Raw genomic sequence first — 41,569 nt, 5'->3', positions numbered from 1 at the left:
GCTCAGAGCGCATGTCTTAGTGTACTTTGGCTCCCTTTCTCTCTTTAAATGTAAGTACCTACTCCTATTCTTTCAATACACCGCAAGTCTAAAGGAGCGCAGTCGAAGCCCTCCTGAATGGACTGGCTTCGACCGCCAGGCGGCCCTGTTCGCTCAGCCTGACAGAAGTTTACAAACTAATTCATTTATCATTAATGATATTATTCTATAATAATAGCAACGTAATATTAAAAGGTGACCCGTCCTGAAAAGTGTTGACCGTTGTCTGCAACGTGTGCGATTTTTCCATCTTCAGGAGGCTAATGAGACTATTCAGCGATTCGTTTACTTTTACAACGGGGAGCGGCTGCACTCGGGAATTAGATACCTGAGTCCCAACCAGTACTTTTACAAGCTAGGCCTGAACATGCCCCCTCATTATCAGGAAGACTCGGTAGAAATAGATTATTCAAAAAATGTAAACTGTACCAGTTTACAGAATTCGATTCCAGAAAATAGGGGGTTAGACCATAGCACATATAAACAAGTAATACTTTGAATAATTGCTCCCTGCACCCTTGAAAATGCGACTTTTTCAAAACAGTAGGTAATTGACACGGCTTGTCTTCGCTTGTCTGTTATTCCATGCTGGTACAGGGAATTTGATTTATTTCCATCCAATACTGACCTATTAAACTCATTACCGATTTTAGTTGCTCGAAATCCAATGGCTTGGGCAGAAAAGAGTTCGCACCCATTTGGTAGCTTGCCCTGACAAACGCTTCGTCTAACCGATTCGACACGATAATTACCGGTATTGTCCGCCATTCCGGAAGCTGTCGCAGTCGTTCCAGCGTCTGCAGGCCGTTCAGCTTGGGCATGTCCATATCCAACAAAATAACCTTTGGCTTTTCCAAACGTTTGCCATTGATTTCGATGGCTTGGATCAGCTCCATACCATCTGCAAACAGGCGGTGCGGATAATGGGGGAGAAAGCGTTTGAATACTTGATCAACTAAAAAACGGTAATCCGCAGCATCATCTACTACATAAATCATGATTATCTTATAGTTTGCTCATTTATAATTCTTAACCAACTTCCCATTCATTTTTATATATACCCCCCTACTCTTCATTGCGCAGAGGAAAGCGTACCACAAATCGAGTACCAACCCCAAGCTGGCTGCTTACCTCAAGTCGGGCATCCAAAAGTCGGGCCAGCTGGCGTACGATCTGGAGACCGATCCCTTCCCCCCGTAACCTGTTCCAACTTATGGCCGTGCCCGGATCATTGACAGGGTTTTGCCTAGGGGCAACCGGGGCATGTGTCTCAGCCAGTTTCCCTTCCTCGTAGTGTTCGGCAGGCTTAAGGTACGATTTTCTATCGTTAAGGCCTGCCACCAGCTCCGCATCCAAGCCCGGTCCGGTGTCACTGATCGAAAACCACCAGTGGGTCTGGTTAGCGTTCCATTCAATCTGCACGCTACCCTGGTGGGTATATTTAATGGCATTAATGGCAAGGTTTTGAACCATGCGGTACACATGTAAACGGTCCCCTTCAACGGTCAGGTTGGTCGGTCCCTTACTGGTTAATAGCAGCCCCTGCTCTGTCGCCGCCGGTTGGAGGCTTTGGGCTAATTCCTCCAGGAGGATGGAAACGTCAAAAGGCTCGATTGTCCGTCGTTCCTTGCCAGCTTCCAGACGGCTAAAGTCGAGGAGGTCGGTAAGTAAACTTGTAGCCTGGCGGATATTGCGCAGCACCATATCCATCATCTCGGCCCGTTCGGCTTCCGTATCAGCCATACTCAGAAGCTGCAGCGCTCCGGTGATTACCCCAAAGTTGCCCCGTAGGTCATGCGAGACTGCCCGCAACAGTTCAGAACGGTGACTGAGCGATTTGTGTAATTCGTCCAGCGCTTCCACACTCTGGCGGGAGGACTCTACTTCGGCAAGCCAGCTCTGCTGTTTCTCCTGAATCATTTTCAGGTCTGTGATGTCCAGGGCCGTGATGAGCACCCCATCGTCCTGGCGCGTGAGGGCAAGGGCCGACCAGCGTCCATCAGGTCGTAGTTGCCTCTCTTCGTAGTGGGGAGTGTCAGTCAACCGGACCTTCCGCAGCGTGTCGAGGGTATCTTTCCCCCATAGCAGCCGGCTGAACCGCTCGACGGAATTGCCAATCAGTTGCTTGAGGCTCTTTTTTAAAAATTGGGCCAGCTTGCGGTTACCGACAACCAGCTGGAAGTCGATGATGCGTCCGGCATCAGCCGGGTCCCGGATGGCTTTCAGCAAGCCAATGGCAGCGGGCGAGCCATCCAGCACCGCCTGAAGGTTCAATGCCGTTTGTTGGATCTGTTGCTGGGCCGCTAACTGCTCGGAGATGTCCAGGTCAACACCCATTACCCGCATCTGTTGGCCTTCATTGACCACATCGGCCTTGATGCGTAGGGTTTTTATCTGCCCCTCCACCCGAATTCTCAGGTCCGTTTCAAACCGCCCCTCTCCTCTATCCAGAAAAGTGACAAGTTGGTGGGCTCTAGGCAGGTCCGACTCATGGGCATAATCCAGATAGATGTCCGGCCAGACAGGCTGGCCCTTCTTCAATCCGAAAAGTTTGTACATTCCTTCAGACCAGCTGAACTCCCTGGTCAGGCGGTTGTACTCCCAACTCCCGATACTAGCCAGGTCTTCGGTCTGGCTCAGCAGCGTCAGCGGCCGTATATTTGCCAGCCGCTGTTCGGATTCACGAAGCGCAACCTCCGCTTTAGCCCTTTCTACGGCGGCCCATGTACGTTCGGCAGTTTCCTCAACCATCAACACCTCGTTGTCGGTCCACTTGTGCGGTACGGGAAAATGCACGAAGAAAACCACTGTGAGCCGACCGCCTTTGATAAGAGGGACGGCAATGGCGGCGCGGACCATACCTGCAGCGTAGGCCACCTTTTCCGCTTCGCTCAACCAAGTATCTTGTTCTGCATCAGTTATTGTGACAAAACGGCCTGCGCGGAGCTCAACAAAGAATTCGCGGCCATAGCTGTCGACCGGATAGCGGCCGGCAAAGCTCGGCACGCCATGGGTGTAATCGCGGTGTACGATGAAGTGCCTATCATCTGCCTCGATCTCAGCATAGGCCACACGGCCAGCCCCCAGGTGCTCGCCAAGCACACGGGCGGCTCTGCTTTGGACCTCGAAGGGGTCGGTCTCAAAGCGCAGTGCATCGCCAAGTTTTATTAGAAAGGTCTGCTGTTGCTCCCGTTGTTTGCGTTCGGTGATGTTGTTGAACACGTTCGCTACTAAACGGCTTTCGCTGCCGCCCACCCGTACAGTATACACCTCAAACCAACGGTCTAAGGCACTAATGTACTGTTCATAACGGGCAGGCTCACCCGTTAACATAGCCTTTCCGTAACGCTCAAGTACTTCTTCTTCAAGATTCGGCATCAGCTCGCTAATTCGCATACCGATAATATTAGCCGGCAATCCGGTTAATTTTTCATGTGTGGGGTTTAATTCACGGAAGATGTAATCAACTGCTTTTCCGTTTTCATCAAACATCATTTCTACCACACTGAAGCCTTCATCAATTGAATTGAAAAGAGTGCGGTATTTTTCTTCGCTTTTGTGTAAAGCTTCTTCTGCTTTTGCTCTTTCCACCGCTGCCCAGGTTCGTTCGGCCGTTTCTTGTATCAAGGCAATTTCATCATCTCTCCAGTGCCGCGGTTTCTCTTGGTGCACTGTAAGATTGGCAACGAAGTGTCTGTTTTTTATAAGCGGTACGGAAACCACTGCATATACATTCAGGGCAGCATAATTTTCCTTTTCCGTGTCAGCATATCCGCCAAGGTTCACATCCTTTATGATAACAGTTTCTCCACGCTGAAGTATTTCTACAGCACTTCCATAAGCAGCAACCGGGAAACGACCAACCAACTTCCCAAGATCATCCCGTACGTAGTTATCGTGTATGACAAAATCTTCACCGTCAATACCCGCATATAGTACACGATCAACGTTTAAATGCTCACCAAGAACTTGCATCGCCACCCGCTGAATTTCTAAAGGGTCAGCAATAAGGCGCAAGGCATCATTTAGCTTCAGCAGATAATCCCTCTGTAGCTGCCGCTGTTTTCGTTCGGTGATATTGTTAAACAATATAGCAACCAGCCGATTATTTTCGCTTCCTACCCGAAAACAATAAAAGGAATACCAGCCCTGGGTATCAGCGTTATATTCCTCCTGACGTATCGGCTCACCAGTTTTAGCAACCTTATCATAGGCTTCCAACCAATATGCTTCCATGTTAGGTGCAACTTCACTTGCCAGTTTACCTACTACATTTTTTAGCCCCGTTTGCTGTTCAAAAGCCGGATTGGTTTCAAGGAAACGAAAATCAATTGGTTCGTTTGCTTCATTACAGATGATTTCAATAACCTCAAAACCTTCATCAACAGAATTAAACAAACTGCGGTATTTCTCTTCGCTTTTGAGGATGGCTTCTTCTGCTTTTGCTCTTTCTATTGCAGTCCAGGTACGTTCGGCTACTTCTTCAATCAGTCTCACTTCATCCTTTGTCCAGCTCCGTGGAGTGGAGCTTGCCGGAGCAAACGACCATATTACGTTTCTTTCACCTTGACGAAGGCAGCAAGAAACAACAGCAGCCAGTTTTATAGCAGCAAAGGATACTTTATCTAAATCTGAAAGAGTGGTGTCAGTGTCCGCATTCTCAATAACAAGTGTTCCTTCCTCAATCTGCCGGACACTCTCGGGAAAATCTGACAGGCGGTAGTCTCCTACAAGAGATGGTAGCCCATTGGGGTTATACTCCGCTCCGATCACTGCACGATCTTCTGATTTATTTACTGTAGCGATATAAGAACGATCAAGACCAAAAAATTCTGAGATCAAACGTATGCTTGTGTTTTCAATTGTTTCCTTACCGGATAAGGTACGCAAGGTGTCGGAGAATTTGAGTAGAAATGCCTGCTGCTGTTCACGCCGTTTGGGTTCAGTGATGTCTTCAAAAACATTGGCAATTACCCGGCTCCCGGGACCACCAACTCTTGATGTATAGGTACGGTACCACCGGTTCATTCCCGCATGGTAATTTTCTATACGAATGGGTTCACCCGTTTTTACAACAGCATCATACGCATCCAGCCAGTGCTGTTCAGTCGGGACGAATTCGCTGCATAACTTGCCTGCTACATCTTTCAAACCGGTTATTTCTTCAAGTGCAGGGTTTGTCTCCAAACACAGCATATCGGAAGGTTTACCCGTGTTATCATAAATCAACTCCAATACAGAAATCCCTTCATTGATCGAATTAAAAAGCGCCTTGTACTTGTCTTCGGTGCGTTGCGCGGCCTCATCTTTCAGGCGCAGAATTTCCTGTTCATTTTTTTTGCGTTCGGTAATGTCCTCGGTATTCATCACAAAGCCATCCCCCATCTTAACCAGGGTCTGGTGGAACCACTGCTCGTGAAACTGCTCGTGGGAATAATAGTGTTCGTGATCGATGGTAATGCCGGTTTCCGTTACTTCTACAAACTTGTCGAACGAGCCGGTTTCAATAACAGCAGGATTTTGCTGCAACAGGCTTTTACCGGTCATGTCGCCATAATGCTTGTTCCAGATATGATTGGTGAATATCCAGGTAAAGTCAATGATCTTTCCGCTCTCATTACGTACGGCTTCAAAAGCTTGTACAAAATAGAATGAGCTGTCTAGTACCGCTTGCAATAACTGTTTATTTACTGCCAGCTCCGCTGACTGCTCCTTTATTTCATTCAGCGCAGTAGCAAGCGCCTCGGTTTGCCTGGTCAGGTCCTGTATTACCCCTTGTCTTTTTACAACCTCGGTTACATCCATCACCCGGTGGATGATGTACACCACCTCACCGGCACTATTCAGAACCGGTGTATTGATGGGACTCCAGTACTTTTCTTCAAAACCGCCTCCCCGTTCAGCAGGTCGTGGCACATCGTAGTGCTGAAGTGCCATCCGGTGGGGCTTCCTGGTTTTGAGTACGCGCTCCAGGGAAGCGCGCAGGTTTTTAACGGAATTGGCCTCCGGCGTGGCAGGGTTATCGGGGAAGGCATCAAATATGTACTTGCCGATAATACCTTCCCGCGTTGAAAGTGTTGCTTCCAGAAAAGCATCACTCGCCATCCGGATGGTAAAGTCCGGCGTTAGCACGAGGTAGGCGTCCGGGGCGTTCTGCAGAACGTTCAGCAGATTGCGGCTATTTTCTTCGCTGCTACGTAGCTCATCTTCTGCCTTGACCCGCTCGGTGATATCTTGAATAGTACCCAGCAGCTTTACGAGACGGTCATCCTGATCAGTCACTACTATCCCCTGCGCGTGCAGGTAGCGCAGCTGACCATCGGGCAGGTAGATACGTCGGGTATAGGTATAGGGCTGCCGGTTCAGGATGGCTTCTTCCAGTATATTCCGCACCACGGGTACATCATCCGGGTGGCTGCGGGCATCTATATAATCCAGGGTAGGCACGAAAGCAGACGGCTCCTGGCCGAACAACCGGTACAGGTTATCAGAGAAGTGGAACGTCATGGTATCCAGATCAGCCTCGTAACTGCCCAGGGCTCCTACCTGCTCGGCCCTCTGGAATATACTCAGCGTCTTGGTAAGGGCTTCCTCCGCCCTCTTCCGGTCGTTGATGATCTGGGAGGAATAGATGAGGCCGCTTTCGTGCTTGACGATGGATACGTCTATCCAGAGATCCAGGTCGTCTAGGCCGTACCAGGTCTCAAACCGCTTGGACCGGCCGGTCAGATAGGTTTCTACCAGCATATCCCATAGCTCGTGCTGGCGGTAGCCCGGAAATAGCTCACTAAATTTACGGGACAGCGACTGGATCTTCTTGGGGCTCTGCTGCCGCAGATCTTCGTCGTTGGTGAGTATGATCAGGAAGTCTTCCAGATTACCCTGTTCGTCGTAGAGGGGTTTCAGGTAGCTGATCTGTACCTGTATGCCTTCGAATATATCCCGCAGGAGCTTGGTAGCCTGCTGGTTTTCTTCTTCTGCCTGCTTGCGTTTGGTAATATCCTCCACCGTCAGTACCACCCCGTCGTCGAGCTTAACGGCCGTAATTCGGAACCAGTTGCGAAAACCACTACCGATGTAAAACCTCTCCAGATCGGCCGCTTCGCCGGTTTCGACTACGCGGCGGTACAGGTCAAACAGACCCGAGGCCCGGTCCTGGGGGTTGAGCTCCAGGTAGCGCTTACCCACCAGGTCCTGCCCGGCCATGGTATGGGCGGTATGATTGAGCAACCGGTACTCAAAGTCGATGATTTCGCCGCGATCGTTCCTTACGGCCAGCAGTACCATCATCTCAGAGAGCGATCCGTTAAATACCGCCTCCATCAGTGACTTGTTCTTTCCGGCTTCTTCCTGCGCCTGTTTCAGCTCGGTAAAATCCTGAATGGTACCATACACCTTTACCGGCTTCCCGCGTTCATCCTTGACTACATCGGCCCGGACATGAACGATGCGAACTGCTCCATCAGATCGGATGATCCGCTGGAACAGATCCAGGGGTTTATCGTGGGTGTGGGTGGCCCAGAGCTGCTCGCGCATACCTTTCTGATCTTCGGGATGGACAAAGCTTAGCATCTTCTCCATGTCGAACACCTGGCTCTGAGGCTCCAGCCCATGTATGCGGTAAAACTCATCGGAGCAGACTAGTGTATTGCCAGGCAGTATGCGCTCAAAGCTGCCAATAGTACCCAGAACTTCGGCATTGCGGAAACGCAGGTGCTCTTCGCGTAGCTTATCGAGCGCTTCCTTCCGATCCTGAATATCCTGCACGATGCCAATGGTCTGAAGCACGGTACCATCCTCAGCCCGCAGAAAGGCCCGGTCCCTCACCTTAAACCACCGCCAGGTGAGAGGGTCTAGTTTTAATGGACACATAACTTGCTTAACTAGCAGGATACTACAATAAAAAATAGCCCCTTAGGCGTCGTAGAAATGATGCGACTTTCATAGCGGACGTATTAATGATGATTGCTAGCGGGCAGAGCGTGACCTACGTGGCTCAGGCACTGGGCATTAGTGAAGCACTTATCTACAACCGCGTAGGCGGACCAATGGAGATAGCGCACGAAAAGGGAAGGAGAATCGCATGTTTCGACGCAGGCTTCCGATGCACTGCTTGCGAATCAGCATCTACTTCAGCATAGTAGCCAACTAAAAGTGGAGCGCGATATTATGCGGGAGGCCGCCTCAAAAAACTTTAAGCATTATCAGCGGGGCCACCCCAGCCAACAGTCCTGAGGAGGCGCTATGAATTGGTTCAGACGTTGGCTTCTGAGCCCGCTGTTGAAACACTGTGTCTGTGTGTTGGGAATATTGGGGCCGCCTGGCTATGACAACACTTTTGCCGAGCCCTTGTGGATGGGACGGCCCATGCAGCCGCTTAAAAGCGGAATTACTGGAAGGTGCAGGGCGGTCTGTGTTGAGTATTTTTAGGTGTAGCCGATGCTTAAACCGAATTCTTCAATTATTGTAGAGTATAGTATAATAGGATAAGAAAGTACTGCGCCGGCATCGCAGTAGCGCCCCACCCCGGTCGTCGCTGGGCTACAAAAGCCCTGAACAGTTTGAACAGGAATATTTTACGAATCTGACAAGTTCAGTGTGCCGCTAAATCGGACCACCCCAGGGTAACAGATCTTCTACTAAGGGCAAGAAACTCTCCAAAACAACCTAGGTTTGTTTAAAAACGCAAACCTAGAAAAATACAACCCCCTCCACAACTTTTGGAATTGATCCATTTTGTCCCGACCTCCATCTTCATCAAGAAATGCTAATAAAGCAAAAAGACCTGCAAGATTTCTCTTACAGGTCTTTGTTTTGTGTCGGGGAGACAGGATTCGAACCTGCGACCCTCTGGTCCCAAACCAGATGCGCTACCGGGCTGCGCCACTCCCCGAAACTTATATGACCGAACCAGGTTCTTTCAACTACCCAGGATAAACGCTTGCGGGTCATGCACGTTTATCAGCGGAGAGAGCGGGATTCGAACCCGCGGTACCCTTACGAGTACGGCAGTTTAGCAAACTGCTGGTTTCAGCCACTCACCCATCTCTCCTCCTTTCGTGGCACAAATATAGAGGGTTAGATTTGATTAAAACAAACATTGCTCTAAAAAAAACTTTAACAGAATTCGCTATTCCCTATTTTTGAGGCACTTTACTGTTAAACTTTTTTTTGATGAACTGGAATTACCCGCTCGGGGCGGCTGAATATATCTTCATTTTTCTGTTTTTGCTTGCCTATGTTACCTACTTCGTCCGGATGATCCGAATTACCCGGCTCCTCAATACCACTGCCCGCTCCCTGTTCCTGAAGTTTTTCCTGAGGTCTATCGCTTTTGCGCTGCTCATGGTAGCTCTGCTGGGACCGTCGTTTGGGGAAGCTGGACGCGAAGTACAGGCTGAGGGCAAGGATATCTATCTGCTGACAGACCTTTCGCGGTCCATGGATGCGACCGATGTAGTACCTACCCGGCTTGAAAGAATCAAATATGAAATAACCCGACTCATCAGCAATGCCGGCAACAACCGCTTCGGATTGATCGTGTTTTCGAATGATGCCTTTGTACAGGCTCCCCTTACGTTTGACCAGCCGGCACTGGAGCTGTTTATCCAATCGCTCCAGACCGACCTCCTGCCCCGCTCAGGTACCAATATGTGTAGTGCCCTCGAACTGGCCTACCAGAAACTACTCAATGATCCTACTGCGGCCAACCATGCCAAAATGATTGTACTAATAACGGATGGCGAAAACGGCGGCAACTGCAGTGCCCATCTCTACAACAATATACGCCGGTTTGGCATAGGGCTATATATAGTAGGCGTTGGTACCCGTAGTGGCAGCTCTATCCCCGACAATGGAAAAGTACTGCGCACCAAAGACAATGAGGTGGTGGTTACGAAGCTGAATCCGGCAGCGCTGCAGAAACTAGCCGAACAGACCAACGGCATCTACTATGAAGTGAATAATGAAACCAACGAGATTCCCCGTCTGATCGCTGATATCAATGCTGCTTCGGGTAGGCTCATCGACAGCCGCACCGTAACTGTGACTTCCAATAAGTACTACTATTTTCTGGGAGCAGCCCTGCTTTTATTAATCATAGATGTACTGGTTACCGTCCGAACCTTCCGACTTTAAGTTTCAATTACTAATTTTAGCCTCTGATTTCAGCCACCAGTTATGACTGCCTTCCTGCTATACTTGTTACTTTGGATTTGGGATAATCGCTCCTACGAAGCGATCAGCCAGTCCAATCGTACCATGGCACAGGCCGAACAAGCCTATCAGGACAAGCAATACGACCAGGCGGCGGATCTCTACTATAGTATTACTTACGGCTCATTTTTCACAGAACCAGCCGCACGCCTCAACCTGGCCCACTCCTACTACCAGGCTGGTAAGCTGGACGAAGCACTGCACCACTACCAGCTCCTCGACCACATCCAGGACCGGCAGGTAGCTTCCACAGCCAATGTACAGATAGCCCTGATAGCGGTAAGCCGGCAGGATACAGCCAGGGCACTGGACCGGCTCGTAACGGCGCTACGGCAGGATCAGGAAAATCTGTCGGCCCGTTACAATTATGAGATCCTGAAGAACATCTATTCGGGAAGTACACCTCCCCGTACCCCCCAACCTGAGCCCACACCACCGCCCCGGGAAGAAACCAAAGAGGCCCCTGCCCCACCTCCTCAGCAAGAGGGGCAGTCGCCCGAGCTGGCTGAGCAGCGTGAGCAGCTCCTGCAGCAGCTGCGACAGCTCCGGATGTCCGAAGAGCAGGCCCGGAGTATTCTGGACGCCATGAAATCCAACGAAATGCAGTATATATACCAGCTACGGCGCCGTCAGTACCGCAACCAGTCCGACAAAAGCGAGGATGTAGAATGGTAGCTTAGTTATTCATAATTACTCTTACAACTTGTATGAACGCCCTAAAAGAAACACATTTTCAATTTCCCGGTCAGACTGGCTTTTACCGCGGTAAAGTACGTGACGTATATGCCTTCGAAGACCGGCTGGTGATGGTGGCAACGGATCGCATATCAGCTTTTGATGTGATACTGCCACGCCCAATCCCTTACAAAGGGCAGGTCTTGAATCAGATTGCGGCGCACTTCCTCCGGGCTACCGCTGATATACTTCCCAACTGGCTGCTGGATACCCCCGACCCCAACGTAGGCGTAGGTCTGCGCTGCGAGCCTTTTGCGGTGGAGATGGTCGTGCGGGGTTACCTGGCCGGCCACGCCTGGCGCGAGTACCGGGCTGGCAAGCGTACCCTGTGTGGTGTGGCACTGCCGGAGGGACTGAAAGAAAATGATAAGCTACCAACCCCGATCATTACGCCTACTACCAAAGCCCACGAAGGTCACGACGAAGATATATCGCGGGAAGATATCCTGGCCAAAGGTATTGTTGCCGCGGCCGATTACGAGCAAATGGAACGCTATACGCTGGCCCTGTTTGAGCGGGGAACTCAGATGGCTGCTGAGCAGGGTCTGATACTGGTAGATACCAAGTACGAGTTCGGCAAGCTCAATGGCACGATTTATTTGATTGATGAGATCCATACGCCGGACTCTTCCAGGTACTTTTATAAAGATACCTACGAGGAAAATCAGGCGAAGGGAGCTTCACAGAAGCAGCTCTCTAAGGAGTTTGTACGGGAATGGCTCATTGAGAACGGCTTCCAGGGCAAGGAAGGCCAGCAGGTACCTTCCATGGATGATGCCTGGATCAATACCATTACGGAGCGGTACATTGAGCTTTTTGAAAAGGTGACAGGTACCCGTTTTGTAAAATCAGAAAGTGGAGATATTTTGCAACGAATCGAAGAAAATATTCTGCGATCACTAAATTCGCATTAATACCAAACTCTTTTGAGCCGGATTCGGAAGCAGGAATCCGCCAAACCATCAACCCAATTAACGAATGAATTACAAACTGGAACGAAGCGAGCAGTACGCACTAGTCGATCTGAAAGAAGATGCTTTTACGGATGAAGTACCTACTTCCTTTGAGGAGCTGGCTCGCAAACTATTCCGTGAAGGCTACCACAATCTGATCGTCACTATGAATGAAACCAAAACCATTGACACCGCCGGAGCGGGGGTTTTGCGCAAGATCAATCGGATGTGTGTGAATGACCTGGGGCTTCTTGTAGTTGTAACGAAGGACGACGACTTCATAGATCTGCTGGAAGACTCCAAGATCCCGGACCTGACTATCATGCCTACCCTTGAAGAAGCGGTAGATGCGGTATTCATGAATGATCTTGAAAATGAATTTGGCTCAGGCGATGACGACTATGACGACGAAGACTACGGTGGAGTAAGTGAAAGCAAAGAACCCTAAGGTTCTGGTTAGCTGACATATTTTATATATGTAACATCACGTAAGTCATCTTCCTGGATTGCCGAAAGTACACGTTTTTTAAAATTGAAGATATAATTACAAACCAGTAGTACGGCATTGACATTTCAGGTTACCATATTAGGCTCCGGCTCGGCACTCCCGCAGCCGGGGCGTCATTTTTCTTCGCAGCTACTAACCGTTGAGCATGAGTGCTTCCTGATAGACTGCGGAGAGGGTACCCAATACCGTCTGCTGGAACAAAAATTCCGCCCCAGTCGTCTGCGGGCTATTTTTATATCGCATCTGCACGGCGACCACTACTTCGGGCTCTTTGGTCTGCTCAATAGTCTGAGTCTGGGAAGTCGCACCGAAGAGTTGTATCTGTTTGGTCCCAAGGGACTGGGTGATATTATCACGGAAGTTTTTCGGCACTCCAGTACCCGCCTTAGCTATCCCCTGCACTACCACGAACTGGATGCCGACAATCCCGGCCCGATTTGGTCTACGTCCACCCTTACCATCCATACGGTTCCCCTCCAGCACCGAGTACCCTGCACCGGCTTTTTGTTTCGTGAGAAAAGCAAGGCCCGCCGTATCATCAAGGAAAAGATCACCCTGGACATGACGTACCAGCATATGCGGATGCTCAAGGAGGGACGGGACGTATACGATAATGAGGGCAACCTGCTGTACCCTTACGAGGACTACACCTACGCTCCGCCCAAGCCCCGCTCCTACGCCTACTGCTCGGATACGGCCTACCTGCCCGAACTGGTCCCTTACCTGCAGGACGTAGACATGCTGTACCACGAAGCTACCTTCCTGGAAGACTTGTCCGAGCGCGCCAAAAAGACCTTTCATTCCACCGCGGCCCAGGCCGCCCGTATAGCCGAGCAGGCCCGCATAGGTAAGCTGCTGATCGGCCACCTATCCTCCCGCTACCTCGATAGCGAAGCATCCTTACAAGAGGCCCGTTCCATCTTCCCCAATACCTACATGGCTGCCGAAGGAGTAACCTTCGAAGTACTTGCCCAATAGTCACCTTTGCCCTGCCATTTCTGCCATTTTCCTGCTTTTCTGATTGAGGAATTGCCAGCAAATAGGACTACCCATTAATACTTTATCAATATTTCGATATATAGTATAAATTAACTAGCAACTTTCTACTATGTGTATAATATTTTGCGTTTCGCCTATTTAGCCAAATATTTTTTATTATTATCTTGCATCAGTTTACCTCATCCGCATCCTCGTTATCAGTTTTACCTTATATTGATTTTTGTCTTTTGGATGAACTGATTTATAATTTTTTCAATTAGTACATTTGATAAGTAATCTACCCAATAACATTACAGGAATGTCAGAAGTAGTAGCAGACCAACCAGGACTCTATCGGTCGGAGTTTGAGCACGACGCGTGCGGAATCGGCTTTCGGGCCAACATGAAAGGACGCAAGTCACACCAGATCGTTGCGGATGCTGTCCATATGCTGGAACGCATGGATCACCGTGGCGCGTGTGGCTGTGATCCCAATACCGGTGACGGGGCAGGTATACTGATTCAGATTCCCCACGAGTACTTCGTGGAGGAGTGTACGCGACTTGGTTTTCAGCTTCCTGCTGCGGGTGAGTATGGCGTTGGGATGATCTTTTTCCCAATGGACGAAACGGTACGTGAGGAGTGCCGTGATATACTTAACCGCAAAATCAAAAAGCTGGGTCTGACCCTGCTGGGCTACCGCAAGGTACCTACCCTGAACGAAACGCTGGGTGATGGATCACTATCAGTAGAGCCCTACGTAGAGCAACTGTTCGTAAAGCGCCCCGACCTGCTCGACGACATGGCCTTCGAAAGAAAGCTTTTTGTGCTTCGTCAGGTGTCGGCTCGTCTGATTACGGATACGGTAAAGGGTGCCAAAGAATATTTCTATTTCTCGTCCCTTTCCAGCCGTACGATCTCCTATAAAGGTCAGCTTACAACTAATCAACTCAAGTACTACTTCCCTGATCTGGAAAACGAATCGGTAGTGTCGGCTTTTGCTGTTGTACACTCCCGCTTCTCTACCAATACATTCCCTTCGTGGAAACTGGCACAGCCTTTCCGCTACATCGCCCACAACGGAGAGATTAACACCGTAAAAGGTAACGTCAACTGGATTCGCGCCGGCGAAAAGTCGTTCAGCTCGGAGCACTTCACCAAGGAGGAAATGGACATGATCCTTCCGATTTGTGATATGAAGCAGTCTGACTCGGCCAACCTTGATAACGCCATCGAGATGCTGTACCTGACGGGTCGCTCACTGCCGCACGTAATGATGATGCTGATTCCCGAAGCATGGGATGGCAACGAACAGATGGATCCAGTACGTAAGGCTTTCTATGAGTACCATGCTGCTATCATGGAGCCCTGGGATGGTCCCGCTTCTATCTCATTTACCGATGGTAAGATCGTAGGTGCTACCCTGGACCGTAACGGTCTGCGCCCTTCACGCTACTGGGTACTGGATGACGATACTGTGATTATGGCTTCCGAAGCCGGTGTACTTGAAGTAGACCAGGCCAAAGTCGTAATGAAAGGTCGCCTGCAGCCCGGACGTATGTTTGTGGTGGATATGGAGCAGGGCCGTATTATTCCCGACGAAGAACTTAAAGCCGATATCTGCTCACGCCAGCCTTACCAGGAGTGGCTGGACGAGTACAAACTGCGCGTGGATGATCTGGAGCAGCCTATCCGGATGTACCGCCAGTACGACGACCATGCCCTGCTGAAGCGTCAGATGGCTTTCGGATTTACTTCGGAAGACGTTCGTATGATCCTGGCGCCTATGGCACAGACGGGTGCCGAAGCCGTAGGTTCCATGGGTACTGATGTACCTCTGGCTGTACTGTCTGACCAGAGCCAGCACCTGTCCAACTACTTCAAGCAGCTATTTGCGCAGGTAACCAACCCTCCCATCGATTCTATTCGTGAGCGCTCGATCATGTCACTGATCTCGTTTGTGGGAGCTACCGAAAACATACTTACTGAGTCACCAAAGCACTGCCGTCAGATCGAACTGAGCCAGCCTGTACTGACCGTTCAGGAATTTGACAAGCTGCGCTTTGTAGATAAAAATCACTTCCAGGCTAAGACCATCAATACCTACTTCCGCGCTGACGAAGGCGGTAAAGGATTGGAGAGAGCACTGGAGCGTATCTGTCGCTACGCCGAAGATGCCATCGAAGATGATTTTGAAATTATTATCCTGTCAGACCGTGCCATTGACTCTGACCACGCTCCTATCCCATCGCTGCTGGCTACGTCAGCCGTGCATCACCACCTGATCCGTAAAGGGCTGCGTGGTAAGGTAGGTATCCTGGTGGAGACTGGTGATGCCTGGGAGACCCACCACATTGCTACGCTGATCGGCTACGGTGCATCGGGTGTTTGTCCGTACATGGCCTTCGAAACCCTTTCTTACATGAACCGTAAGAATCTGGTGGATGGCGAGTTTACCGACGAGAAACTGCACAAGAATTATATCAAGGCGGTAAACAAGGAGCTGCTGAAGATATTCTCGAAGATGGGTATCTCTACGTTCCAGTCGTACCAGGGTGCTCAGATATTCGAGTGTCTGGGTCTGAACAAGGAAGTAGTAGATAAGTACTTCACCGGTACCATCTCCCGCATCGGCGGTATGGGACTGGACGAAATAGCCAAAGAGGTACAAATTCGTCACAAAGTAGCTTATCCTGAGCAGCCGGTCCTGAATCCTCGTCTGGAGGTAGGTGGTTTCTACCAGTGGAAGCAGCGTGGTGAAGCGCATACCTTCAACCCGCAGTCCATCCACCTGCTGCAGCAGTCTACCAAGTCGAATAGCTACGATCAATACAAGAAATTCTCAAAGCTGATTGACGATCAGAGCCAGAAGGCGATGACGTTGAGAGGTCTGCTCCGCTTCAAGAAAGGTACTCCTGTACCCATCGAAGAGGTAGAGCCCATCGAAAATATATTTAAGCGCTTCGCTACGGGTGCTATGTCCTTCGGATCTATTTCGTGGGAAGCCCATACTACCCTGGCTATCGCCATGAACCGCATCGGCGGAAAGTCTAACTCAGGTGAAGGTGGCGAGGACGAACTGCGTTACAAGCCGCTGGAAAACGGCGACAGCCTCAACTCCCGCATCAAGCAGGTGGCATCGGGCCGCTTTGGGGTAACCAGCCACTACCTGACCAACGCCGACGAGCTACAGATCAAGATGGCTCAGGGTGCCAAGCCTGGTGAAGGTGGACAGCTCCCCGGCCACAAGGTAGACGACTGGATCGGCCGTACCCGTCACTCTACGCCGGGTGTAGGCTTGATCTCGCCTCCTCCTCACCACGATATCTACTCAATCGAGGACTTAGCCCAGCTGATCTATGACCTTAAGAATGCTAACCGCGCAGCCCGTATCAGCGTGAAGCTGGTATCCGAAGCCGGTGTAGGTACCATCGCGGCGGGTGTGGCCAAAGCCCACGCTGATCATATCCTGATCGCCGGACACGATGGAGGTACCGGAGCTTCACCGCTCAGCTCGATCCGCCACGCGGGTCTGCCGTGGGAGCTTGGTCTGGCTGAGACACACCAGACGCTGGTTAAGAATAAACTACGTGGCCGCGTAACCGTACAGGCCGACGGACAGCTGCGTACAGGTCGTGACCTGGCCATTGCGGCTCTGCTAGGTGCCGAAGAATGGGGTGTGGCTACTGCTGCCCTTGTTGCTGCCGGATGTATCATGATGCGTAAGTGCCACCTCAATACCTGTCCGGTAGGGGTAGCTACCCAGCGCAAAGAGCTCCGCGCTTTATTCACTGGTAAGCCTGAGCACGTGGTAAACATGTTTACGTTCATGGCACAGGAGCTGCGTGAGATCATGGCACAACTTGGCTTCCGTACCGTTAACGAGATGGTAGGCCAGGTACAGTACCTCGAGCTACGGAACGACCTGAAGCACTGGAAATACAAGAACCTGAACTTCGACGCCATGCTGCACAAAGAAGCAGCCGGACACGAGGTAGCTCAGTTCAAGCAGGAGGAGCAGGATCACGGTATCGATACGGTACTGGATTGGGATCTGATGAGAGCTGCTGAGCCCGCTCTGGAAAGAGCCGAAGAGGTATACGCTGACTTCACCATCAACAACCTCAACCGCTCCGTAGGTACTATGCTCTCTAACGAGGTATCGAAGCGCTACGGCGGAGTAGGTCTGGCTAAGGGTACGATCCACTTCAAGTTCAGAGGTACCGCCGGACAAAGCTTTGGCGCCTTCAACACCACCGGTCTCCGTCTGGAACTGGAAGGTGACGCCAACGACTACTTCGGTAAAGGTCTTTGCGGTGCTGAGCTGGTAGTATATCCGGATCGTGACGCGAAGTTCAAACCCGAAGAGAACATTATCATTGGTAACGTAGCCTTCTACGGTGCTACCTCCGGTGAAGCCTACGTGCGTGGTACCGCCGGTGAGCGCTTCTGCGTACGTAACTCAGGTGCTAAGGTAGTAGTGGAAGGTGTAGGTGACCACGGTCTGGAGTACATGACGGGTGGTGTAGCGGTGATCCTGGGTGAAACCGGACGCAACTTTGCCGCTGGTATGTCAGGGGGTGTAGCTTACGTACTGGATAAGACCGGTGATTTCAGAAACAAGGTAAACTTCGAGATGGTAACCCTTGAGGCTCTTACTGAGGAAGACAAAGGCATCCTGCGTGAGTTTGTGGAGAAGCACTTCCAGCTCACTACCAGTAACGTGGCCTTCCAGATCATGCAGAACTGGGACGAAGCTACCAAGCAGTTTGTGAAAGTACTGCCAACCGACTTCAAGGTAGCGCTGGAAAGCCGCGGTATCACCCTGGCTCAGCAAATAGCCGATAAGAATGTGGTGTACAAGGATATCGTTGTTGATGTAGCCCATCAGTAAGCGTCGGCCTGTCTGTGTAAGTTATTATTCAAGTTTAGACCAAGAGATAAGTATATATAGGTATGGGAAAGCCCACCGGATTTTTAGAATTTGATCGCGAACTGCCTAAGAAGCGTAGTGTTGAAGAGCGTCTGCACGATTACAAAGAGATCGAAACGCCGCACAGCGATGAGCAGTCACAAAAGCAGGCCGCCCGCTGTATGGACTGCGGTGTCCCCTTCTGTCACAATGGCTGTCCGCTCGGAAACATCATTCCCGAGTTCAACGACGCCGTGTACGACCAGAACTGGGCTCTTGCGTACGAGATACTGGCTTCAACCAACAACTTCCCTGAGTTCACCGGACGTATCTGTCCGGCCCCTTGTGAGGCTTCGTGTGTACTGGGTATCAATAAGCCACCGGTTGCCATTGAATTCATTGAGAAATCAATCGCGGAGAAGGCATTTGAGCTGGGTCTGGTAAAGCCCCGCCTTCCCAAGAAGCGTACCGGTAAGAAAGTAGCCGTGATTGGTTCAGGACCTGCCGGTATGGCCGCTGCTTCGCAGCTCAACCAGGCCGGACATACCGTGACCCTTCTGGAGCGTGCTGATCAGATCGGTGGTCTGCTGCGCTACGGTATTCCTGATTTCAAACTGGAGAAACGCTTTATTGACCGTCGCCTGGAAGTAATGGCGCAGGAAGGCGTTGAGTTCCGTACCAACGTAAACGTAGGTGTGGACATCAAAGCGGACGAGCTACTTCGTGACTTCGACGCTATCGTTTTGTCAACTGGTTCTACCGTACCCCGCGACCTCAAAATCCAGGGCCGTCACCTCAAAGGCGTGCACTTCGCGATGGAGTTCCTGAGTCAGCAGAACAAGCGTGTAGCTGACATAGCCCGTGAAAAAGATCACCGTGGTGCTGCTTACCAGAACGGCGAACTACTGGCTACTGATAAGCACGTAGTGGTGATTGGTGGTGGTGATACCGGCTCTGACTGTGTAGGTACTTCTAACCGTCATGGTGCGAAGTCAGTAACCCAGATCGAGCTTATGCCGATGCCTCCGGCTACCCGCGATATCACCACGCCGTGGCCTAACTGGCCTATGATGCTGCGTACCTCTACGTCGCACGAAGAAGGCTGCGAGCGCCAGTGGGCTATCAATACCAAGGAGTTTATCGGTGACGAAAACGGAAATCTGAAAGCGCTGAAGATCGTAAAGCTCGACTGGCAGAAAGATCCCGAAACAGGCCGTATGAGCATGCAGGAGATTCCGGGTACCGAAGAGGAAATCCCTTGCGACCTGGCACTGCTGGCCGCTGGATTCCTCAACCCCCAGCAGGAAGGTCTGCTGAATGACCTGGGGCTGGAATTTGACGAGCGTGGCAATATCAAGACCCACAATGGCTACCAGACTGTCAGCAACGATAAAGTATTCGCAGCGGGTGATAGCCGCCGCGGTCAGTCGCTGGTCGTATGGGCGATTAGTGAAGGACGCGAAGCAGCCCGCTCAGTGGATGAGTACCTGATGGGTGAGTCACTGCTGGAAGCCAAGGCGGTATCTATGCTGAATCCTACTTTCGCTCACGTGTAAGAAGTACTTAAGTACAATGTATAGAAAAAGGGAGGCTCATGAGCCTCCCTTTTTTGTTATTCATATTCAGCTAAGTACCTTATATCATTTCTATTTATTCGAGGAACTGAACGGACGGCCGCTGCAAAAAGTAACATTTACATAATGTTGTTCTACTAACGTTTTTGTTATTTTGGATTATCACCCCTATTCTAACTAATCATACGTAATGTTTATTCCCCGGATACTTTCTATATTTTTACCAGCTATTCTATTCATCACTGGTATAGCCCATGGGCAGGATCTGACCCAGAAGGTGGTACCTAATCGAACCAATAGTACCCAGCAACAGAAAAAGCCATACGTTATATTGATCTCAGCGGATGGTTTTCGGAATGATTTTGCCCAGAAGTATGAGGCCCGGAACCTGCTGCGGCTGAGTGGACAGGGAGTAGCCGCTTCGGCCATGCTTCCCTCCTTTCCTTCGCTCACCTTTCCCAACCACTATACCATCGCAACAGGGCTATACCCGGCACACCACGGCCTGGTCAACAATACCTTCTACGACGAAAACAAAAAGATGCGCTACTCCATGGGCAACAAACAGGCCGTGGCAGATAGCTCCTGGTACGGAGGTACGCCCTTGTGGGTGCTGGCGGAGCAGCAGCGGATGCTGAGCGCCAGCTTTTACTGGGTAGCTTCCGAGAGTGCCATTCAGGGTATGCACCCCTCCTATTACTACATCTACAACGAAAAGATCCCCATTGATACTCGCATCCAGACCGTAAAGGAGTGGCTACAGCTACCGGAAGAAAAGCGCCCACACATGATTACGTTCTACTTCCCGGAAGTAGACCACGCCGCCCATACCTATGGCCCCGACTCCAAAGAAACCGGCGAGGCGGTCCATTTTGTGGATGAGAGTGTAGGCAGTCTGGTTGCTGCGGTTGACTCCCTGCAACTGCCGGTTAACTTCATATTTGTGTCAGACCATGGTATGACCCAGGTAGATACCGAGAATACCCTGTCGATGCCATCGGCCATTGATACCAGTCAGTTTATCATCCCTTCGGGCGACGTAATGCTGCATCTGTACGCGAAGGATAAAAAGTCCATACAACCTACCTACGAAGCACTCAGGAAAGAGGCAAAGGATTATGACGTGTACCTGACCGAATCAACACCCGCCCACTGGCACTACAGCAAGAAGGACGACCGCTTCAACCGCATCGGTGATATCCTGCTGGTACCACGCCTGCCCAAGGTGTTTAATATATCAAAAAGGAAAATCACACCCGGCAAACACGGTTTTGATCCCCAGATACCCGATATGCACGCTACCTTTTACGCCTGGGGACCGGCATTCAGAGAGGGAACTAAAATCGAGGCTTTTGAGAATATACATGTGTACCCATTGGTAGCCAATATCCTGGGCTTGAAGTACCGGAAGAAAGGGATAGATGGCAGGCTGAAAGTACTTAAGTCTATCATTAGATAAACATTCAGTCACATCACCATTTTCTTTATACATATTTACAGGTAAAGGAAGCTTCGGGCTTCCTTTATTTGTTTTTGACTTTTGCTCGTAAGCCCTATGCACTACCGCGAAGCTCTTCCTTCCGACTTCCCCGCTATGATGGTTGTCCGACTTGCCGTCAGGGAAAACCAGCTGTCTGACCCGAGCCTGGTTACGGAAGCTCATTACCTGACTATCCTCCACAATGGCGGCAAGGGATGGATTTGTGAAGCAGACGGACGGCTCGTAGGATTCAGTATAGTCGACATGAAGCACCGCAACATCTGGGCCTTATTTGTCGATCCGGCGTACGAGAAAAAGGGCATTGGACGGAGGCTGCACGACCTGATGCTCGACTGGAGTTTCGGGCAGCCCATTGATAGACTATGGCTGGGTACTGAACCCGGCTCGCGGGCGGATGCTTTTTACGAAAAGGCGGGCTGGGTCAAAGCGGGTACCCAACCCAATGGGGAAGTACGCTACGAAATGACTAAAACCCGGTGGAGCGAAGTCCGTAGGGGTGTATGTATCTAATCCATTTCTGTTTTTTTTAATTACAGCTAATTACCTTAATTTAGAACCCCTTCTCTATAAAGCATTTCTTGAGTCCTTTGCCCTGATGTAGTAGCCGGTATGCCTGGTACTGCGTCCCATGTCCAGTTCTATATCCTTACGCAGTTCATAGTATGAAACAGGCTGAAGTTACGTATCAATTCCTGTCAGGCGGTGGTGAATTAGGTGAGCTCATTCGCTCCATGGACTGGAGCAAGACACCCCTTGGTGAAGTGGATTGCTGGCCCCAGAGCTTACGATCCGCCCTCAGTATCTGTCTGGGTTCGAGTTTCCCGATTGCGTTGTACTGGGGAAGGGAACTAACGCTTTTATACAATGATGCATGGAGTCCCATACCGGGTAATAAGCATCCCTGGGCGCTGGGGCGGCCAGGCCGGCAAGTATGGCCGGAGCTGTGGGACACCATCGGTCCTATGTTTGAGAATGTAATAAAGACCGGTGAGGCTACCCGTTCTAAAGACGAACTGCTACCGATGCAGCGGAATGGCTACACCGAAGAGTGCTACTTTGACTACACCTTTTCTCCCATCAGGGGCGAAGGGGGCTCGGTAGAAGGGATTTTTAACGCTGTTATAGAAACTACCTACCGTGTGATCAGCGAGCGTCGTACCCACATACTGCAGTCGCTGGTTGAAAGTACGAACAAATGCCGGTCGGTGAATGAGGTCGGAAAGCTGGTAGTTAAAGCTCTCAAAGGTTCAGACAAAGACCTGCCCTTTTTTCTGCTGTACAGGTTGGGAGAGAAATCAGGATTTCAACAGGAAGCTCATCTGATTGCATCGACCGGAATCCCACTAAGTGAAGAGATAAGCCCCAAAACACTTTCACTCCTGGAAGGAGAAGAAGACCAGGTATGGCCGCTTTCGGAGGTACTCAAAAAAGGTCAGTCCAAATATCTGAGCGATCTGTCCGTCCGCTTTGGCAAAATACCCGAAGGGGTGTGGCCGGAGCCGATCAATGAAGCGCTCCTGGTTCCCGTGAAGCTGGCATCTTCCGGTCTGTCGGGCTTTGTCATTGCCGGTATAAGTTCACGCCGGGAGCTTGACAAGGAGTACCAGGGGTTCATCGAGTCCATAGCGAGTCATATTTCTACTGCCTTTATCAACGCCCGAGCGTACGAAGAAGAGCGGCAGCGGGCCGAAGCTCTTACTGAGATTGACAAGGTCAAGACAGCCTTTTTCAGTAACGTCAGCCACGAGTTTCGTACTCCACTGACCCTGATCCTGGGGCCACTGGAAGAGATACTAAGCCAGGCCGAAGAACTGCCGCCACAGATATCACAAAATCTGGAAGCTACCCATCGCAATGCGTTACGCCTCCAGAAGTTAGTCAACAGCCTGCTTGAATTCAGCCGGCTGGAAGCCGGCAGAGTACAGGCGCACTATGTTCCGGTCAATCTGGGAGCCCTGACCAAAGACCTGACCAGTGGTTTTCGCACCATTATCGAAAAGGCAGGCCTGCAGTTTACAGTAGAATGTGAGTCGCTGGGCTGCCCCGCGTACGTGGATCGTGAAATGTGGGAGAAGATTGTCCTCAACCTACTATCCAACGCCTATAAGTATACGCTGAAAGGCAGTATACAGGTAAGCCTGAAACGGGAAGGCGACTGGGCGGTGCTCAGCGTGCAGGATACGGGCGTAGGTATACCTAAGGAGGAGTTACCGCGTATGTTTGAGCGGTTTCACCGGGTACCTACTACGGTAGGACGTACCCACGAAGGTACCGGAATAGGCCTGTCGATGGTCCATGAGCTGGTCAAGCTGCATCAGGGACAAATACAGGTACAAAGTACCAGGGGACAGGGCAGTACCTTCACGGTATCCATTCCGCTGGGAAAGGCCCACTTACCAGCAGAGCAGGTATCGGAGCAACCGGTGCAGGCCGAGGGGTCTTACCTGCTGCGGGCTTTTGTGCAGGAGGTAGAGCCGCTTTTGGAAAATGAAACATCCAATCATAAATGGATGGCACCTGATCAGGGCTTTGCCACCGAAGCTGATAGCCTGGCCCAGCTGGATAAGGAGACAAATATCCTGATCGTGGATGACAACTACGATATGCGCGCCTACCTGCAGCGGCTGCTCGAGCCCCACTTTCTGGTACGCACGGCGGCCAACGGCAGGTCGGCTTTGGATCGGATAGCCCGCCGCATACCGGACCTGATCATCAGCGATGTGATGATGCCCGTCATGGACGGCAAGGAACTGCTAATCCAGCTCAAGAAAAAGCCTGACACGGCTCGCATACCAGTTATATTACTATCGGCCCGTGCCGGCGAAGAAGCCCGCATTGATGGCCTGGATGCCGGAGCCGACGACTACCTGGTGAAGCCATTTTCGGGAAAGGAACTACTCAGTAAAATCAAATCCCAGATCAAGATTGCCCGCGTTCGCAACCATAACGAAACGCAGCTTCGTAATCTCTTCATGCAGGTACCCATGGCGGTTTCTATCACCCGGGGGCCCGATCATGTGATTGAGCTGGCCAACGAGCGTGCGCTGGAAATATGGGACAAAACTGCCGCGGATGTCTTAAATAAACCGGCTATGGAAGTATTCCCGGAGTTACGGGGTACTGCCCTTGAAGGCATAGCCAATCATGTATATAGCGAGGGCCAACGCTTCGTCACCGCCGAATCGCCCGTTACTCTCCGACGTAACGGTACCCTGGAAACCATCTTTGCCCAGTTTGTCTACGAACCCCTACGTGACGAAACGGGAAAGGTAACGGGTATCATGACGGTAGGTCACGAAATAACTGACCTGGTAAGGGCGCGACAACTGGCCCAGACCAGTGCTCAGGAACTGGAAAAGAAAGTGAGGGAAAGAACGGCCGAGCTGGAAAAGAAAAACCAGGAGCTAAAGAGGACCAATCAGGAACTCGAGCAGTTTGCCTACGTGTCCAGTCACGACCTGCAGGAGCCCCTGCGTAAGATCCAGACCTTTTCGGACATGGTACTGGCCAAGATGAAAGATCCTAATTTCGACGCTGCCAGCTACCTGCAGAAGATCAACGCCTCAGCTCAGCGCATGTCCATCCTGATCAAGGACCTGCTCAACTACTCACGGGTCAACAAAGCCGAACAGTACTTTGAGCCGGTCAATCTGAATCAGGTACTGGAAAATGTCCTGGGCGACTTTGAGGTACTTATCCGGCAGAAAAATGCGCAGCTCTTCTGCTCGCCACTGCCTACGATCATGGGAGTACCCGTTCAGCTCAACCAGCTATTCTACAACCTGATCAGCAATGCCCTTAAATTTTCCGAACGCCCACCTGTCATCAGAATAAGTGCCCGTACCATTACCTCACCCGATCAAACCACCCTACTTCCCCGGCAAGCTGAGGGCCACTATACCGAACTTACCATTGAAGACAACGGCATTGGTTTCTCGCAGGAATACGTGGATAAAATCTTTACGATCTTTCAGCGCCTCAACGACCGCCAGAAGTACAACGGTACCGGCATCGGTCTGGCTATCTGTAAGAAAATAGTCGAAAATCACGGTGGGTATATCACAGCTACCGGGGTAGAAGGCAAAGGGGCTACCTTTACGATGTACCTGCCCATAGAGGTACCTGTAAATGCCTGAAAGAGGAATGCTGATACACCTGGAAAGCAGGAAAGAGTACCACATGGCAGTAAAATACCGGCTTTGGGTACTTCTGCTGGTATCAATCCGGCATTTCTACAGGTATTAAGCATTACATGAAAAAAGCAATCGTAGTAGTTTCTATCCTTTTAGTATCCCTTATTTCTCAGGCTCAGGACCGCCTCTCGGGCCGTAGCTTTGCCACGCGCTCGGAGGTAATCGCTCCCCACGGCATGGTAGCCTCGAGCAATCCGCTTGCCAATCAGATAGGTATTGACATTCTGAAGAAAGGCGGCAGCGCCGTTGACGCGGCCATTGCCATCAACGCCATGCTGGCTCTGACCGATCCGGCCATGTGCGGTCCGGGCGGTGATCTGTTTGCTATTGTGTGGGATGCAAAGCAAAAGAAGCTCTTTGGACTAAACGCCAGCGGTCGGTCGCCCCAGGCACTCACGGCAGCCCACTTTCAGGAAAAGGGGCTCAAACAGGTACCCATCCGGGGTCCGCTAGCCGTTACGGTGCCCGGCTGCGTGGACGGCTGGTTCCAGCTCCACGGGCGGTTTGGCAAGCTGCCCATGTCGGCCCTGCTTTCCCCCACTATTACCTACGCCCGCGAAGGAGCACCTGTGACGGCCGAGGTAGCCGACTGGATGCGCATTACCTACGACGCCCAAAAAGAAGCCCTGGACAAACGCGCCTCCTTCCGGCAGGTGTACATGCCCAACGGGAAGTTTCCGGTTAAAGGGGAGCTTTTCAAAAACCCTGATCTGGCCCGTACGCTGGAAGCCATAAGCAAGGGGGGCCGGGACGCTTTTTACAAAGGTACTATTGCCAAAGCCATCGCGGACCACGTCCGGAAGGAAGGCGGATTTCTCTCCGCCGAGGATCTGGCGCGGCATACCTCCGAGTGGGTAGAGCCCGTTTCGACCAACTACCGGGGGTACGATGTATGGGAACTTCCGCCCAACGGACAGGGTATAGCCGTGCTGCAGATGCTCAATATACTCGAAGGCTTTGATCTGAAAGCGGCCGGTTTTGGTAGCGCTGAACACCTCCACCTGCTGACCGAAGCCAAAAAGCTGGCCTTTGAAGACATGGCTACCTACTACGGTGATCCGGCTTTTTCCAGCCTTCCTACCCAAACGCTCATTTCGAAGGAGTACGCTGCTGAGCGCCGTAAGCTGATCAATAAAGAACGGGCAGGCGTGTTTCAGGCCGGTAAGCCGGGGCCACAGCATACGGTATACCTCACTACCGCTGACCAGGAAGGCAACATGGTGTCGCTGATCCAGAGCAACGCCTTCGTGTTTGGATCTTTTGAAGTACCTCCGGGAGTGGGGTTTGTCCTGCACAACCGCGGCAGTGGATTTGAGCTACAGGACCAGCATATCAATGGCTATGCCCCCGGCAAGCGCCCCTTCCACACCATCATACCCGGCTTCGTCACTCGCAACGGCCAACCCTACCTCAGCTTTGGAGTACTGGGAGGTGATATGCAGGCGCAGGGCCACGTACAGGTACTGACCAATATGATCGACTTCGGCATGGATCTGCAGGAGGCCGGTGATGCGCCCCGCATCAACCACCACGGTACCTTTCCGGCTCAGGGACGCGCCACTACCGTAGGTACCCTGGCCATGGAATCAGGCTTTTCGTATGAGACCATCCGTGAGCTGATGCGACGGGGGCACGTGGTACAGTTTGATTTCGGGTTCTTTGGCGGCTACCAAGCCATCCGGTACGATGGCAAGGTATACTATGGTGGTTCCGACGCCCGCAAAGACGGACAAGCCTCAGGGTACTGATCTTCTGAATTGTCCATGACTTTAACAAGAAAGGCCCGCAGAGTGCGGGCCTTTTTACTTGGCAATGACAGCCTGCGTTATGACATCAGCTGAGCATCCAGCGTCAGCTCAGCGTTGAGCAGCTTGGATATAGGACAGCCCTGCTTGGCGCCTTCGGCCAGCTCTCTGAATTGGTTTTCATCTATTTCCGGAATCCGAGCCTTTACTACCAGATGGCTCTTGGTAACAGCACCCTGCGATGGGTCCAGGGTAACGGTAGCAGTAGCGTTAATCTCATCCGCTGTAAAACCCGCCGCATTCAGGTCAAAGCTCAGCTTCATGGCAAAGCAGCCCGCGTGAGCCGCCGCGACCAGCTCCTCAGGGTTGGTACCTTTGCCCTCGGCAAAACGGGTGTTGAATGAATACTGCGTGTTTTCAAGTACGGTACTTTGGGTACTTACTACTCCTTTTCCTTCTTTTCCGGTGCCGTTCCAGACGGCGGTAGCTTTTCGGTTGATCATGAGACTGTAATAGAGGTGAAAGTTGAAGATTTATTTCCACTACTAAACCAGTGCTTTATATTAATGTTCAACTATAAAACATATTATATAGTAATCGAGTAGATATAGGGTAAATGCGATTCATATCCATAACTCATTCTCTCATGAAAAAACTATTTTTTTCTCTCCTTTTGTCAACTTCTGTCCTGTTTATGGGCTGTGAAGGACCCGAAGGTCCCCAAGGAGTACCCGGACCGCAAGGTCCACAGGGGCCGGCTGGTCCCGCTGGTCAGAACGGAGTCAATGTTGTAAGTACCGTTTTTGATTTCGAAGGATCTTTCAATAGTGGAAACGAGTATCGCATCTACTTCGACTTTCCGCCCGAAGAAGTCGAGGTGTTCGAAACAGATGCCGTACTGGTATACCGGCTGTGGGAAGAACTAGAGGATGAATCAGGTCCCATAGCTGTATGGCGCCTGCTCCCCCAGACAATTCTGATGCAACAGGGTATTATGCAGTACAACTTTGATCACTCCTTCCTGGATGTAAGTGTCTTTATGGACGCCCAGTTTAACCTGTCGACGCTGGGTGCTCAGTGGACCCAGAACCAAACCTTCCGGGTGGTCATTATTCCGGCTGACTTTGCCCGTAACCTTCGCAAGCAAGGGGTTGACCTGTCTAACTACGAGGAGGTGAAAAAGCATTACCAGATCAACGAAAGTCAGATAAAGAAATTCAAAGCCAGAAGTAAGCAGCTCTGATACCACAAAGCCGGGTGTAATACCCGGCTTTTTTAATAAAATGAATATACAGCAACGTGCCTATAATGCACAAAAAAGCCAGCTATGATCGAACACAACTGGCTTTTCCAACCTATGAAAACAAAAATTCTACTTGCAGTAATACTCAGCTAGAAAGTAACTGTGTCGTCATATATAGTACTACAATTTAGTAGAAATTGACTATTGACACAGCTAAAACTTTTCAGGCAAAAGCTCCTGGCAGAAGCTTGCCTTTGCTATATGAGACGTAAAGTAGTAGAATCTACCCCTACAATTATTTAACATTTATTAGATTAGATCGTAAAATATCAAGAGAAAGGCCTTTATTGTCTAGTTTCCGTCTATTTTGATGTACAATGAATGAGGTTATACATAATATAGAGCAGACTGTACGGGGTGCCTTACCAGTGCTGCGCGCCATCCCCGAAGAGGACTGGAGCTTCAAGGATTCGCCCATGAAGTGGAGTAAAAAAGAAATCATGGGACATCTGGCAGACTCTGCCCAGAACAACATCCTGCGGTTTGTCAGAAGCCAGTACGAAACTACTCCCCGGATCATCTATAACCAGGATGCGTGGGTACGCCTTCAGGATTACGAGCACTACCCTACCGAAGCCCTGCTGCTCCTGTGGGAAGTGCTGAACAATCACCTATGCCGGGTACTTCGGGTCATGCCGCCCGACCACTACTACAAGACCTGCAACGTCGGGAAAGATCTGGCGGAAGAGCATACCATGCTATTCCTGGCCGAAGACTACCTGGCTCATCTGAAGCACCACCTCAGTCAGCTCGCTGCTCAGGCGCACAGGCAGTAGATTTAGCCGCTGGTATATCTTCCATTCTCTCCAAATTCCCTACCTTTGCTTTTAGAGGTACTACGGTTAGTACAAGCTACTTTCGTGAGTCCTCCTATAAGCATTCACCATTCCCGCGTACGTATGGACTTTTTGAAGAGTCACCGACTTGACCACCTTAAATACGACATCAGAGGACCTGTATATCAGAAGGCACTGGAACTGGAAAGCCAGGGCTACAAGGTCATTAATCTGAATATTGGCAATCCGGCTCCGTTTGGTTTTGACGCCCCCGACGAGATCGTTCACGACATTATCATGAACATCCGCAACGCGCAGGGCTATGCCGATTCGCGGGGATTGTTTCCGGCCCGGAAGGCGGTGATGCACTACACCCAGACTTTGGGTATTCCTGACGTCGAAATCAACGATATTTTTATCGGGAATGGCGTAAGCGAACTGATCCTGCTCTCGATGCAGGCCCTGCTCAATCCGGGTGACGAGATACTGGTACCTTCACCAGATTACCCCCTGTGGACTACCTCGGTAGCACTGAGCGGGGGCAAACCCGTGCACTACATCTGTGATGAGGAGTCGGACTGGAACCCTGATCTGGACGACCTCGAAAGCAAGCTTACTCCCAGGACACGCGGACTGGTCCTGATCAACCCCAACAACCCAACGGGAGCGGTGTACGACAAAGCCATCCTGGAGCGTATAGCCCGCATTGCCGAAGAGCACAACCTGATCGTATTCTCTGATGAGATCTACGACAAGATCCTGTACGACGGGGCGGTACACTACCCCATGGCTACTATGGTACACGATACCCTCTGCGTAACCTTCGGAGGCTTATCCAAAAACTACCGGGCGGCCGGCTTCCGCGGAGGATGGATGATCCTGAGCGGGGCCAAGCAACGCGCCAAATCCTATATAGAAGGAATCCTGTTCCTGGCCAGTGCCCGCCTCTGCGCCAATGTACCTACGCAGTTTGCCATTCAGACGGCCCTGGGCGGCTACCAGAGTATCAAGGATCTGGTACTGCCTGCCGGCAGGCTGCACAAGCAGATGAGCCTAGTATACGAAAGGCTTACAGCCATACCGGGTATTACCTGCGTGAAGCCCAAAGGCGCCCTGTACCTGTTCCCCAGGATCAACCTCAATAAATTTGATTTCAGGAACGATGATCAGTTTGTGTACGAGCTGCTGAGTGAGCAAAAGGTACTGGTCGTGTCGGGTACCGGATTTAACTACTTCCGCGACGATCACTTCCGGATTGTGTTCCTGCCTACGGCCGACGAACTCAATCAGGCCATGGATAAGATAGAGCTCTTCCTCGACTCCCGGCGTATCCACTCGTCCCGAACCCTCGAAGAAGTTACTGCCTGATATAGAAAGCGGCCCGGACCAACAGTCGGGCCGCTTTTTGTATGGAGAAGTTTTATAAATTGCATGATCTATCATCACACTGTCCCACTTATCCTCCCATTCAGCAATGGAACAGCAATCCCTCTACGAACGTAAAAGGCAGCGTCTCTTTCTATTCCTCTGTGGCCTCTTCCTGACCAACGCCCTTATCGCCGAGATCATCGGAGCCAAGATATTCTCAGTAGAAAACCTGCTGGGCCTCCCTCCCTCTCAGGTACCCGTGGGTGGAGAGTTGTATGACTTTAACATGTCGGCAGGAGTCGTCACCTGGCCCATTGTGTTTCTGAGTACCGATATTATCAACGAGTACTTCGGGCGCAAGGGCGTACGCCGGATCTCCTTTCTTACCGCCGGGTTTATCGTCTACATGTTTATGGTCATATACATGGCTACCGCGCTTCCTCCGGCTCAGTTCTGGCTGGACATCAATAAAGTAGATGATGCCGGCAACGCACTCAATATCAACGAAGCCTTTTCCCGCATATTCCGTCAGGGCATGGGTATCATGGTTGGTTCTATTGTAGCCTTCCTGCTGGGGCAGCTACTCGATATTTCGGTGTTTAGCTGGCTCCGTAAGCGTACCGGCCCCAAGCACATCTGGCTGCGCGCTACCGGCTCTACCCTGTTTTCTCAATTGATTGATAGCTTCGTTGTGCTCGGCATCGCCTTCTACGTATTTGGTAACTGGAGCATGCAGCAGGTACTGTCGGTAGGGGTTGTTAACTACCTATACAAGGGCGTCATAGCTATACTGGCTACGCCACTCCTGTACCTGGCTCACTACGTGATCGATAACTACCTCGGCAAAGAAAACGCCGAAAAGCTGGCCGAAGAAGCCGCCATCTCAACCTTTGTGTAGCTGGCGGCGCAGGTTATCACATATCACGGCCGTAGCAATACCTACATTGAGCGATTCCGCGCCACCAAAGCGCGGAATCGTTACTTTATGGGTGACATAAGTACCTACGGCTTCGCCGATTCCCTGTGACTCGTTACCCATGACCACATACCCTCCCTGCGACGGGAACCGGAAGTCGTACAACGACTCCCCCTCCAGAAAGGCCCCGATCACTCCCACGCCGGCTCCGTGCTGGCTCAGGAAGGGGGGCAGATCAGTGTAGTAGGTGTTGATGCGGGTAAAGGAGCCTTTGCTGGCAGCTATTACTTTGGGGTTATACAGATCGGTTGTACTTTCGGAGCAGACTATCTTGGTGATGCCGTACCAATCGGCGATCCGCAGGATCGTTCCCAGATTACCCGGGTCACGTACGTCGTCCAGGAGCAGGACATATTCACCCGGATCGGCACACAAAAACCGGTTCTCCTTCGTTTTAGCTACGGCCACGCAGGAGTCATTGCTCTGGAAGGACCCCAGCTTTTCGAGTTCGGAAAGTGTGACGGTCTCCAGCGGTACCCGACGTGCTGCGAGAACCGCCTGGTGTTGTTGCTGAAACTCCGATGTAGCCCAAAGGGTCTCGACCTCGTAGTCAGAAGCCAGTAATTCTACGACACTTTTGGCTCCTTCTACCACGAAGGATTGGTGCTGCTGCCGATACTTCTTAATTTGCAGCGAATTTATATACTTGATCTGATTCTTAGATAACATTGACTAGCAAGCGTTGCGTACTACTGATCTGCTTTTTTGGCCTCTTTCTGGCTGGTCTGTCAGGCTGTGCCCCCCAATCCGTTACCGAATCCAGACGCTACCTGTTAGGTATTTCTACCATTAAGGGCAACAAGGTCATCAAGGACGATGAACTGGAAGCTCTCATTCCTCAAAAACCCAACCGGCGTTTTCTGGGACTGCCTATATTTCCGTACCTGGCCCTCTACCAGGTCGGACAGGTAGTATACAACCGGGAGGAAAAGCAACGCAAATTAAGCGAGATCACCCAAGAATACCAGCAACAGGCTGCACTCTACGCCGATGATCTGAATAAATTAAAACGAATACAGCGCAGGTACGGCAAACGGATAGAGAGGGCGCGGCGCAAGGTGGAGGAAGGCAACTTCATGATGCGGGTACTGGGCGAACCGCCTGTATACTTCAACGAGGCTGATGCCTCCCGCAACGCTGATAAGATGCGCAACTACCTGTTCAACAACGGATTTTTTAACGCCAGTGTCAGCTTCAGGACGGATACTATATTCCAGCGTGTCAAGGTGGACTACCACGTAAAAGAGAACCGTCCTACTTACCTGCGCAACATATCGTATCAGGTTAGGGACTTTAACATTGATAGTTTATTACAACGATCCAAAAAAGAGGCAGACCTGAAGCCCCTGCAGCGGTACGATGGTGATGCCTTCGAGTCGGAACGTATCCGGGTAGAGACACTCCTGCGCAACAATGGCTACTACGGATTCTCGCGCCAGTACATTTCGTATCTGGTCAATGATACCATCAGTTTTGCAGATACCTCACGCAAGATGGTCGATATACTGGTACGGGTGGATAATCCTCCGGCACCGGCGGGACAGGGCCAGGCCAAACACACGGCTTATACCGTTGAGTCAGTAACCTTTGAGGTACTCCCTCCCGCCACGCTGCCGGATTCGCTATTCCGGAAAGATACGACTACCTGGAACGGCATTAACTACATATTTACGGGCAGGCAGTTTTCTCCACGCATTCTGAACAGCAAGATCCGGATACGTCCCGGGCAGCTATACAGCCAGGAGGATGAGCGGCTTACCCAGCGGCAGCTATCGCTGATGGATCAGTTTCGCTTTGTCAACTACGGCTTTGATTCCACCGGCAACCGCCTGCATGGTCATTTTCGGGCTATACCGCTGGACAAGTACCAGATATCGGCCGACGTAGGACTTAACGTCATCCAGATCCAGCAGACGCCCGGACCGTTTGCCAACTTGTCCTACAAGATCCGCAACGTGTTTAACGGTCTGGAAAACTTCGAGGTGAACCTGCGCGGAGGTATCGAAGCTGTTACCGGCTTTAGCGACGCCCGCCTGTACCGTAGTCAGGAGTTCAGCCTCAACTCTTCGCTGCAATTCCCCCAGTTGCTGGCCCCCGTAGGCGGTATCCGCTACCAGTTGGGCAAATTCAGTCCGACGACGCAGGTAAGTGCCGGCTACAACTACGTCAACCGGCCCGAGTACACCCGTACCAGTGTGAAGTCGGCACTGACGTACTCACTGCAGCCGTCCCTGACGCGATTCTACAACCTGTCGATCATTGACCTGAACATCATCAACACCAGCCGCCTGAACCCCAGCTTCCGCAACCTGCTGGACACCCTGCAGCTCCAGGGCAACAACCTGATCAATAGTTTCCGGAAGTCGTTCGTGTCGGATATTAACTTTTCGTACGTCTACAATACCAATACGCTGCTGGGGGCACCTACCAAGGCACAGTACCTGCGCCTGGCCGTAGAGTCGGGTGGTACTACGCTGGGGATTTTCCCCGGTCAGCAAAGGCTGATTCAGAACCTGTTTGGCGACCTGCAGTTCTTCCAGTACATCCGCCTCAATGCCGACTACCGCCGCTACTGGCCGGTCAACTCCCGCGCCTCGTTTGTGGCCCGCGTCAACGCCGGCAGTGTACACAGCTACGGCGTCAGCTCGGTACCGCCTTACGAGAAGTACTTTTTCGCGGGTGGCTCCAACAGCATCCGGGCGTGGCTCCCCCGCCGTCTGGGGCCCGGCTCAGCCCGCCCCCGTATTACCTCCAGCAACCTGCAGGTAGAGGCACCGGGCGAGCTATTGCTGGAAGGCAACCTGGAGTACCGGGGCTTTCTGGCTGAGTTTTTCGGTAATCTCAACTACGCTCTCTTTATTGATGCGGGTAATGTCTGGAACTTCCCCCGTGCCAGCTCCGAATCCCCCGGCGACTTCGACTGGCGCACCTTTTCCAGCCAGATAGCCGTAGGTACCGGCTTCGGTATCCGGTACGACTTCTCGTACTTTGTGCTGCGGTTTGACTTTGGGGTAAAAGTATACGACCCTTACCTTAAAGAGTTCGTGCTCGACGACCTGAACCGGCGCCGGCTCTTTGACACCCGACAGCCCAACTTCCTCAATCTGAACCTGGGTGTAGGCTACCCCTTCTAAGAGGCTTTTTCTGATAAATTTTACGTGAAGTCGCTCTGCCACTTTGTCAGTACTATCACAATAATTCGTACCTTTGCGACTCGTTCAGGATAAGTAGCTATTTATCCGATCGAGTGTTTGTACAATACCAATTCCCGAAATAAGGGCGGCTGCGTACCGCTACCAGATTACTGTTGACTTTTGCTATGGAACAACGAATCACTGAGACATTAAAAATACTGACTGAAGCCGATAAGGACGCGTGTGAACTTGTAAAGGTTTCTGAAGAAGAACCGGCTCCATTGAATAAAAAACGGTTGTTCATCGAAAGCTACGGCTGCCAGATGAACTTCTCCGACAGCGAGATAGTGGCATCAGTGATGCGGAATGCCGGCTTTGCGACTACCTCATCGGAAGAGGAAGCCGACCTGATATTTCTGAATACCTGCGCCATCCGGGACAATGCCGAGCAGAAGGTACGTAACCGCCTGCAGCACCTCAACGCGCTCAAAAAGAAAAAACCGGGCATGCTCATAGGAGTACTGGGCTGTATGGCTGAGCGCCTGAAGGCCAAGTTTCTGGAAGAGGAGAAAATGGTGGATATCGTGACAGGCCCGGATGCCTATCGCGATCTGCCCCGTCTGGTGGAGGAAGCCGAAACCGGCCAGAAAGGAGTAAACGTGTTCCTGTCGCGTGAGGAAACCTACGCCGACATCTCCCCCATCCGCCTCAATTCTAACGGTGTTACGGCATTTATCTCCATTATGCGGGGCTGCGACAACATGTGCAGCTTCTGCGTGGTACCCTATACCCGTGGCCGCGAGCGCAGCCGCGATGCCCACTCTATTATTAAGGAAGCCCGCGATCTTTTCCGCGACGGCTACCGGGAGGTAACCCTGCTGGGACAGAACGTAGACAGCTACAAGTGGACCAGCGCCGACGGCAGCGAGCACATCAACTTCGCGCAGCTACTCGAGCAGGTAGCCCTGGTAAGCCCCGACCTGCGCATTCGCTTTAGTACCTCTCATCCCAAAGATATTACGGATGAAGTATTGTACACGATGAAGCAGTACGATAACATCTGTAAGTACATACACCTGCCGGCTCAGAGTGGCAACAGCCGCATCCTGCAGCTGATGAACCGTACCTACGACCGGGAGTGGTACATCCAGAAGATCGACCGGATCCGCGCCATCCTGGGTGACGACTGCGGTATCTCACATGATATGATCTCGGGCTTCTGTACCGAAACCGAAGAAGAACATCAGGATACGCTGACGCTGATGGAGTACGCCCGTTATGACTATGGGTATATGTTTGCCTACTCGGAGCGCCCGGGTACTCCTGCCGCCAAGAAACTGACCGACGATGTACCCGAGAATATAAAGAAGCGCCGCCTCAGCGAGATCATTGCCTTACAGCAAAAGCTGTCTCTGGAACGCAACCAGCGGGCTGTGGGCAGGGTACACAAAGTACTGGTAGAAGGTACCTCCAAGCGCTCCGACGAGCACCTGCAGGGCCGCAACGACCAGAATAAGGTAGTGGTATTCCCGAAGGAGAACTTCCGGAAAGGCGACTACGCCCACGTGCTGGTTACCGAGTGTACCGCCGCTACCCTCATCGGGCATGCGGTTGAGTTAGCAACGGTATAAGTAGTAGCACCAGGCTCGGGCTCTAAGCCTGGGTCTGGTAAATAGTTTTATAGCTTTCCTGTACGAGGTTTGGGTATGTGTGTTCGTAACAGTGAGAGTACTAGCTGAATAGTCCCACCGACTATTCTTTAAGGATTATTGCATGGATATCAACGAAATACAAGCCATAAAGAACCGCTTCGGGATTATAGGTAATTCGCCGGGGCTCAACTACGCCATCAACGTAGCCATACAGGTGGCTGCTACGGACCTGACGGTACTCATTACCGGAGAAAGTGGTAGTGGCAAAGAGTCATTTTCCAAGATTATCCATAGTCTGAGTTCGCGTAAGCACGGGCCCTTTATTGCCATCAACTGTGGCGCTATTCCCGAAGGTACCATCGACTCCGAGCTATTTGGCCACGAAAAAGGCGCTTTTACCGGTGCTCTGGACGCCCGCAAGGGATACTTCGAAACCACCAACGGAGGTACTATATTCCTGGATGAGATTGGTGAAATGCCCGTAGGTACCCAGGCTCGTCTGCTACGTGTACTCGAAAACGGTGAATACATACGCGTAGGTTCATCGAAGGTCATGAAGACCGACGTACGGGTGGTAGCGGCTACCAACGTCAACCTGCGCGAGGCCGTTAACCACGGCAAGTTCCGGGAGGACCTTTACTACCGGCTCAATACGGTACCCATCTTTGTACCACCGCTGCGCGAGCGCGGCGAAGACATCCTGCTGCTATTCCGCAAATTCACCAACGACTTTGCCGAGCGCTACCGTACCAAACCCGTACGACTGACGGCCGATGCCCGTGAAATGCTGATGGCCTACGAGTTTCCGGGCAATATCCGTCAGCTCAAGAACATCGCCGAGCAGATTACTATATTAGAGACCAATAACGACACCCAGATTACCTCCGAAACCCTGCACCGCTACCTTCATCCCGTGCAGAACTCGAGCCGTCGGGCGCTGGTACCACTGGGTGCCGGAGACGAGAGTACGACCTCCTTCTCGGAGCGGGAGCTACTCTACAAGGTACTCTTTGATATGCGGCGGGATGTAAATGAGCTAAAAAAACTGGTTCGGGAAGTACTTCAGAACGAGCATTACGGAGGCGATATCCTCAATGACCACAAGGAGTTGTTCAGTACCCTGAGCGCCCCCGATAGCCTTGTCAACACGCCTCCGGTCGAAACACCGAGGCTGCTCGCTCCTGCCCCTCCCCGGACCGTAGACCTGGACCGCTACTCCGATGCCCGTAGTGAGATTGAGGACGTAATACACGAAACCGAGGAAGACGAATCGCTTTCGCTGGAAGAGAAAGAAAAGGAAATGATCATCAAAGCTCTGCGCAAAAACAACAACAAGCGCAAGTACGCGGCGCAGGCGTTGGGTATTTCCGAGCGAACGCTCTACCGGAAGATCAAGCAGTACAATATTGAAGAGTGAAATGGTGTTTTATAACATCTGACATTAGTACCCTCCTATCAATGAAGACATTACCATTTTTGAATATACCTAATACCTACCGCAGTGCGGGTGTCACCCTTGCCTGCTGTGTAGTTCTGAGCCTGCTGAGTGGCTGCGGCATCTATTCCTTTACGGGTACCAGCCTGTCACCTGACATCAAAACATTCACTGTTAACAACTTTAACATGGGTACAGCGGGTGGCCCGGCCAACCTGCCTCTGCTCCTGAACGAGCGGGTTAAAGAATATTTTCAGCGGAATACCAACCTTACCCTGCTTCCCTCAGGAGGAGACCTGCTGCTGGAAGGTACCATTACCGGCTATGATGTAGTACCCGTGGCTCCTACTGCCAACGACCAGGCCGGCTTTAACCGCCTCAATGTCACGGTACAGGTCCGGTTTGTCAACAACCAGGATGAAACCAAGAATTTTGATCAGGCTTTCACCTTCTACGCTGATTTTCCGCAGAATCAGACCCTCAACCAGAACGAGGCACGACTGCTACCAACCATCCTGGATCAGATTGTTCAGAATATTTTTAATAAATCGGCGGCAGATTGGTAAATTGCGCGTCTTTGTAGTAATTTCATTGAATACTTTCTGACCTATTTGCCTCCTTTATATATGAGTACTGTTGATAGAGAAACCTTTTCGTATTGGGTCACAAATCCTACGGATACCAGTGCTGCGGATATAGCGCAGCTGGAAGCAACCGTAAAAGCCTACCCGTACTGCCAGATTTCCTACGCGCTGCTGGCTAAGGCGGCTTCTCAGAAATCATCCTACTCTCTGTCCGAAGTAGTACCCCGTGCGGCGGTATATGCGCTAAACCGGAGCACCCTGCGCCGGATGGTAGAGAACGAGTTTGAGTGGTCGCAGTCGTTGCTGAACCGCCTGTCTGACCTGCCCTATGGCCGTAATGAATCCCGCGACAAAGCCGCACCTTATGGCCTGGAAAAGCCCATTTCACTTATTCGTTTCGAAGATCGCTTTAACTCAACGGCAGATATAGCGGGCGAAAAGGAAGCCCGGGAGGCTGCCTCCGTGGCGCATCTGCCCGTCGACGATACCGTTGTGACGGAGAAGGTCATAGAAGACGAGCTTACGTATAAGCGGCTGAAAGTAGGCCCTCTGCCTACGATTGATCTTCTGCCTTCCGCCGAACCACGCGACAACAGCCGTCGCCAGCAGCAGGAGCTCATCGAGAAATTTATTCAGAATGATCCGCGCATTGGTCCGATCCGGGTCAATCTGGAGGATAAAACTGAACCGGAAGACCTGACAGCCCGCTCGCAGGCGACCACACTGGATAGCCTGGCTACCGAATCCATGGCAAAGATCCTGGTACGGCAGGGCAAAATTGACAAGGCAATTGACGTATACCAAAAACTTGTTTTGAAAAACCCAGAAAAAAAGGATTACTTTGCGGAAAAAATCAACGAATTGATGGCGAAGAAGTAAGCTAACTTTTTGTTTTTCAGACAGATTTCAGAAATAAATCAGAAGTACAATATTATTTAATCATTCACTATCTATTTTAACGTAAACGCATGTATCTGGCTCTTGTAATTTTAGTTGCGATTATCGCTGTGTTGTTGATTCTCGTGGTGTTGATACAGAATTCAAAAGGAGGCGGTCTTTCCAGCGAATTTGGTGGTATGGGCTCCTCACAAATGTTTGGTGTAAAGAAAACCACTGACCTGCTCGAGCAGATCACCTGGGGACTGGCTGGTGCTATTATGATCTTCTCACTGGCTTCATATATCATGGTAGGTGATGGCTCACAGGCTGGCGAAGGTATCAACAGTATCAACGTTGACCGTGCTACCAACACCGCTCTTCCTGGTGGTAGCGTAGCTCCTGTACCTAATGCTACTACTACACCGGCTGCTCCGGCTCCGGCTACTACTGACAGCGCTCAGTAAGTACCTGACTAGTGTAATAGAGAAGGCCAGCCCACAGTGGGCTGGCCTTCTCTGTTTAGTGGCCGGCATACCAGACTAAGCAGCACCCAGGTGCCGTACCATGAGTTGCTTCGCCACGGGCAGCAGAGTCTCGTGCAGCGGATAGTCGTGCCGGCTCTCTACCATGTAGGTAGCCGGGTTAGGCAGTGAGCGGTACTTGCGGGCCAGTTCTACTTTCAGGTTCTCAAAGGTAGTACCTATTCCCTTGGTCACTGAGTCTACCCAGACGGTATGGATATAGCGCTGTCGGCCCGAGTCGTACAGGGCCAGCTGGTAGCGGAATATGGCCGTTTCGTGCTGGGAGGCCCGGTGGATAAACAGGTACCCCTCCTCCGTCCGGAGCGGGATAATTCCCACAGGCGCGAATGTCAGATCAGCCTCTACCTCCTGGAACCGCTCCTGCCCCTCTGACAGGGCACTCGAAAAGCGCGGTATGGCAAATTCCAAAATATGGTTTAGTTCTGACAGATAATTATCGTCGCTATACATTTCCTCGTACTTCAGCCTGAGCTTTGTCAGGTCTACCCCTGTCAGCTTCTTAGGAAACGATGACTTTATACTTCCTTTTTTCTCCTTAAAATGGAGACTACTCTCATAATGGCTCCGCAGTTCTGGCAGGTACGGGAACAACCGGTGCTCCGTAAACTGACTCTGTACGTGCTGCAAGTATGCCAGTAAGACATATTTTTTATACTCGAAATCCAATATTCCTTCTGTTAACCAGTCACCATGAAGCTTTGTCATAACACATACGAAAAGGTTAATGATGAAAATATAACATTTTATTTATAAACACCAAACGTTCTTTTATGATTGTTCATTATACCTTGGTTTTATTCTTCCGAAATCAGAAATAGTCAAATCTGTCAGTCTCTTTCTGAAAAAATGACAGAAAAAGCGGCTGGCACAACTTATGTATAACTGAGGTTGTCAAAAAGATTACTGACAACCATAAAAACGTTTTATACCTATGTCAACTGTAACAGAAGTACAAGTGAACGTACAACCCTTAGCGGATCGGGTTCTGGTAGAGCCTGCACCAGCCGAAGAAAAAACAGCGTTCGGTATCATCATTCCTGATACCGCCAAAGAAAAGCCTCAGCGCGGTACTGTAATCGCAGTAGGCCCTGGTAAGAAAGACGAGCCAATGACTGTGAAAGTTGGCGATATTGTTCTTTACGGAAAGTATTCAGGCACTGAAATAGCCGTAGACGGCAAGGATTGCCTCATTATGCGTGAATCAGATATCTATGCTGTAATCGGCTAAGATTGACGAGGTTCACGCATTTTTTGTTACTATCCAGTTCAAACACTAACATTTATTAACATTTACAAGTATGTCTAAGAAGATATTTTTCGACGTAGAAGCCCGCGACAAAATTAAGCGTGGTGTTGATACACTCGCTGATGCCGTGAAGGTAACCCTAGGTCCCCGTGGTCGCAACGTAGTAATTGACAAGAAGTTCGGTTCACCTACCATCACCAAAGACGGTGTAACCGTAGCTAAAGAAATTGAACTGAAGGACGCCATGGAAAACATGGGTGCTCAGTTGGTAAAAGAAGTTGCTTCCAAGACAGCTGATCAGGCTGGTGATGGTACTACTAC

Annotated in this window: 29 protein-coding genes and 2 tRNA genes (1 of these 31 running past the window's edge); 24 read left to right on the top strand and 7 right to left on the bottom strand. The window is 51.1% G+C overall.

Annotated elements, in window-relative coordinates:
- Positions 1 to 244: 244 nt before the first annotated feature.
- Positions 245 to 538, top strand: a complete 294-nt coding sequence (locus JTN23_RS26010; protein ID WP_409049445.1) for an integrase core domain-containing protein — start codon at positions 245 to 247, stop codon at positions 536 to 538.
- Between the two features lie 79 nt (positions 539 to 617).
- Here JTN23_RS26010 and JTN23_RS10935 read toward each other — a convergent pair whose 3' ends face one another.
- From JTN23_RS10935 to JTN23_RS10920, 4 genes are all read right to left on the bottom strand, one after another.
- The gene (locus JTN23_RS10935; protein WP_247234822.1) at positions 618 to 1,037 is read right to left on the bottom strand and encodes a response regulator; all 420 of its coding nucleotides are present in this window, start codon (positions 1,035 to 1,037) and stop codon (positions 618 to 620) included.
- Between the two features lie 67 nt (positions 1,038 to 1,104).
- The gene (locus JTN23_RS10930) at positions 1,105 to 7,911 is read right to left on the bottom strand and encodes a PAS domain S-box protein (RefSeq protein ID WP_247234820.1); all 6,807 of its coding nucleotides are present in this window, start codon (positions 7,909 to 7,911) and stop codon (positions 1,105 to 1,107) included.
- A 947-nt stretch (positions 7,912 to 8,858) separates the two neighbouring features.
- Positions 8,859 to 8,932, bottom strand: a tRNA-Pro gene (locus JTN23_RS10925).
- Positions 8,933 to 9,004: 72 nt separating this feature from the next.
- A tRNA-Ser gene (locus JTN23_RS10920) sits at positions 9,005 to 9,091 on the bottom strand.
- Positions 9,092 to 9,213: 122 nt separating this feature from the next.
- Between JTN23_RS10920 and JTN23_RS10915 the strand changes: the two genes are divergently transcribed.
- The 11 genes from JTN23_RS10915 (at position 9,214) to ggt (ending at position 27,356) form a co-directional block, all read left to right on the top strand.
- The gene (locus tag JTN23_RS10915) at positions 9,214 to 10,176 is read left to right on the top strand and encodes a vWA domain-containing protein (RefSeq protein WP_247234818.1); all 963 of its coding nucleotides are present in this window, start codon (positions 9,214 to 9,216) and stop codon (positions 10,174 to 10,176) included.
- A 63-nt stretch (positions 10,177 to 10,239) separates the two neighbouring features.
- The gene (locus tag JTN23_RS10910; protein ID WP_247234816.1) at positions 10,240 to 10,929 is read left to right on the top strand and encodes a hypothetical protein; all 690 of its coding nucleotides are present in this window, start codon (positions 10,240 to 10,242) and stop codon (positions 10,927 to 10,929) included.
- A 32-nt stretch (positions 10,930 to 10,961) separates the two neighbouring features.
- Positions 10,962 to 11,903 (top strand): phosphoribosylaminoimidazolesuccinocarboxamide synthase, encoded by a 942-nt coding sequence (locus tag JTN23_RS10905; RefSeq protein WP_247234814.1) that lies wholly within the window; start codon positions 10,962 to 10,964, stop codon positions 11,901 to 11,903.
- 64 nt (positions 11,904 to 11,967) lie between these two features.
- Positions 11,968 to 12,390, top strand: coding sequence for an STAS domain-containing protein (locus JTN23_RS10900; protein WP_247234812.1), 423 nt, complete (start codon positions 11,968 to 11,970; stop codon positions 12,388 to 12,390).
- A gap of 117 nt (positions 12,391 to 12,507) precedes the next feature.
- On the top strand, positions 12,508 to 13,428 hold the full coding sequence (locus tag JTN23_RS10895; RefSeq protein WP_247234810.1) for a ribonuclease Z: 921 nt from the start codon (positions 12,508 to 12,510) through the stop codon (positions 13,426 to 13,428).
- A 319-nt stretch (positions 13,429 to 13,747) separates the two neighbouring features.
- Positions 13,748 to 18,322 (top strand): glutamate synthase large subunit, encoded by a 4,575-nt coding sequence (gene gltB, locus JTN23_RS10890; RefSeq protein ID WP_247234809.1) that lies wholly within the window; start codon positions 13,748 to 13,750, stop codon positions 18,320 to 18,322.
- 62 nt (positions 18,323 to 18,384) lie between these two features.
- Positions 18,385 to 19,896 carry a glutamate synthase subunit beta gene (locus tag JTN23_RS10885; RefSeq protein ID WP_247234807.1) on the top strand — a complete coding sequence of 504 codons (1,512 nt, stop codon included), beginning with the start codon at positions 18,385 to 18,387 and terminating at the stop codon, positions 19,894 to 19,896.
- A gap of 208 nt (positions 19,897 to 20,104) precedes the next feature.
- Positions 20,105 to 21,373, top strand: coding sequence for an alkaline phosphatase family protein (locus JTN23_RS10880; RefSeq protein ID WP_247234805.1), 1,269 nt, complete (start codon positions 20,105 to 20,107; stop codon positions 21,371 to 21,373).
- Between the two features lie 96 nt (positions 21,374 to 21,469).
- Positions 21,470 to 21,925, top strand: coding sequence for a GNAT family N-acetyltransferase (locus JTN23_RS10875; protein WP_247234803.1), 456 nt, complete (start codon positions 21,470 to 21,472; stop codon positions 21,923 to 21,925).
- Positions 21,926 to 22,077: 152 nt separating this feature from the next.
- On the top strand, positions 22,078 to 25,551 hold the full coding sequence (locus JTN23_RS10870; protein WP_247234800.1) for an ATP-binding protein: 3,474 nt from the start codon (positions 22,078 to 22,080) through the stop codon (positions 25,549 to 25,551).
- Positions 25,552 to 25,667: 116 nt separating this feature from the next.
- A complete protein-coding gene (ggt, locus tag JTN23_RS10865) occupies positions 25,668 to 27,356 on the top strand; it encodes a gamma-glutamyltransferase (protein ID WP_247234798.1) in 1,689 nt (562 codons plus the stop codon).
- A gap of 77 nt (positions 27,357 to 27,433) precedes the next feature.
- Here the strand turns inward: ggt and JTN23_RS10860 are convergent, their stop codons facing one another.
- A complete protein-coding gene (locus JTN23_RS10860) occupies positions 27,434 to 27,856 on the bottom strand; it encodes an OsmC family protein (RefSeq protein ID WP_247234797.1) in 423 nt (140 codons plus the stop codon).
- 143 nt (positions 27,857 to 27,999) lie between these two features.
- Between JTN23_RS10860 and JTN23_RS10855 the strand changes: the two genes are divergently transcribed.
- The 4 genes from JTN23_RS10855 (at position 28,000) to JTN23_RS10840 (ending at position 31,698) form a co-directional block, all read left to right on the top strand.
- Positions 28,000 to 28,596 carry a collagen-like triple helix repeat-containing protein gene (locus tag JTN23_RS10855; RefSeq protein WP_247234795.1) on the top strand — a complete coding sequence of 199 codons (597 nt, stop codon included), beginning with the start codon at positions 28,000 to 28,002 and terminating at the stop codon, positions 28,594 to 28,596.
- A gap of 377 nt (positions 28,597 to 28,973) precedes the next feature.
- Positions 28,974 to 29,432 (top strand): DinB family protein, encoded by a 459-nt coding sequence (locus JTN23_RS10850; RefSeq protein WP_247234793.1) that lies wholly within the window; start codon positions 28,974 to 28,976, stop codon positions 29,430 to 29,432.
- 123 nt (positions 29,433 to 29,555) lie between these two features.
- Positions 29,556 to 30,800, top strand: a complete 1,245-nt coding sequence (locus JTN23_RS10845; protein WP_247234837.1) for a pyridoxal phosphate-dependent aminotransferase — start codon at positions 29,556 to 29,558, stop codon at positions 30,798 to 30,800.
- Between the two features lie 106 nt (positions 30,801 to 30,906).
- Complete coding sequence (locus JTN23_RS10840) at positions 30,907 to 31,698, top strand: queuosine precursor transporter (protein ID WP_247234791.1); 792 nt, start codon at positions 30,907 to 30,909, stop codon at positions 31,696 to 31,698.
- Here JTN23_RS10840 and JTN23_RS10835 read toward each other — a convergent pair.
- Positions 31,684 to 32,445, bottom strand: coding sequence for a TrmH family RNA methyltransferase (locus JTN23_RS10835; protein ID WP_247234789.1), 762 nt, complete (start codon positions 32,443 to 32,445; stop codon positions 31,684 to 31,686). The two genes, JTN23_RS10840 and JTN23_RS10835, sit on opposite strands and share 15 nt — an antisense overlap.
- Here JTN23_RS10835 and tamL point away from each other — a divergent pair.
- The 6 genes from tamL (at position 32,445) to secG (ending at position 39,924) form a co-directional block, all read left to right on the top strand.
- The gene (gene tamL / locus JTN23_RS10830) at positions 32,445 to 34,910 is read left to right on the top strand and encodes a translocation and assembly module lipoprotein TamL (protein WP_247234787.1); all 2,466 of its coding nucleotides are present in this window, start codon (positions 32,445 to 32,447) and stop codon (positions 34,908 to 34,910) included. The two genes, JTN23_RS10835 and tamL, sit on opposite strands and share 1 nt — an antisense overlap.
- Before the next feature lie 185 nt (positions 34,911 to 35,095).
- Entirely contained in the window at positions 35,096 to 36,541 is a 1,446-nt protein-coding gene (gene miaB, locus JTN23_RS10825; RefSeq protein ID WP_247234785.1) for a tRNA (N6-isopentenyl adenosine(37)-C2)-methylthiotransferase MiaB, read from the top strand.
- 142 nt (positions 36,542 to 36,683) lie between these two features.
- Positions 36,684 to 37,979 carry a sigma-54 interaction domain-containing protein gene (locus JTN23_RS10820; protein WP_247234783.1) on the top strand — a complete coding sequence of 432 codons (1,296 nt, stop codon included), beginning with the start codon at positions 36,684 to 36,686 and terminating at the stop codon, positions 37,977 to 37,979.
- A 41-nt stretch (positions 37,980 to 38,020) separates the two neighbouring features.
- Positions 38,021 to 38,563, top strand: a complete 543-nt coding sequence (gene lptE, locus JTN23_RS10815; RefSeq protein ID WP_247234781.1) for an LPS assembly lipoprotein LptE — start codon at positions 38,021 to 38,023, stop codon at positions 38,561 to 38,563.
- A 60-nt stretch (positions 38,564 to 38,623) separates the two neighbouring features.
- A complete protein-coding gene (locus JTN23_RS10810; RefSeq protein WP_247234779.1) occupies positions 38,624 to 39,460 on the top strand; it encodes a DUF8458 domain-containing protein in 837 nt (278 codons plus the stop codon).
- Positions 39,461 to 39,549: 89 nt separating this feature from the next.
- The gene (secG, locus tag JTN23_RS10805) at positions 39,550 to 39,924 is read left to right on the top strand and encodes a preprotein translocase subunit SecG (protein WP_247234777.1); all 375 of its coding nucleotides are present in this window, start codon (positions 39,550 to 39,552) and stop codon (positions 39,922 to 39,924) included.
- A gap of 75 nt (positions 39,925 to 39,999) precedes the next feature.
- On the opposite strand, the gene JTN23_RS10800 is transcribed toward secG, so the two are convergent.
- The gene (locus JTN23_RS10800; protein WP_247234775.1) at positions 40,000 to 40,629 is read right to left on the bottom strand and encodes a hypothetical protein; all 630 of its coding nucleotides are present in this window, start codon (positions 40,627 to 40,629) and stop codon (positions 40,000 to 40,002) included.
- 304 nt (positions 40,630 to 40,933) lie between these two features.
- Between JTN23_RS10800 and JTN23_RS10795 the strand changes: the two genes are divergently transcribed.
- Together JTN23_RS10795 and groL are read left to right on the top strand one after the other, a co-directional pair.
- Positions 40,934 to 41,230, top strand: a complete 297-nt coding sequence (locus JTN23_RS10795) for a co-chaperone GroES (protein WP_247234773.1) — start codon at positions 40,934 to 40,936, stop codon at positions 41,228 to 41,230.
- A 70-nt stretch (positions 41,231 to 41,300) separates the two neighbouring features.
- Positions 41,301 to 41,569 carry the 5' portion of a chaperonin GroEL gene (gene groL, locus JTN23_RS10790; protein ID WP_247234771.1) on the top strand. The gene runs 1,360 nt beyond the window's last position, so the window shows 269 of its 1,629 coding nt (coding positions 1–269); the start codon lies at positions 41,301 to 41,303; its stop codon lies beyond the right edge, outside the window.

Origin of the sequence: Telluribacter roseus, from assembly GCF_017355915.2 — a bacterium.
Taxonomy (GTDB): Bacteria; Bacteroidota; Bacteroidia; order Cytophagales; family Spirosomataceae; genus Telluribacter.
The sequence above is the reverse complement of the archived record's forward strand: the minus strand, read 5'-3'. Positions and strand labels throughout refer to the sequence as shown.

Bases quoted from the DNA above. Each gene is read 5' to 3' on its own strand.
- lptE (WP_247234781.1), top strand. From the start codon at position 38,021: ATGAAGACATTACCATTTTTGAATATACCTAATACCTACCGCAGTGCG.
- JTN23_RS10930 (WP_247234820.1), bottom strand. From the start codon at position 7,911: ATGTGTCCATTAAAACTAGACCCTCTCACCTGGCGGTGGTTTAAGGTG.
- JTN23_RS10855 (WP_247234795.1), top strand. From the start codon at position 28,000: ATGAAAAAACTATTTTTTTCTCTCCTTTTGTCAACTTCTGTCCTGTTT.
- JTN23_RS10885 (WP_247234807.1), top strand. From the start codon at position 18,385: ATGGGAAAGCCCACCGGATTTTTAGAATTTGATCGCGAACTGCCTAAG.
- JTN23_RS10875 (WP_247234803.1), top strand. From the start codon at position 21,470: ATGCACTACCGCGAAGCTCTTCCTTCCGACTTCCCCGCTATGATGGTT.
- JTN23_RS10795 (WP_247234773.1), top strand. From the start codon at position 40,934: ATGTCAACTGTAACAGAAGTACAAGTGAACGTACAACCCTTAGCGGAT.
- JTN23_RS10880 (WP_247234805.1), top strand. From the start codon at position 20,105: ATGTTTATTCCCCGGATACTTTCTATATTTTTACCAGCTATTCTATTC.
- JTN23_RS10820 (WP_247234783.1), top strand. From the start codon at position 36,684: ATGGATATCAACGAAATACAAGCCATAAAGAACCGCTTCGGGATTATA.
- JTN23_RS10845 (WP_247234837.1), top strand. From the start codon at position 29,556: ATGGACTTTTTGAAGAGTCACCGACTTGACCACCTTAAATACGACATC.
- JTN23_RS10915 (WP_247234818.1), top strand. From the start codon at position 9,214: ATGAACTGGAATTACCCGCTCGGGGCGGCTGAATATATCTTCATTTTT.
- miaB (WP_247234785.1), top strand. From the start codon at position 35,096: ATGGAACAACGAATCACTGAGACATTAAAAATACTGACTGAAGCCGAT.
- JTN23_RS10870 (WP_247234800.1), top strand. From the start codon at position 22,078: ATGAAACAGGCTGAAGTTACGTATCAATTCCTGTCAGGCGGTGGTGAA.
- JTN23_RS10860 (WP_247234797.1), bottom strand. From the start codon at position 27,856: ATGATCAACCGAAAAGCTACCGCCGTCTGGAACGGCACCGGAAAAGAA.
- JTN23_RS10935 (WP_247234822.1), bottom strand. From the start codon at position 1,037: ATGATTTATGTAGTAGATGATGCTGCGGATTACCGTTTTTTAGTTGAT.
- ggt (WP_247234798.1), top strand. From the start codon at position 25,668: ATGAAAAAAGCAATCGTAGTAGTTTCTATCCTTTTAGTATCCCTTATT.
- secG (WP_247234777.1), top strand. From the start codon at position 39,550: ATGTATCTGGCTCTTGTAATTTTAGTTGCGATTATCGCTGTGTTGTTG.
- JTN23_RS10810 (WP_247234779.1), top strand. From the start codon at position 38,624: ATGAGTACTGTTGATAGAGAAACCTTTTCGTATTGGGTCACAAATCCT.
- JTN23_RS10840 (WP_247234791.1), top strand. From the start codon at position 30,907: ATGGAACAGCAATCCCTCTACGAACGTAAAAGGCAGCGTCTCTTTCTA.
- JTN23_RS10850 (WP_247234793.1), top strand. From the start codon at position 28,974: ATGAATGAGGTTATACATAATATAGAGCAGACTGTACGGGGTGCCTTA.
- JTN23_RS10905 (WP_247234814.1), top strand. From the start codon at position 10,962: ATGAACGCCCTAAAAGAAACACATTTTCAATTTCCCGGTCAGACTGGC.
- JTN23_RS10900 (WP_247234812.1), top strand. From the start codon at position 11,968: ATGAATTACAAACTGGAACGAAGCGAGCAGTACGCACTAGTCGATCTG.
- gltB (WP_247234809.1), top strand. From the start codon at position 13,748: ATGTCAGAAGTAGTAGCAGACCAACCAGGACTCTATCGGTCGGAGTTT.
- JTN23_RS10835 (WP_247234789.1), bottom strand. From the start codon at position 32,445: ATGTTATCTAAGAATCAGATCAAGTATATAAATTCGCTGCAAATTAAG.